The sequence below is a fragment of the Ralstonia sp. Ralssp135 genome, from assembly GCF_047304345.1.
Taxonomy (GTDB): Bacteria; Pseudomonadota; Gammaproteobacteria; order Burkholderiales; family Burkholderiaceae; genus Ralstonia; species Ralstonia chuxiongensis.
Window position 1 is genome coordinate 1 of sequence record NZ_JBGLYZ010000032.1, and the last position, 57,671, is coordinate 57,671.

Here is a 57,671-nt window from a genome sequence, read left to right on the forward strand (position 1 = left end):
TCACCATCCCAGGCGCATGCAGCTCAATCGTGCCGTTCGTCACCTTGATCTGCGCACCGGCTGCATTGACGAGCACATGCTGCTTCGCCTCTGCAGTCACGTTGCCCTGGGTGGACGCCACCGTCACAGCCTTCTCCGCCACCAAGTGGCTCTCGCCCTTGAGGCTGGAGAGTCCAACCTTGCCGCTGGCGGCATGCATGGCGATGCCCGGTGTCGAGTCGCCCGCCTGCCCAAGCGATTTGCCGTGCGCGTAGAGGCTCAATCCCTCGGCAACTGCGACTGACAGATTGCCGCCCGCGGCAACATTGGTGTCCTGCTTGGCAACCAGCGTGGCCTGGGTGCCCGCCACCAGCACCGCATCCACCGGCGTCGTGCTGACGATGCCCTTAGGCGCGGAGACCTGCAGATGCGGCTCGCTATAGGCAACCGCTTCGGCGCCTTCGCCGGCGTTCTCGGCATGGCGCAGCACTTCAGTGGTGTGGCGCAGTTGCTTGAGCGCGGGGAGCTCCTTAGCGGCAGGTTCGTCGGCCAAGCCGGCCTTCTGCTTCTGCGCTGCGTCGGCAAGCGATTCGGCGAGGTCGCTCACGGCCTCGATCTGGGTGGCGGCGGCTTCGCTGTCCTGCAGCGAGGCGCTGGTGCCGGCGCTGTGCGCGGTGAGTAGCAGGCCGGCGCCGGCGCGCACGCTGCCGCTGTCGTCGGTGGCCAGCGCGGCCCCGTGGCCGAGGTCTGCCTGCCGCGCGCTGTCGATCTGTTCCTTGTGATGGCCAAGCACGAGGCCCGTGGCCGCCTGCGTGGTGCTTAGCTGCGTGCGGCCCTGCCCTTCGGAATCATCAAAGACCAACTGGTTGTAGCCCGATGAGCCCGATTGGCTGCCGGCCAGCGCCTGTGTCTTGATGCCAGACAGCACGGCATTGTGGGCGTAGGCACCCTGGCTCTTGTTGCCACCGGCAAACCACGCTGGGGCATTGCCGGTGGCACCCGCGGCGCCTGCCTGGTTCTGGTTGTATTGCGCGTCGGTCTGGCCGCTGCCGTTATAGGCCGCACCCACCACGACGGGCCGATCGATGTCGCCTTGCAGGAATTCGACCAGCACTTCCTGGCCGACGCGCGGCAGCGCCACACCGCCCCAGTTCGGTCCGGCCACGGGCGCTGTCACGCGCACCCATGCGCCAAGGCCGGCGCTGGCACGCGCATTGTCGTCACCGGCCGGATGCGACTGGCGGCTGGCCGAGCGTGCGCCACGCTGCCAGTGGAATTGCACCTTGATTCGATGGTCCCGATCGGTATGCACGGGCCCTTCCGCCCCCACCACCAGCGCCGTCTGGCTGCCGTTGACGGTCGGGCGCGGGTGCAGCGCGCGGCCTTGCTCGTCGCTTTGCTGCGGGCGCACGGGCACGTTGTCGCGCACGACGGTGAAGTGGTTGCGATAAAACGGCGCGTCCTCGCCCGTGCCATGGTTGCTGCCAGCGGCCAACACATCGCCGCCGCGCAGCCCGCCCAACGTTTCGGTCAGGACCTGGCCGAAGCGGTCGTTGAAGTTGTTGCGCGCCTGGTGCGTCACGGCCAACACCGCAAAGCGCTGCTCGCCATCGTCATGATCGAAATGATCGAGCAACTGGAAGCGCGTGCCGGTCGCCAACGTGCGCGCAGTGCCTTCGCCATCGAACTGCTTGTCGCGCAGCTCAAGCGCTTCCATCATCAGGCGCGCGACGCGCTGCGCCTGGTTGTTGTCTTCAAACCAGTACTGACCGGGGTAGTCGGTGTCTTGCAGCGTCAGTTGCGGGCCGTCGTTGCCTTGCTGCTGCGCCCCAAGCTGGGCTGTGCGCTTGGCGTTGGAACGGTAGTCCCAACTGGCGATCGATACGGCATTGGTCTGCCAGCGGCGTGCGCCCTGCCAACGGTCAATCACGTCTTCGGTGGCGGTGGCATCTGCGCGGCCGAAACGGATGCTTGCCTGCGCGTTGTCGACGAACACGTCATTGGAATCGGCAATGACCATGCGGTGCACGCCCAGCGCGTCGCCATCCTTGGCTTCATGCTCGAAGAAGTAGAACAGTCCCTCTTCGGCCAACAGGCGCGTGACGAAATCGAAGTCGCTTTCGTCGTATTGCGTGATGACGCTGCGGCGCGTGTAGACCGAGCTGTCGCGCAAGGCCCAGCGCCATGCGGGCACCAGGCGGCCTTGGCCCTGGTAGTCGCCAAACAGGCTGTCGATCACCTCGATGACCGACATGTCCTGGAACAGGAAGCTGTCCTGCCGATGGCGCAGGAACGCGAGCCAGGGCTCGATCACCAGCCGATAGCGCACCAGGCCGCCGTTGGCCCCCACCTGCTCGAAGCGCGTCACGTGACCATGAAACGGCCGCAGCGCGCTTCGGCTTTGCTGCGTCAGCAAGTCGAGCCGCACCGGCTGGCCGAGCAACTTGGCCGAATCGATGTCAGCGTTGTCAGACAGCGCCGTGAGTTCCAGCCGAAAACCGCCTGCGTCGATGTGCTCGGCAACGTCTACCTGTTCAGGCAGCAGCGCGTTCGGCCCCAACGGCGTTTCCAGGCGCAGCAGCCGGTCGGCCTGCGAGAACGATGCACGTAGCAGGTTTGCCAACTCGGTCGGAGAGACCATGATGTGCTCCAGCGAAGCGACTTAATTGATGCGGTACTTGAACTCGCCGTTCTTGCCGACGCCGACCTTGATCTTCTCGACGCTGCCGCCCTCGGCCATGCGCGTCAGCACCGACTCTGCAATCTGCGGAAGCAGCGTGCCGTTGAGGATGTGATCAACCGCGCGGGCGCCGGCATCCACTTCAGTGCAGCGTGCGAGCACGGATTCAACCAACGCGTTGTCCCACTGGAACGTCGCCTTGTGGTTAATGGCCACGCGATCGCGGATGCGACCCAGCTTGAGCGTGATGATCTCGGCCAGCACGTCATCGGAAATCGGGTAATACGGCACCACCTTCATGCGCCCCAGGAATGCGGGCTTGAACGCCTTGTAGAGCGTCGGGCGCAGCTGCTCGGCCAGCGCATCGGTGTCGGGCAGTTCTTCGGCAGACTTGTTCAGGCAGGCCTGCATGATGGCCTGCGACCCGACGTTCGACGTGAGGATGATGATGGTGTTTCGGAAGTCGATGGGGCGGCCTTCCGCGTCGTCCATCTCTCCCTTGTCGAACACCTGGAAGAACATCTCCAGCACGTCAGGGTGAGCCTTCTCCACTTCATCCAGCAGCACGACGCTGTACGGGTTGCGACGCACGGCTTCGGTCAGCACGCCGCCTTCGCCATAACCGACATAACCCGGCGGCGAGCCCTTGAGGCCCGACACGCTGTGCGCTTCCTGGTACTCGCTCATGTTGATGGTGATGAGCTTGCGCTCGCCACCGTAGAGAATGTCCGCCAGCGCCAGCGCCGTTTCCGTCTTACCCACGCCCGACGGGCCCGCAAACAGGAATACGCCGCGCGGCTTGTTCGGGTCTTCCAGGTTGGCGGTGGCGGTGCGCACGCGCTGCGCGATTGCATCCAGCGCGTGGTCCTGCCCGATCACGCGGGCGGCCAGCAGCGGCTTGAGGTTCAGCACCGTGCGCAGTTCGTCCTTGACCATGCGGCCCAGCGGAATGCCCGTCCAGGCCGAGACGATTTCCGACACGACATGACCATCCACCTGCAGCGGCACCATGGGCGATTCGCCTTGCAGCGCGCGCAGTTCGGCGAGCAGCTTGGCCAGTTCGTCCGGTTCGTCCGCTTTGTCGGCAGCGCGCTTGCGCTTGGGGATCGACACCACGTCGCTGTTGGCGGCCACGGGCAGTGCGTCCTCCTCGCCGGCTTGCGCGGCATCGCTTTCGCGCGCCTCGCGCAGCGCCTGAATGCGTGCAACCAGCGCGCGCTCCTGCGCCAGACGTTCGGTGTTCTGTGCGACGCGTTGCTCCAGTTCCGTACGCTGCTCGTTCAGCGCCTTCAGGCGTGCGTCGTGCTCGGCGCCGGCGCTTTGCTCGCGCTCCAGGGCGTTGATTTCACCCTGCAGGCGTTCCAACGTTTTCTGGTCGTCTTCAATGGCACCGGGCGTGGCACTCTGGCCCAACGCCACCTTGGCGCAGGCGGTGTCCAACACGCTGACGGCCTTGTCCGGCAGTTGGCGGCCGCTGATATAGCGATGCGACAACCGCACCGCCTCGGTAATCGCCTCATCCAGCACGCGCACACCAAAGTGGCGCTCCATCAGCCCGGCCATGCCACGCAGCATGGCGGCGGCCAGCGGCTCGCTGGGCTCTTCCACCTTCACGACCTGGAAGCGGCGTGCCAGCGCGGCATCTTTTTCGAAGTACTTCTTGTATTCACTCCACGTGGTGGCCGCGATCGTGCGCAACTCACCGCGCGCGAGCGCGGGCTTGAGCAGGTTGGCCGCATCGTTCTGCCCGGCCTGCCCGCCGGCACCAATAATCGTGTGCGCTTCGTCAATGAACAGGATGATCGGCTTCGGGCTCTTCTTCACCTCGTCGATCACGTTCTTCAGTCGGTTCTCGAATTCGCCCTTGACGCTGGCGCCGGCCTGCAAGAGCCCCATGTCGAGCGTGCGCAGCGTCACGCCCTGCAGCGGCGGCGGCACGTCGTTGGCAGCGACGCGCAAGGCTAGACCCTCCACCACAGCGGTCTTCCCCACGCCGGCTTCCCCGGTGAGGATCGGGTTGTTCTGGCGGCGACGCATCAGGATGTCGATCACCTGGCGGATCTCGGCATCGCGGCCGATCACAGGGTCGATGCGGCCATCGCGCGCGGATTGGGTCAGGTCGACGGTGAATTGATCCAGCGCCGGTGTGGCCGTCAGGGCAGCAGCGGGCTTGCCGCCTTCGCCCTGTGTTGCGTCTGCGCCGTCGTCGGCAATATCCACGGCCTGCACTTGTTCATCCGAACCGGCAGTCAGTCGATCGAAATCGTGCTTGAGGCGGTCCGCCTGAATCTGCCCGAACAGGCGCGAGCCACGTTGCGCGAGCGCCGACAGGCTCGGCTCCGTCAACAGTGCCAGCAGCAGATGGCCGGAGCGAATGCGCGTGATTTGCGAATCGAGCGAGGCGATCAACCAACCGTGCTCGAACAGCTTTGGCAGGTACGGCGAGAACGCTGGCGTGCGCGTGTTGCCGGTTTGGAAGCGGCCGATCTCGGCTTCCAGGTCACGTTGCAGCGCGGCCAAGTCGATACCGCTGGCACGGGCAGCCACGGCGAAGTCACTGCGGCGGTTTTCCAGCAGCGCCAGGAACAGGTGTTCGAGATCGACCTCGTAGTTGCCGCGCGCCATGCACAGCGATGCGGCGCGCTCGGCGGCTTGCCGGCTCGTCGCGTTCAGCTTGGCGATCAGGGTTTTGAGTGGGATGGCCATGGCGGCAGCGCTCCGGAAGAATCGATGAATGTGTCGGTATCAATGCAGCGGCGCGAGCGTGTACTGCGCATCGCTGCGGTCCTGCTGCGCGGGGCGGGAGCACAGGAAAGTGTCCCAGCCCAGGCGGCCGTCGTTGCTGTTGTCCAGCGAGCTGCCGATCACGTCTTGGTGGCGCAGGATCAGCTTGATCTCAAACTCCAGCGTGGTGCCGCACAGGATGGTCAGCATCTTGCGCAGTGCCAGCGCGCCAGACGCACCCGGCAGGAAATTGCGGTACTGCGCGCGCTTGAGCGGCCCGACCCACAGGCGCACCCGCAAGTCGCGCTGCCATACCCGGGCGCCGGCCAACGCCGTGGCCCCCAGCAGGTTGTTGGTGCTGCCCAGCCGCGTGTACTGCGACGCCGGCACGCGATACCACCCGCCAACGAACTGCTCCACCCGTATGGGCGCCTGGAAGTAATCCGACAGCACGCGCTGCAGATACGCCGCAGACACCGGCCGATGCCGGATCGCCGTGGCATAACCGGCCAGCGCCTCGTCGAGGATCGGCCCCGGCGTGGTGGAAAGATCGCTGCGCAGCGTCTTGTCAGCCGCGCCCGCCAGCGACAGCAGCAGCGGCAGGTAATGCTTGTTGCTGTCGACTTCGTACTGGAACGGCAGGCGGTATTTTTTCCACGCCAGATAGAACAGCGCGGTCGCCCGGTTTGAAAAGATATCGAAGAACGAACGGGCTGCGCGGTCGCGCCACAGGCTTTCGCGCTCGGCCACGATTTCGGTGTAGCGCAGCGGCAAGGCACCTTGGCCGCCCAGCATGCCGAAGAACGTGGGCGTGATCGCCAGCGAATCGAGCGCGCCCTCTTCCAGCGCAGCGATGAACGCGGCATCGGTTTCGAGCATCTCGGCGGTAATGCCCTCGGCCTCGATGTGCTGCAATTCGCTGGGCGGAAACGAGAGCGAGAGCGTGTTGCGAAAGCTCAGACGCGTGGCCAGCGCCTGCTCGGGCGCCATGCCGCCTTCGCGCGCAAACAGCTGCTCCAGCAGGCGCACGGCCTGGAAGAATTGGTATCGGTGCGGCTGCTTGAGCAGCCGCCGGATCACACCAGGATCGATTCGCCGCTGCGGGGTGCGCATTTGACCAATTCCTTGCCACTGCGGCGCGAGACCGCAATCAGCTGCACAAAGCTGTTCATGTGGACGTACAGGCCGAAGAAGTGATCCAGCACGCGGATGAACCGGTGCATGCCGGTGCCCACAAAGGCGTCTTCATCCAGCGTGAGACGCACTTCCAGGCCGCGCACGAAGGTGGCGAACGGCTTGCCCGCCAGCCACTGCGTCGCCGGTTGGTAGTCCAGGGCAACGATGCCCTCGATCTGCCGTGCCGAGATCGCGTTGCGCGGCAGATCGTGCAGGCGCAGCATCTCTTTCAATGTCGGCAAACCGTTCTGCACGAGCGACAGATGGTTCAGCGCCAGCAGCGAGATCAAACGCCACTGCGCCGCGCGGCCGCCACCAAACCGCATGGAAGGCGTCGGCTTGCGCAGGAAGGTGATATTGCGGGCAATGGAGCTGCCTTCCATCGACAGATCGCCATCGGGCTGCCCGAACGCCAGCGTCGAAGGCAGGTCGCGGTTCGTGCAGGTGACGGTCAGGCTCAGCGTGTCGGTCTGCGGGCTGGTCGGATCGAAGTGCGTATCGACGATGGAGATCTCGGTTTCGAACCCCGGGCTGCGCTGCGCGATCAGCTCGTTGCGGCGTGCCAGCCAGTAATGGCCCGCGCGGCCGGGCTCTTCACCGTGATGCAGGGAATAGAACGGCCGGAACTCCGTGACCTTCTCGTGCGCCGTGGTTTCGCGCACCAGCTGCACGTTATCGATGGAGTAGATGTCAAAGCCGTGCGCGCGCCGACTATCGGCCACCACCGGATAGGCACTGGCCGTATGTTCAATGCGGATCGGGTCGGCCTTCTGCTGGAACAGATTGACCACGGGCGTGCAATGCAGGCGCAGGTGCTCAGGTTGCAGGTTTTCAAGCAAGCGCGCAGCGTGCGAATCGCTGCGCAAGTCTTTCAGCACCAGATGCAGCGTCAGACGGCGCACCGGCACGCCCGGCGTCATGCCGCGTCGCAATGCAGCTAGGTCGATGTCGAAGAAGTTGAATTTCTCGGCAAAGCTGAAGTGCTCGGTCAGCAGCCGATAGGCCGGGTGCGAGCGTGCCGGGCAATCGATCAGGGATTCGTCTTCGGTAAAACCGACTTCGTGCAGGGGCACGGAAATCAGGCGCTTCCAGACGCCTGCGCGTTCGGCTTCCACATAGCCGGCCGCGGTATGCAGGAACAGCGCGTCACCCAGCGCGGCCACGAAAGACGGTTCGCCGTCCATGTAGACGCGCAGCTTGTCCATCGACAGCGATTCAAAACCGCCGCGCTCGCCCACGTATTCCAGCGTGATCGCAATGGAGCCCGTCGCGCCCTTGGGCAGTTGCACAGCGGCCGGCGCAGACACCGCGCGCTCGAACGTTGCACCGGCAACACGCACCGGCGCGAACGTGACGTCGTATGCAGTGCGGAAACGGCATTCGACCTTGCGCACCACGCGTGTGGTGAGAAACGTGCCGCGTGCGATCGTGACCGGCGCGCTCAGTTGCGCAGCCACGCCGCGCACATCGAAATGCGCCACCGAGCACGATGGAAAGGGCCGCAGGTAGTGCGGATACAGCACCTCCAGCAGCGCCTCGGTAAATTCGGGGTAGTCATCGTCAAGCTTCTTGCTGACACGTGCGGTCAGGAAGGCGAACGATTCGATCATCCGCTCGACATGCGGATCGTCGCAGCCGTCGCCAGACATGGCGAGGCGGCCGGCGATCTTCGGATACCGCTCGGCGAAGTCGCGCGAGTACCGGCGCAGGAAGGCCAGTTCTCGTTCGTAATAAGGCAGCAGCTCTTCCATTCTTCGTGGCGGTCCGGTGGCGGTCCTGCGGGTGCTTCAGCGTGTTGCGGGTGGTGCCGTATGCAGGGTCGTGCAATCTCAGCCGCGTCCGCGCGACACGGAATACCGCAGCGTCGAGGGTTGCAGCATGGCGTCAAAACTCACGGGCTCGCGAGCGGGCCCCACCAGCAGCACCGCGCTGATCCCAAAGCACAAGGCATTGGTCGCGCGCTCATTGATCTCCAGCGACACATTCACATGCTGCAGACGCGGCTCGTGCCGCTCGATCGCCTTGGTAAGCGACTGACAGATGTAGTTGCGGTCGTAGAAACTGGCCAGGCTCAGGCCGGAAAAATCGTTCAGGCCATACGTGAGCAACGACCGCTTGCATTCCGGCAAGCCGTGCAAGTCCTCCTCTTCCAACACGATGCGCGTGTTGAGCAAGGATTCAATATCGCGTGCCACGGTGCTCTTGAGTTCTTCAAGTGAGAGCTGGCGCAATGCCGTGGGCATGGGCGCGTGCGGCTCGTCGTCGAAGAGCTTGTCGAGCAGGCTGGGTTCGAAGCCTTTCATATGCTGCTAGAAAACAAGATGCCGCAGCACGGCGGCTGCGGCTCTTGTCATCAGGAGAACACCAAACGTTAAACCGAGTAGGTCTTGTCGTTCTTGGTGAGGCTCCAGGCGCCTTGCGAGTTGCCGCCTTGGCCGCCGGCGCTCTTCTGCTGCGTGTACTTCCACTGCACAGCGGCGTAGCGCAGGCTGAAGGTGTCGGTCGGAATGCCTTGAGCGACCACTTGCGAATCGACTTCGCTCAGGATGGCGTTCTTCAGCTTGACTTCGAGGTACTTCACGCGGTTGCCTTCGCCGTCTGCGCGGAAGAACTCGATGGTCACTTCGCCGAAGGTCGTGCCGCCCGAAGCGTGCTGGTACAGCAGCGGGCTGACGACGTCCAGATCCTTCGTGAAGACCATGTCGCGGTGCTCGCAACGCTCAGCCGTGTGGCCGCCGGCGGTCGAAGCCGTGGCCGAACGCGGTTGGCTGATTGCTTGCGACCAGCTGTTGATTTCGATCCAGTCCTTGTGATCCTTGTCTTGCGACTCCCCCTTGATGGCCGGGCTATCGAACTTGACGTAGATATCCTTCATACAGAGACCCTCTTCAATAGATTGGTTGTTGGTACTGCAACGGGTAACGAGCGTAACGGGTGGTTATGCCCGAACATTCCCCCCCGGGGAGAGTCCGGTCAGGAATTACGAGTTGGCCGACTTGGGCAGATCCGCCACCAGGCGCAGCGAGATCGACAGTTCATCCAACTGGAAGTGCGGCCGCAGGAACGCCACGGAGCGGTACGTGCCCGGCTTGCCCGGCACTTCCGCCACCTGGATCGACGCCTCGCGCAGCGGGAATTGCGCCTTCTGTTCTTGCGTGGCGTTGTCGTCCAGCAGCACGTACTGCGAAATCCAGCGGTTCAGGAACGTCTCAACGTTCTTGGCCGAGGCAAAGCTGCCGATCTTGTCGCGCATCATCGCCTTCAGGTAATGCGCCACGCGCGATACCGAGAAGATGTATTGCAGCTGCGCGGACAGGACAGCATTGGCGTTTGCACTGTCGGAGTCATACTTCTTGGCCTTCTGCGCCGACTGTGCGGCGAAGAACGCGGCGTAGTCCGTGTTCTTGCAATGCACGAGCGGAATGAAGCCGAGGTCGCTCAGTTCCTTCTCGCGGCGGTCGGTAATGGCGATCTCGGTCGGGCACTTGAGTGCGATTTCGCCGTCGTCCGTCTTGAAGGTGTGTGTCGGCAGGTCTTCGACCAGGCCGCCACCTTCCACACCGCGGATGGCAGCGCACCAGCCGAAGTCGTCAAACGCTGCCGTCAGGCGGGCGCCGAACGCCCAAGCGGCGTTGCACCACAGGTACTTGCTGTGATCGGTGCCATCCACGTCTTCAACAAAGTTGAAGCTCTCGACCACGGTGCCGTCCTTCGGGTTGTACGGCAGACGGCCCAGGAAACGCGGCAAGGTCAGCCCCACGTAGCGCGAATCTTCCGAATCGCGGAACGACTTCCACTTGGCGTATTCAACCGTGTCGAACACCTTGGCCAGGTCGCGCGGCTTGCCTAGGTCGGCAAACGATTCCAGGCCGAGCAACTCAGGTGACGACGACGCAATGAACGGCGCATGCGAAGCCGCTGCGACGTGCGCCATCTGCTCGATGAAGTACATGTCTTCGGGCTGACGCGTGACTTCATAGTCGCCAATCAGCGCGCCAAACGGCGCACCGCCAAAGGTGCCGAATTCTTCTTCGTAGACCTTCTTGAACAACGCGCTCTGGTCAAACTCGATCGCGGTCTTGAAGTCTTTCGTCAGATCGCGCTTGGTCGCGTTGAGCGCCTTGATCTTGATCGTCTGGCCGGTACTCGTTTCCTTGACCAGATAGTTCAGGCCGCGCCAGGTGGATTCCAGCTTCTGGAATTCCGGCGCATGCATGATTGCGCTCAGTTGCTGCGAGATCAGGCGGTCCAGCTCGGCCACACGTGCATCGAGCGTGGCAGACAGGTTGTCGGACACCACCACGGTGCCGCTCAGCACCTGGCTTGCGAGCTCGCCGATGATGTCTTTCGCGCGTTCACGCTCGGAGTCGGACTTGGCGACGCGGCTTTGCTCGACGATGCTGTCCAGCAGGCTCACCTCTTCCGCAACCGAGGCGCCCTGCGCAGCGGATTGGTTCTCAAGCATCCTCGCCCCCGTTTTGCTTGGCGCCCAGCTTCTTTGCGTTTTCGGTGTTCTTCAACACTTCCGACAGCAGGTCTTCCAGCTTGTCGTTACCGGCCATCTTGTTGCGCAGGTCAGCCAGCTTGGAGCGGGCTTCGAGCAACTTGCGCAGCGGCTCCACTTGCTCAACCACGGCTTCGGGGCTGAAGTCTTCCAGCGAGCGGAACTTCAGGTCGACGCCAAAGCGGCCGCCGTCTTCCGTCAGCGTGTTCGGCACCTGGAACGCCGCGCGCGGCTCCACGCCCTTCATCACTTCGTCGAAGTTGTCGCGGTCGATGTTGACGAACTTGCGATCGCGCAGCTTGGGTTGCTGCACTTCGGATTGGCCCGACAGGTCAGCCACCACGCCCACCACGAATGGCAGCTCCTTCGTCTCGATTGCGTCGCCGATTTCGACGTCATACGTCAGTTGTACACGCGGCGGACGCACCTTTTGCAGACGCTTCTGTACGCTTTCTTTCTTGGCCATCACGTTCCTCCAGGAATGCGAACCAGCGCTGCGCTTAACGCAGTGCGCCGAACGGGTCTGCGCTGCCGCTGGCAGCACCGGTAGCAGCTGCAGGCGCAGCAGTGGTGCCGTGCTCAACAGCGTGAGCCGGGCGGCGAACAACGCGGGTCGGGCGGCGCACAGGTTGCTTGACAACCGGTTGTTCGCCCGGGAACAGGACCTGCTCACCCAGCGTGTCGCGCAGCATCTTGGCAAGCACTTGCGCGTCGGTCTTGACGTCGCCGGCCAGCGCGCTGTCGGCACGCAGCTCTTGCAGCGAACGGCGCGCCACGCGCAGGCCGCTCACAGCCAGGATGCTCTTGGCTTGGCGATCAGCGTTGTCACGCTGCAGGGCTTCCTCTGCGGCCAGGATGGCCTGCGGGTACTTCTCTGCGCCGAACTGGATCTGCGCGATGCGCACCCACGGCTCGTCACGGGTCGGGTTCTGCTTGGCGATCTGCTGGTACAGATCAATTGCCTTGTCCTGCTGGCCGCCCTTGGCCGCAGCTTCCGCCTCCGACATGCTCTGGCCGAAGGCCTCGTCGGTTTGGGGCCCGGGGTTGGTAGTCGCGCAACCCGCAAAGAGAGCGGTGGCAGCAGCCAGCACGATGAAGGAACGGAGAACGGAGGTAGACGAGAATTTGGCCACGGCGAGACTCTTCAAAGTTTCAAAGCGGTGTGTCGATACCCAATCAAATTCGCCGGAATTGGCGAGTTAAATGTTGGTCTCGACTGGCGCGAAATAGTACACTCCGCTCGTTGCCGTTGACAACCAAAAACGGATTATTAAGGAACCGAAACATCCTTTGTATTCAACGCCTTAGAGCCGCGCCGGGCAACGATCTCCGATTATTAAGAAACGGAAACATTCTTCGGTTTTCCTTTATTAAGAAATCGAAACAATTCACCGGATTCCTTTAGCGGAACAGGCGCGACAGCAGTCAAACAAAGAGAATTAAGTAATTCAGAAATCAGGCATGAAGATGATGAAATTCGATGCTGCTTGGGGGCAAGCGGCAAGGCAGCTGGGCTGCGGCAGCCTTCTGAAGCACTCTCTGAAGCACCGTCTCGCAGGGGCGCTCAAGCTGATGCTGGTGAGCGCCAGCGTGGCCGCATTAGCCGCCTGCTCCACCGGTGCGAGCGTGCTGGCTGGTGCGGCCAACGGCGCCCTGGAAGCGATGGGGCTCAAATCGTCGAACCTGCCCGACGCGCAGAAGCCCCCGCGCGAAGTGCCGCTCAAGATGACTGCCGGCAACAATCTGAACGCAGCCAACGACCGCCGCCCGGTAGCGTTGGTGGTGCGCCTGTATTCACTGAAAGACCCGACCAGCTTCCTGCAGGCGCCGTATGACACGTTCATCGACCCGGCGCGTGAGAAGCAAACGCTGGGCGCGGATCTGGTCAATGTGCGGGAAATGACGCTGATCCCGGGTCAGCGCTACGACTTCACCGAGAAGGTCTCGCGCGAGGCCACCACGCTGGGCATCGTGGCGCTGTTCCGCAGCCCTGCAGCACAGCGCTGGAAATTTGCTTTCAACACCGAGAAGAACGAGAAGTCGGGCATCGTGATCGGGCTGCACGCCTGCGCCATGACGGTCACGTCCGGCACGCTGACCACCCCCGCCGGCGCCACGCCGCTGACTGATGTCAACCTGCTCTCCCCCGCGGTTTGCGGTAGCTGAACAACAAGGGCCAACGTGAGTTACTCCGCAAAGATTCTCTGGGGCGAAGGGCTGTTCCTGCGTCCGCAGCATTTCCAGCGTCAGGACGCGTATCACGAGTCGCGCCTGCACGCGACCGCGCAAGTCATCCAGCCATACGGATGGGGCATCCGCCATGCGCGCTTCGATACCGATGCGCTGGCCAGCGGCGTGCTGCGCGTGATTGAGCTGTCGCTGTTCTTTCCCGATGGCGAGCTGTATTTCGCTCCGCAGGCCGATGCGCTTCCGCCTCCGCTGGTGCTGGATGCCATTCCCGCCGGCGTGTCGGAGCTGACGTTCCATATCGCGCTGTATCCGTTGCAAGACAACGGCGGCAACTACCGCGAGCAGATCGAAGGCGCATCGGTATCGCGCTTTGTCGGCACGGAAGAGGAAACGGCAGACCTGTATACCGAGGCCGAGCCTGCTGCCATCACGTATCTAAAGAAGTCGGTCAAGCTGATTGCCGAGACGGAACCGCGCGAGCAGTTCATCTCGCTGCCCGTGGTGCGCGTGCGGCGCACCGGCACCGGCGGCTTTGAACTGGACGAAAACTTTGTCGCGCCCAGCATGGCGATCAACGCCTCGGCCGTGCTGTATCAACGCCTGCGCCGGCTGCTTGACGCGCTGCAGGCCAAGGTCAACGCGCTGTACGGTTTTCACCGCGAGCCGACCAAAAACATCATTGAATTCCGCTCCGGCGACATTGCATCGTTCTGGCTGCTGCATACGGCCAATGCCGCCTTCGCGGCGCTGTCGCATCTGTATCACCACCCCGACCTGCACCCTGAGCGCCTGTTCCAGGAAATGCTGCGCCTGGCCGGCGCGCTGATGACGTTCACCAAGAGCTACACGCTGGCCGACCTGCCTGCCTACGACCACGACAATCCGGGCCCGGTGTTTGCCAAGCTCGACACGATCGTGCGCGAGCTGCTCGATACCGTCATCTCCACGCGCTACTTCGCGATCGCTCTGGAAGAGACGCGCCCTTCGTTCCACCTCGGCCGCATCGACTCCGGCAAGATCGACGACCAGACCAGCTTCTATCTGTCGGTGTCGGCAGACATGCCCGCAGCCGAGCTGGTGGAAGCCATTCCGGCGCGCTTCAAGGTCGGTGCACCCGACGACGTGGAAAAGCTCGTGTTGTCGTCCATGCCCGGCGTGCCACTCACGTATACGCCACAAGTGCCGCCCGCCATTCCGGTGCGCCCGGGCGCGTGCTACTTCGCCGTTGAAGCACGGGGCATGCTGTACGAACGCATGCTGCAAGCGCAGACCCTCACTATCTATGCCCCGGCCGGTATCCGGGAACTCAAACTTGAACTGATCGCGGTGACTTCATGAGCGCTACCTCCACCCCTTCGCTGTTTGGCGGTTCGGCACCGGCAACCGCTGCGGCGGATGCACGTGAATCCAACACACACGCGCGCACGCTGCTTGATTTGCTGTATGACGGCTTCTTCATGCTGTTCCAGTTGCGCAACGCCCAGCAGCCGGCCAGCGCGGAAGAGTTCCTGAATCGCGTACGCGCCTTCCTTGACGATTTCGACCGTGGCGCCAAGCGCCTCAACGTGTCGGCAGAAGACGTGTTCGACGCCAAGTACGCGTTTTGCGCGGCCGTGGACGAAACCATCCTGTCGTCCAACTTTGCGATCCGCCCGGCCTGGGAGCGCCGCCCGCTGCAGCTCGTGCTGTTTGGCGAGCAACTCGCCGGCGAGACCTTCTTCGTCAAGCTTGAAGAGCTGCGTGCGCACGGCGCGCCCCGCCTGCAGGCGCTGGAGGTGTTCCACATGTGCCTGCTGCTGGGCTTCCGCGGCAAGTACATCCTCGAAGGGCCGGAGAAACTGGCTTACCTGACCGCACGCCTGGGCGACGAGATTTCCGCCATCAAGGGCAAGCGCGCCGCGTTTGCACCGCACTGGCCGCTGCCCGACAAGGTCGCGCACATGCTCAAGCGTGAAACGCCGCTGTGGATTTTTGGCGCCGTGTTTGCGCTGATCGGGCTGCTGGGCTTCCTCGGGCTGTCGCACACGCTGAGCACCAAGACCAACGAAACGCTGGAAGGCTATTCGCAGGTCATCAAGCTCGGGCCGCGCTTCTCGCACCTGACGATTTCGCTGCCGTGATGGCCACGATGGGCCGCGTGCCCATCCTCCTGCTGAACCGCAACACGAACCCCAGCGCGACGCTGTTCCGATGAAGCCTTTGTCCAACCTGCCGGCCGCCGTGCCACAAGCCGTCCTGGGCGCGCTGCTCGGGCAGCAGACCCGCCAGATCACGCTTGAGACGGCGCTCGCTTCCGACAACCTGGTCGTGGAGCGCTTTACCGCCACCGAAGCGGTGTCGGCCTCGTTCGTCCTGCATATCGATTGCCTGAGCCCGTCGGCGCATCTGGACACGGCCAAGCTGGCCTCGCAGGAAGTCACGCTGCGCCTGGTGCAAGCCGACGGCAAGCGACGCGCCTGGCACGGTTACGTAGCGGATTGCGCATCGCTAGGCGGTGATGGCGGCCTCGCGCGCTATCGCCTGCGCGTCGTGCCGTGGCTGGATCGGCTGCGCACGCGCAGCGATTGCTTTGTCTACCAGGACAAGACCGCGCTGGAGATCATCGAAGAGGTTTTCAGCGAATATCCCACCGCGCATTACAAGATCGCGGCCACGCAGCCGTGCGCCAAGCGCTCGATCTGCTGCCAATACCGCGAAACCGACTACGCCTTCGTGATGCGCCTGCTGGCCGAGGAAGGCCTGTCGTTCCGCATTGAACACGAGCAAAGCGACGACAAGCAGCAGCAAGGCAGCGCCCAGTCGCGCCACACCGTCGTCATCTTCGACAACGATGCGCAACGGCCCACCTGTCCGCAGCCGGAGATCCGCTTCCATCGCGTTGACGCCACCGAAAGCGACGACGCGATCGAGCGCCTGTCAAACGCGCACAGCGTGGGCACCAACGCGGTGACGCTCGCCTCATGGGACTACAAGGCATTGGCCGCCACCAGCGCCCAAGCCAGCGCAAGCGACCCCGGCGGCGAACTGCCCACGCTGGAACGCTTTGAAGCCTCGGGCTCGTATCAATATTCGAATGCGCAAGAGGCCAGCCGCGCCGCGCAGTTGCGCATGCAGGCACACGAAGGCGCATACCTGCGCTACGAGGGGCAAGGCAGCGTGCGCCAATTGGGCGCTGGCCAACGCTTTACGCTCACGCAGCATTTCGACAGCAAGCACAGCGAGTTCGTCACGCTCCAGGTCGAACACGAAGCCGCCAACAACCTCGGCGCCGACATTGCAAGGCTGCTCGCCACCACCGAGATCGAATCGGGCAGCTACCGCAATCGTTTCGTCGCTGTGCCGGCCGAGGCGCCTATCGTGCCGCCCTACCGCCGTCGCCCGACCGCGCCCGAGGGCCAGGCCGCCGTGGTCATCGCCGACGATGGCGCGCCGCTCACCACCGACCGCGACCATCGCGTGCGCGTGCGCTTTCCGTGGCTACGCACACCGGAGGTCAATGCCTTTGCCGACCCGTCCAGCAGCGACCGCGCGCAGGTCACCGCCTGGGTGCGCGTGGCCAGCGCCAGCGCGGGCCCGAACTGGGGCGGCAATCACCTGCCGCGCGCCGGCACGCAAGTGCTGCTGACCTTCATCGACGGCGACATCGATCGTCCGATGATCGCCATGCAGCTGCACAACACGCAAGACGCCCTGCCCTGGGCACCTGCCGATGCGCCGCTTGGGCAGGTACTGTCCGGCTGGCACTCGCAGGGCCTTGGCGGCGACGGCTACAACCAGTGGGTCGTCGACGATCACCCCGGCCAATTGCGCACGCGCCTGGCCAGCTCCACCGCCAACAGCCAGCTGAACCTCGGCTATGTCACCTCGCACGGCGCCACGGGCGGAGACCGCGGCACCTGGCGTGGCACTGGCGCGGAGCTACGCACCGATGCCTGGGCCGTGGTGCGCGCGGGTGCGGGCCTGCTGCTCTCGACCACCGCACGAGCGCAAGCCGCCAGCACACTGCTCGACGCCCACGAAGCGCGAGGGCAACTCACCGCCGCGCAGAAAACTGCACAGCGCTTGTCGGACGCAGCCTCCAGCCAGCAAGCGCTGCCGCTGGCCGCCAACGAAGCCTTCGAGCCGATCGACAAAGCACTCGACCCCGCGCAGGACGGTAAGTACCCCAGCAACGTCAACGGGCAGGATTCTCAGCAGCCCGTCGACAAATTCGGTCAGCCGCTGCTGGTGACCGAATCGCCATCGAGCATTGCGCTCACCTCGCAAGCCACGACCACCGTCTACGCGGGGCGCCATCTGCACGGCACCGCGCAGGCTGACTGGCACCTCGCAGCGGGCAATGTCATCGCCGCGGCGGCGGCCAAGGGCGTGAGCCTGTTTGCCCAGCGCAACGGCATCCGCGTGACTGCCGAAGGCGGGCCGGTGTCGATCCAGGCGCATACCGATGCGTTGGCGGTGCTGGCAGACAAGGCCGTCACCGTTACCTCGTCGGCCGATTCGGTCGAGATCCTCGCGCAGCAGAACGTCGTGCTGCATGGTGGGGATTCGTTGATCCGGCTGGAAGGGAATGCGGTGACGTTTGAGACGTCGGGGCTGCTGTCGGTTAAGGGGGCCGGGCATCCGTTTGAGGGGCCTGGGGGGCAGGCGGCGGCGTTGCCGGCGTTGCCGATCTCCGCTAACGCGCCAAACTGGATTGAGATGAGCCTGCTCGGCTATGAAGGCCTGCCGATGAAGAACATTGAGTACGAGTTGGCGTTCACCGATGGCACCAAGCGCAGCGGCAAACTGAACGGAGCAGCAGAGCAACGGGAAGAAGCTGTTCCTTGGGGAGAGGCCATCCTGACTTACAAGAACAACCCTGCTGCGAAGGACGTTCCTCGTCCCACTCTTGATGACTTGCTTGCCACCACCGAGCCTCTGATCAAGGAAGAGGAAGCGAAGTTTCAACAAGACCAAACGAATACCACTGTATGAGCACGCAGCAGCAAACCGAAGAGGCCTGGGGCATCGTTCACGGCCAAGCGAAGCCCGAAGACAAAGGCGTCGGATTGTGGCTCTGGGAAGCTATTCAGGGCGATTTTCAGGAAGACCGCTCCGCCGGCCAGATTGCGGCCGACGTGGTGATCTCGTTGATCCCCATCGTCGATACGATCTGTGACGTCCGTGATCTTTGCGCCAACATCCGTGCGTACAGGAAAGACCCCGGCAACAAACTCATTCTGTTCTTCATCGCGTTGACCATCATTGGTTTCTTTCCAGAAATCGGCTCGGTGGTCAAGGGCGTGGTCAAGATCGCCTTCGTGTACATCCGGAAATACCTCCGACGTGCAGAAGACTTGCTCGACGCAACCAAGCTTGGACGAGCAACAAACCTCGCCCTGGACGCCGCATTGCCGAAGATCGCAGAGTTTCTCAGCAACTCGAAGGTCGTCAAGTGGGCAACCAAGGAAGGTGTGCCCGACATCTTCAAATTCTGTTCAAAGAAGATCACGGAGCTGGCGGAAAAGGTCAATGGCTCGAGGCTTCGTACACAGTTTCTGGAAGCCGCCGACAAGATTGAGACGCTTCTCGGCCGCTTGAAACTGATCGTGCCGGCATCGACGCGCGAGAAACTGAATGACTTTCTGGACTTCCTGCGCAAGAACAAGCAGGACATGGCGTCGAAGCTTGAGCAGTACACAGCGCCGATTCGCACAATCCTGAATGTGACGGCAAAGCGGTTGGATGACCATGCATGGATTGCGTATACGCGCACGCACAACAAGGGTTGGATTGCGCCGATGAGTGAGCAGGGGGCAGCGCAGTTGATGAACAGGCATCCGCCTAAGTGGGTGCGGCTGGGGAATGACCTGCCTCATCCTGCGCCCACACCTCAGCAAGCAGACACGGCGGCTAGTGCACTAAACAAGCTAGTTGCGCAACGCGCTGCCAAAGGTAAGCCAGCACCACCTGAAATTAGTGCGGATCTCGTGAAGACCTTCGAACACAACAAGATTCGAGTCGAGGAAATCGCTGGCCCCGCAAAACTCTATCGCATCGTGGATCCGACCAACGCAGCAGGCGGAGTCTTTTGGGTTGACGAAAAGACCTTCCACAGCTTGAAGAGCCGCGCAGAATGGCGAGAGAAGCTGGCCGTCAAACCGGAATGGAATCAGAACGGCCAATATGTAGTCTATGAAATCCCTGCTGGAGAAACGCTAGCTGTTTGGAAAGGCCCTGCAGCCTCACAAAAGCTTGCTGGTACTCCGTATCATCTGACTGGCGGCACCGACCAAATCGCGTTCTATCCCACACCGGACAAACTCGTGGCAGCGCGGCCGCGCATCGACCCGAAAACGGGCCAAGCCATACCTGGCCGTAAACCCGGCGAGTTCGATAGTCGCGTGGAGTGGGAAGACGTCACGGGAAGAAAGGTTTCAACAGTGCTACGTGACAAAGCGACCGATCCTCACGTAAAAGGCCCCTACGAAACGGGCTGGGGCTTCGCGGATTGGAATCAACAAGAAGCAAAAAGCATCATCGTTTCCTTACCCGACGATATTCAATGAGCTCGACAAACCTGAAGCCTTATAACGTATTGCGCAACTTCGATCAGGATGCGTGGTTTCTCTATCAAACCACGTCGATCCCGTACTACGAAGTGTGTGCACGTCTGTGCGAAGAGTTTGCAGAGTTGCACAATCTTTTCATTACTGGACAGGGGCTGCACGGTGCAGCTCGCCTCGATTACTGGGTGTCGCGCTATCTCACCCATGCTGAGAACATCCGGCGTGGTATCGGCTTCGTCAAGAACGGGGGAGACTACATGCCCATGATCGATATCCTCGATACGCCTTCCACAGACTATCGCGGGATAATCGAACAACCTCTCGGCTGGATGAGCGATGAAGAGCGTAAGCGTTGGGACAGCAAATTTTCACAGCTTAGCTACGTTTGCGGCACGGGCAGCGCTGTTTTGCGGAACAACTTAACAAAAGGCATTCACTGGTTAAACCGCCACTCCATCGGGCAGGATCGAATTTATCTTGACCGGGATGACGGCGATCCCGGTGACACGGCTGGAGCGATTCAACGTTTCGAAGAATACGGAATCATTTCGCCACCTAACCCGTATCCGAAGCACGTTATCGATTTTGGTGAGCAAGTCCACCCGGGTGACCGCTGTCCTCGTACCGGCGTATGGGTTCCACGACAATGGTTAGACGGCGCAACTGACTTCAGCCTTGCATTCTGCGTCGAGGGCCACCCCATGCAGCCCGCCTATCGAATAAAGGGATTGGAATTGAATAACCCTTTCTCTGGATACGACGAGGAGATGGCTGCAGAATATGAAGCCATGGCGATGGGGTCACCTGTAACGGAAGCAGTGGACACGACTTGGCACTTCGTATCCCAACCGGTTGCTCAACCTATGTCGCTGTCCTATCTGCATCTGCGTTGTGAAGCAGGCAACCCCTGCCCAAAGAGCGGCTACTGGATAACGCCAGCCAAATCAGGCTCCCGCCGGTTCTTCTCGCAAGGAACCCTGATGCCGGAGGTTGTATCGGACTACGGTTCGACGATCTGGCAGTGGGATAGCGATCAATCCGATCCGAAGCTGTAGGTTCAGAGGATTCGACTCGTCGCGCGCCCCTTTGCGCTAAACGCATAGGCTGGATCCGCCCCCTGGGCTTGAGCGGAGGCCCGAGAATGGTCAATTGACTCGCCGCATTCTTTCAAGCTACGCCGCAATAAGAGCAAAACCTCAGGTAAAAGGCCCCTTTGAAACGGGCTGGGGCTTCGCAGACTGGAATCAACAAGAAGCAAAAGGAATCATTGTTTCCTTACCCGACGATATCCAATGCGTGCAGCAAACTTGAGGCCATACGACGTACCGCGCAACCTTGACCAAGATGCGTGGTTTCTCTATCAAACCACGTCGATCGAGTACTACGAACTGTGCGCCCGCCTCTGCGAAGAATTCGCCGAGCTGTACAACAACCTCATTACCGGACATGGGATTCATGGCGCCGCTCGCCTCGACTACTGGGTATCTCGCTACCTGACGCATGCCGAGAACATCCGACGTGGTATCGGCTTTATCAAGAACGGCGGCGACTACATGCCGATGATTGATTTTCTGAGGGCTCCCTCAGCAGACTACCGCGGGCTCGTCGAACAACCTCTGGGATGGATGAATGAGGAGCAGCGCAAGAAATGGGATCACGCCTTCCGCCGTCTAAGTTATGCCTGCGGCACGGGAAGCGAAACGTTACGCAATAACGAAGCAGGCGGGAGGCTTTGGCTAAACCGCGGCTCCGTTGGAAGCAATCAAATCTATCTCGATCGGGACGACAGCCACGTAGGCGACTCTGCCGACGCGATTAAATTTGCGCAAGGGTACGGGATCATGTCACCCCCAAGTCCATATCCAAAGCACCCCATTGACGCCGGTGTACACGGAAGCTCCGGCACCCCCTGCCCCCGCACGGGCGTATGGGTACCCAAACAATGGTTAGATGGTGCCAACGACTTTAGCCTCGCATTCTGCGTCCAGGGGCACCCCATGCAACCCGCATATCAGGTTTATTGGGGCAAACCGCTCGACGTTTGGGCGGATTTCCCGATGCCCGATGACGACGATGTGGAGGAGCGGTCTATTACGCTGACAGAAACGAAAGCGGTGGATACAACTTGGTACTTCGTATCACAACCCGTTGCCCGAGCCGTGCCCTCGAGCACGTTGCATCTGCGCTGTGAAGCAGGGCACGCGTGTCCGCAGAGCGGCTATTGGATAACGCCAGCCAAATCAGGGTCTCGCCGTTTCTTCTCGCAGGGGACCCCAATGTCGGAGGTTGTATCGGACTACGGTTCGTCAATCTGGCAGTGGGATAGCGATCAATCCGATCCAATGCTGTAACACTCAGCAAAAAAGCTGGTTGTAGACCCCGCCAGCAATCCGTACAGACACCCCAGCCGCAGAAACAAACACCATGGGCCTACTGAAAAAACTATTCGGCCGAAACGCCAACACCCGGGTCGCCACCCCGCCCCCACAGCCGAAAGACGACACGTCGCCTGACATCGCCCCAGAACTCGCGCCCGCCCTGGAGGCCTACCAGCAAGGCCGGCACGAAACTGCCATCGCAGCCGCAGCGCCCTACGCAGATCGCCACGCCGACGCCAACCGCCTATGCGCACTCGCCTATTCGGACATGCGCCGTTATCCCGAGGCGTTTCCTTATTGGCTTGCGCTGTTCGAGCAAGAGCCCAGCGCGCACAACGCACTTCAGTTGGCGACCTCCTTGGTCATGTGCGGCGAATTGAAGCGCGGCGAAGCGTGGTTGATGAAGTTCGACGAGGTCAATGAGCAGACGCACGAAATGTCCAGCGTCACGGCTCGCACGCAGTTCATCTCGTCGCTCACGCAGAGCGGGCACATGGCCGAAGCATTGCCGTATCTGGTTTGGTTGCGCGATGTCTATGCGCATGTCCACATCACGGATTCGCACTTCCTTTACATGCGTGGCATCCCGTTTTTCCCCAGCTTCCTGGAAAACAGCTTGCCCATTCTCAAGGCGAGCCTACCGATCGAGGCCATTGCTCAATGGTATGGAGTGCTGTCGGGGCAGTTGGATGAGGACGGCGAGGCGCAGCTTGGGCAGTGGATGCAATCGTTGAGTGTCACCGCCGCGGATTGAGTTTTTCCCGGCAGTTGATGCATAGGAACGCAAGGGTGAATCAGACGGAATGAAGTTGATAGCCGCCGAGCGAAGCGCACGCATGCACAGATGCATCTCGCAACGATGGGCAATGCTCTGCGTGGCGGTGGCTATCGTTGGCTGCATGCGAACCGAGCCGCCGATCAACACCAGCGTTGCCGAGTTCTCGCAATACGTCCGTCTGAGCACGCTACCTACCGCATCCCGGTTCGAGCTCGCCACGCTGCCGGAGAACAACACCGGCATTGGCGTACCGGGCCCAACCGACTATGTGGCGTTGATCGCCGCGATCAAGTTGCCCGCTTCGGGTGCCTCGCTTATAACAAGCCAACCCCGCTTTGCTGAATCGACTCCGGTTCCCGAAGCGTTCCGGCGCGCATGGCTGTCGGCGCCGGAGAAAGACGCCTTGCGACGCGCATCTATTCAGGGCAGCGTGGCGTACAACATCCGCGCGCTGGCGACTCATCCGACCAAGCGCGCACTCGCCATCCCGGTCAGTGCCGAAGAGTGGGTTCTGTACCTCGAATATGTCGCGCCTTAGTCGCTACAGGCAATAGACGCGCGCCTGTCACTCCCCGCCACCCGGCGCCAGCACCTCCCGCTGCCCATTGCGCCCCATCGGCGACACCAGCCCAGCCGCTTCCATCTGCTCAATCAACCGAGCTGCGCGGTTGTAACCAATGCGCAGTTGCCGCTGCACCGAAGAAATCGAAGCGCGGCGCGTGTTGAGCACAAACGCAGCCGCTTCGTCGTAGAGCGGATCGGCTTCTGCATCGCCGCTTTCGCCACCGAACAGATCACCGCTTGCGGCAGCTTCGGCCGGATCGCCGGCGAGGATGGCCTCGTCGTATTCGGGTTCGCCAAACTGTTTCCAGTGTTCAACCACGCGGTGCACTTCTTCGTCGGCAACGAACGCGCCGTGCACGCGCTGCGGATAGCCGGTGCCCGGTGGCAAGAACAGCATGTCGCCCTGTCCAAGCAGGGATTCGGCGCCCATCTGATCGAGAATCGTGCGCGAATCGATCTTGGATGACACCTGGAAGGCCACACGTGTGGGAATGTTCGCCTTGATGAGGCCGGTGATGACGTCCACCGACGGCCGCTGCGTCGCCAGAATCAGGTGGATGCCGGCGGCACGGGCCTTCTGTGCGAGGCGCGCGATCAGTTCTTCGATCTTCTTGCCGGCCACCATCATCAGGTCGGCCAGCTCGTCGATGACGACCACGATCAGCGGCAGCGTCGAGAGCGGCTCGGGCGCATCAGGCGTAAGCGAGAACGGGTTCGGCACCTTGCGGCCGGCCTGTTCCGCGGCCCGGATTTTCTGGTTGCAGCCCGCCAGGTTGCGCACGCCCAGCGCCGACATCAGGCGGTAGCGTTTTTCCATTTCGCCCACGCACCAGTTGAGCGCGTGCGCGGCCTGCTTCATGTCCGTCACGACCGGCGCCAGCAGGTGTGGAATGCCCTCGTACACCGAGAGTTCCAGCATCTTCGGGTCGATCATGATCATGCGCACGTCGTCGGGCGTGGCCTTATACAGCATCGACAGGATCATCGCGTTGACGGCCACCGACTTGCCCGAGCCGGTCGTGCCGGCCACCAGCAGGTGCGGTGCGCGTGCGAGATCGGTCACCACCGGGTTGCCGGTGATGTCCTTGCCCATGGCCAGCACGAGGTGCGATGCGTGCGCCTGGAAATCCGCCGCGTTCACGACTTCCGACAAGCGGATCATTTCGCGCTTGGCGTTGGGCAGTTCCAGGCCCATGCACGTTTTGCCGGGGATGGTCTCGACCACGCGGATGGACGTCACGCCGAGCGCGCGCGCTAAGTCTTTCATCAGCCCGACGACCTGCGCGCCGCGCACGCCAATCGCCGGGTCGACCTCGAAACGCGTGATGACCGGGCCGGCCGAGGCGCCAACGACCGTCACCGGTACCTTGAACTCCGCCAAGCGCTGGGCGATCAGGTTGCTGGTCTCTTCCAGATGTTCGGCGGAGACCGCTTCCGCGCTGGTTGATGCGGCGGTCAGCAATGCGGCGCCCGGCAAGCGGTAATCGACGATGCGCGGTGCGGCAGGCGCCGGAACAGGCGCAAGAGCGGGCGCCGGCGCGGGTACGGCGGCGATGGCTGGTGCCGCGCGTGACACCACCTCCCCCACCACGGCCGGCAAGACGATGCGCGGCTTGGGCGTCGGCAATGCAGGCGCGGCTTCCGGCTGCGCGGTCGGCTCGATGGACGGCGTGGCGGGCAGCACTTCCACCTCGGGCAATGCTTCGACAATCGGAGCAGCGTCAGCTTCGACTAGCGGCTCGGCAACCTCCGGCTCAGGCATCGTCACTACGGCGGGCGCCATCAGCCCGCGCAGTTCAGCCAGGAGCGCCTCAGCCTCCTGGCGTACCGCGTCCAGATCCACGGTCTGAGTTTCTGCAACGGCAGCCTGCGCTTCCACCAACTCCTGCACCGCGGGCTCAGCCAGAACAACCGGCTCGCTTGCTGGCATGGCCTGCGCCGCAGATGCCGCTGGCGCAGGTGCTGAGGCCTGCAGACCCAGTTGCGGTTGATGGAACGGGCTGCTGACGATCGTGGCGCGCGGTTTGGGGCGTGCTGGAGGCGCCTTCGGCGGAATGGGCGCTGCGACAGGCGGCGCCGTCTTCGCGCTTGCGGGCGCGTCTGCCGGCGCGCCCTTCTTTGCATCGATCAGCGGCCAGATTTCGCCTGGCTGCGGCGGCGAGGGGCGCGTTCGCGGGGGTGGCTGCCACGCGGGCTGGCGCCGCGCAGAAACAGCTTCGATGCCACGGTGACGCACGGCCGGCTGCGTGTGGCCGGTATTACCGCTCCAGCGCGTCTCCCCTGCCCCGCCGAGACCAAGCGCGGTCGGTTTCAAGCCATCGTCAAGGGGTTCGTCGTGGCGGGTGTCTGGCTCGGCAGGCGTCTCGGCATCAGCCGTGCGGCGGCGGTTGAACACCTGTCCCCACGATCGTCCGAACACCATGGGCGCGACCCAGATCAGCACGCCGAGCATCAGGAGGAACGCCCCTGTCCAGCCCAGCATGTGCGAGAACAGCGACGACACTGCGCGCCCGGCAGCACCTCCCGCCTTATCCTGCGGATCGGCGCCAGAGGTCAGCGCTTCAAGCGCGGCGCTAGCGCTCAGCGCGACGAGCGTCACCAGCCAGAGCCGCACGGTGCCCCGACCTTTGAGGAAGTCCCGCTCCCCCGCCAGCGCGCGCGTTACATACCGCCACACCAGCGGCAGCAGCCACACGGTGGAAATCCCAAACCAGCCAAGCACCATTTCAAACGCCATCGACAAATGCCAGGCCGCGATTGTAGCGGGGCGCGCCACCGCCATGAGATTCGCCCGACCGAAAAACACCCGGCCGGGCTTACTGGCAACACGATTCAGCGCAGCGTGCCCGATGCAGTGGCCCGTGTGCTTGCGCTGCGCGAGGCCTCGATCAGCAGGATGATCATCAGGATGGTGCCGGCCAGCGCAAACACCGCATAGCCGATATTGCTGCCTTCAATGGCGAACAGCGACGGTGAATAGCTCTGCCCCGTGCAGATCATCGTGCCGGCTGTCATGCCCGTGTAGTGCATGCCGCAGACGGCCACCCCCATGATGAGCGCCGCACCGAACTGCTGGCCGCGTGTCTTGACGGTTGTTGCGAGCCACAGCGCGACCATCGACACCAGCACCGCAATCAAGGCCGAGACACCCATGATGGAGATGTCCCAGTCGAAGTTGCTGTTGGTGTGCACGGCGGCCATGCCGGTGTAGTGCATCACCGCCACACCCACGCCGGTCAGCACGCCGCCCTCTGCGACGTTTCGCAGGCGGTTGCCCGTGGTGCGCGATGCAATGACGAGGCCGCCGGCGGCAAACACCATCACCACCGCGAGTGACGCCAGGGTCATGAAGAGATCAAACTCGATCCGGACCGGTGTCCGGTAGGCCGCCATGCCGATGAAATGCATCGACCAGACGGCACCGCCGCCGAGCGCCACGCTGGCGCACACGAGCCTGTCCATGTCGATGGTGCCGTTCTTGTTGCGCACGCGTCTGGACCATCGCAAGCCCACATACGCCCCTGCCACCGAGATCAGATACGACAGCCCCACCAGCAGCCAGTCGTACGCATAGGGCACGACGGCGCCCGGCACCGCAGAAAAGCCGTTGAACATGACACACCCTCCCGTTGGGATACCAAAAGACCGCCGGATTGCCGGGCGGTATCGGCCGGCTGCCCTTGATTCCTGGGCAGCCACGTTTTCGTTATCGTGTGGCTGGAATTGGTCTCGATCGGGCCTTGGTGGGCAAGTATGGCGACGCGTGGTTGCCCGGCCAATTACCTGATCTAAGTAACTTTGGGTCCACTTTGGGCGCAGGCCCCCGGCTTGCTTGCGTTATGGGAAATGCGTTTCTCAGGAGGCCCCATGTCGCTCATCGTCGCTGCCCGTTTCGACACGTTTGATCGCGCCGAAGGCGCCGCGCGTGCGCTGTTCGCCCAGCGCTTTTCCGAGGACGATGTAAACGTCTTCTTCGTCAACCCATCCGGCCAGCACGCGGCATTTCCGATTGGCGGCGATCGCAATGCCGACCCGGGTGCCGCACGTGCTCATGCAGGCGCGGGCAAGGGAATGGCGATTGGCGCCTCCATTGGCGCCGTCGCCGGGGTGGTGCTGCTGCTTGCGTTGCACGTGGCCGTGCTGTTCTCGGTGGTCGCGGCCGGGGTGGGCGCCTATATCGGCTCGCTGGCGGGTGCGATGCTCGCCACGCGAGACGAGCCCAATCCTGCGCAGCCGCCCGACGCCACGTTGCGCACGCGCCATTCCGGCGTGCTGCTGGCGGCGCGCGTGACACCCGACCGCGAGGCCGAAGCCGCGCGCATTCTGGCCAGCGCCGGCGGGATGGATGTCGAAGAAGCCGCAGGCCGCTGGCGCAACGGCGAGTGGGTCGACTTCGACCCGCTCAGCCCTGCCAAGCTCAATCCGAAGATTGCTCAGCGGGCTGCGTGATCGACGTTGGCGACAAGAGAAATCAAACCGCCGTGCTGGGTGCCGTTCCGCCTGGCTGCACTGGCACCGGACGCGCCTGTGTATCGTTGAGCATGGTCCACACGAGGATGGCCGCCACGATGTCGAACACGGCCAGCGCCACGAACAGCGGGTTGTAGCCGATGGTCGTTGCCAGCGTGCCGACCGCCAGCGAGAAGAGCATGCCACCCATGTAGCCCGACATGCCTGCCAGCCCCACGGCCGTGCCGACTTCATGCTTGCCGAACATATCGGACGTGAGCGTATAGAGCGCGCCAGAGAGCGTCTGGTGGGCAAAGCCACCCACGCAGAACAGCGCAATCGCCGTGTAGGGGCTCGTCGCCAGACCAATGCAAGCCGGGCCGATCATGCACAGACAGCCCGTCACCATCACCAGCTTGCGAGACGTCACGAGCGATACCGAGAACCGCTTCTGGAACCACGGCGCCAGATAACCGCCCAGCACGCACCCCACGTCCGCTGCCAGGAACGGCAGCCACGCAAACAGGGCAATCTCTTTCAGGTTCATATGGCGCTCGGTGGCCATATAAAGCGGAATCCAGTAATTGAACGTCTGCCACGCCGGCTCCGACAGAAAGCGCGGGATGGCGATGCCCCAGAACCGGCGGCCGCTGACGATCTTGCCCCACGAGGGCTTGGGCGCATTCGCGTTGTCGTCCGATGTTTCCTGGCCGGCGCGGATGTAATCGCGCTCCTCTTCCGACAGGCGAAGGTGCTTGGCCGGCACGCGATACAGCAGGAACCACAGCACACTCCACACCAACCCGATCCCGCCGATCACGACAAAGGCAAAGCGCCAGTTGCCGTGCAAGATGCACCAGACCACCAGTGGGGGCGCCACCACCGCGCCCACGGACGAGCCGATGTTGAACCAGCCGGTTGCAATCGACCGCTCCTTGGCCGGGAACCACTCCGCCGTTGCCCGCAGCGCCGAAGGGAAACCTGCCGCTTCCGTCATCCCCAGCATCGCCCGGAACGCCGCCAGCGACAGCCAGCTCCCCGCCGTACTGTGCAGCAGGCAGACCACCGACCACGCCGCTGCAAACAGCGCAAAACCCAGCTTGGTGCCGAGCACGTCCAGCACGTAGCCCGCCACCGGCTGCATCACCATGTAGGCTGCCTGGAATGCCGCAACGATGTAGCCGTACTGCTGCGTGCTGATGTTCAGCACCTTATTCACTTCGGGCGCCGCCACGGCCAGCGCATTGCGGGCCAGGTAGTTCATGATCAGGCCGCTGAGTACCAGGACGATGATCCACCAGCGCAAGCCTTTGATGGGTTTCATTTGTTGTCTCCTAAGAGCCCCGGTTTGTTCTTGTGTGCGGGGCGTATTGCAGGTTCAGAGGTGCAAGACGGGTTCCGGCAATCCGGTCACGCCCGGGCGCACTGCAAACGTGGCGCCCGAGAGCGGGTCGTCGCCGATCAGGATCGACGTAACGAACAGGGTATCCAGCCCAGGCCCGCCGAACGCGCACATGGCAGGTTTGGACGTGGGAATGGCGATGCTGCGATCGAGACGACCATCCGGCGTGAAGCGATGCACAAACCCCGCATCGTTACCGCAGATCCAGTAGCAGCCGTCGGCGTCCACCGCAGCGCCATCGGGGCGGCCCGGGTGCGCGTTCATATCGATGAAGACGCGGCGGTTGTGCGGCGTACCGCTGTCAACGTCGTAGTCGAAGGCCCAGATGGTCTGGCGGCTTGCATGCGAATCCGACAGATACATCGTCTTGCCATCGGGGCTGAAGGCCAAGCCGTTCGGCACGATCAGATCGTCGATGACGGCATCGACACACCCGGCGCGCGCAGCCTCCGCATCAAAGCGATACAGCTTGCCGAGCGGCAGACCTAGCGAGGTATCGAACACCATCGTGCCGGCCCACAAACGGCCCTGGCGGTCGCAGCGGCCGTCGTTGAAGCGCATGTCAGGGCGCGAGTGCGCCACGGTGGCGAGACACTGCAGCGGGCCAAGCTCGGCGCCGGCGCGGGGCTGGGGTGCGAGGAAGATGCCTGTCTCCATGGCCATCGCCCAACCGTTGGACGTCATGGCAATACAGCCGGCCATCTCAGGCAGCGCCCAGCTGTTGGTCTGGCCGGAGAAGAAGTTCCAGCGCCACAGCCTGCGGCCCGGAATGTCCGTCCAGTACAGCGCTTGCTCGCCGGCATGCCAGATGGGGCTTTCGCCCACACCGCATTGCATGCTGCCAATGCGCTCGACAGTCGGCTCTACATTCACTTGCATTGCGTCAGCCTCCGAACGGGCCGGCTTTGACAAACGCTCCACCCTGGTACTGCGCAGCCGGGTCATCGGCGGGCAGCGGCGGTTGTGCCTCGACCTGTGCGCGGAAGATCTCGCTCGTCTCCGTAGGTGTGTAGCCAAGGTGCGCAGCGTGGCGGTTGTCCCACCAGCGGTCGCGGTTGTTCGACATGCCGTAGACGACGGTAAAGCCCACGCGTGGGACGAACAGCGCGCGGCGGATGAGCTGCTCCAGGTCGTCGTAGCCGAGCCAGGTGACAAGCATGCGGCGGTCCTTCGCTTCGGCAAACGAAGAGCCGATGCGGATGGCGACCGTCTCGATGCCATAGCGATCGAAATAGAAGCTGGCGAGCTGTTCGCCAAACACCTTGCTCAGCCCGTAGTAGCCATCGGGCTTGGTGGGCGCGGTGCTGTCGATCACCTCGCCCTGCTTGTAGAAGCCAATGGTGTGGTTCGAGCTGGCGAACACGATGCGGCGCACGCCATGGCGACGCGCGGCTTCGTACAGGTTATAGGTACCTGCAATATTGGCCGGCAGGATCTCTTCAAACGGCCGCTCGACCGACACGCCGCCCAGATGCACGATCGCATCCGTGCCGGCGACAAGCGCATCAACGGCTTTCGCGTCAGCCAGGTCACACGGTGCGAGCTCCTCGCCGGTGCGCGCTTCGCCGAGATTTGATATATCAGACAAGCGCAAAAAATCGGCGTATTTGGGTAGCCGCTCGCGCAGCACCTTGCCAAGGTTGCCGCCTGCGCCAGTCAGCAGCAGGCGGTGGCAACGCGTGGTCACCCCCGCGAGCGGGTCGGGTTGAACGTGTACTTCAGTGGTCATATCAGGTCACCGGGGCGGGATTGAACAGAGCCAGCGCATTATGCAGGCCCAGCTTGTCGGCGCAAACTTCCTTGCGGCCGCTCGCCACGTCAAGAATCAGGTGGAACAGCTCCCAGCCGATGTCGGCAATGCTCGCTTCGCCCGTGGCGATGCGGCCGGCGTCGAGGTCGATCAGGTCGTGCCACCGCTCGGACAGCGCCTTGCGCGTCGACACCTTGATGACCGGCGCCATGGCAAGCCCATACGGCGTGCCGCGGCCGGTAGTGAAGACCTGCAGGTTCATGCCAGAGGCCAGCTGCAACGTGCCGCACACGAAATCGCTCGCGGGCGTTGCGGCAAAGATCAGGCCCTTGCGACGCACCTTCTCGCCCGGACCAAGCACGTCGACGATGGGCGTGCTGCCAGACTTGACGATCGAACCCAGCGCCTTTTCCACAACGTTGGACAGGCCGCCCTTCTTGTTGCCCGGCGACGGGTTGGCGCTGCGGTCGGTCTGGCCGCCGCTCAGGTAGTTGTCGTACCACGCCATCTCGCGCAGCAGCGCACGGCCGACGTCTTCATCGATGGCGCGCGGCGTGAGCAGGTGAATGGCATCACGCACCTCGGTCACTTCCGAGAACATCACGGTGCCGCCTGCACGCACGATCAGGTCTGCCGCAAAGCCCACAGCGGGGTTGGCCGTCACGCCCGAAAACGCATCGCTGCCGCCGCACTGCACCCCGACCACGAGGTCGGACGCGGGGCAGGTTTCGCGCTGGCGCTTGTTCAGGTGTTCCAGGCGGCGCTCGGCCATCTCCATGATGGCGTCGGTCATGCCAATGAAGCCGTCGAAGGCTTCATCCTGCAGACGCAGCACCGGCGAATCCGCCGTGCCGGCAACTTCGATGGGAATGCGGCCACCCGGTGCGAGCCTTTCCGGCACGAGGCGTTCGGGCACGAGCTTTTCGCAGCCCAGGCCGATCACCATGATCTCGCCGCCAAAGTTCGGGTTGAGCGCCAGGTTTTGCAGCGTGCGAATCGGCACGATGGCGGCCGGCGCATTGATGGCGACGCCGCAGCCATACACGTGGTTCAGCGCCACCACATCGTCAACGTTCGGGAAGCGCGGCAGCAGCTCGCGCTTGATGCGGCCAACAACGTAATCCGTCACGCCGGCCACGCACTGCACGCTGGTCATGATGCCGAGCACGTTTTTCGTGCCGACCGTGCCGTCCGCGTTGCGATAGCCCTCAAAGGTGTAGCCCTCCAGTTTGGCGAGCTTGGGATCGGGGCGCGTGGCCAGCGGCAGCTCATCCAGCGCGGGAGCGGACGGCAGCTTCACGGCGTGCTCGTTGACCCAGCTACCGCGCGGCAGCGGCTTCACGGCATAGCCGATCACCTCGTTGTAGCGGATGATGGCGTCGCCTTCGGCCAGGTCGACCAGCGCCACCTTGTGGCCTTGCGGCACGCCTTCGACGAGCACGGTGCCATCGGCCAGTGCCGTGCCAGCCGGCAAGCCGCGTGCATTGACGACGATGGCGACGTTGTCACCATCGTGCACGCGAATCGTCAGCGCCTTTTCAGTTACGTTGCCGGCTTCAGGGGCCAGCGTCGGTTCAGACATCACAGACTCCGTGATTGATACAAACAGGTTTTGCTTCAACGTCCCAGGCTCGGACGTTTCGGGTCATACGCCCAGCCTGGCACGAGGTATTGCATGGCCATGGCGTCATCACGCGCGCCAGGGCCCAAAGTCTTGTACAGGGCATGGGCCGCCATGACGCGCTCCATGTCGATTTCGATACCGAGGCCCGGACGCTCCGGCACAGCCACATGGCCGCCCTGGATGCGCAGCGGTTCGCGCGTCAGGCGCTCCTCGGCTTCCTGCCAGATCCAGTGCGTATCGATGGCCGTGATGTTGCCCGGCGCGGCTGCGGCCACATGCGTGAACATCGCCAGCGACACGTCAAAGTGGTTGTTGGAGTGCGAGCCCCACGTCAGGCCCCACTCGTCGCACAACTGCGCGACGCGCACGGAGCCTTGCATGGTCCAGAAATGCGGATCTGCCAGCGGAATGTCGACCGCGTGCAGTTGGACGGCGTGGCCCATCTGACGCCAATCGGTGGCGATCATGTTGGTAGCCGTCGGGATGCCCGTGGCGCGCTTGAACTCGGCCATCACTTCACGGCCCGAGTAGCCGGCTTCGGGGCCGCACGGGTCTTCGGCATAGGCCAGCAGATGCCCCTGCCCCTTGCACAGCGCAATCGCCTCGTTGAGCGACCATGCGCCATTCGGGTCCAGCGTCACACGGGCCTGCGGGAAGCGCGCCTTGATGGCGGCAATCGCTTCCATCTCATCGGCACCGGGCATCACACCGCCCTTGAGCTTGAAATCGGCAAAACCGTAGCGCACGGTGGCAGCTTCAGCCAGGCGTGCAATGGCGTCGGGCGTCATCGCGGCTTCGTGGCGCAGGCGCAGCCAGTCGTCGGCGCCGTTGGCGCCATCCAGGTATGGCAGGTCGGTCTTGCGACGGTCGCCCACGTAGAACAAGTAGGCGAGCATTGGAGCGCTATCGCGCTGCTGGCCGGCACCGAGCAGCTCTGCCACCGGCACCTCCAGGAACTGGCCAAGCAGATCGAGCAGCGCGGCTTCCACCGCCGTGATGACGTTGTCCATGCGCAGGTTGATCTCGTGCGGCTGACGCAGCACGGCGGCTTCCGAGGCCGAGGTCACCTGGTGCACCGTCGCTTGGTGCGCGGCATTGCCGCCACCCGCCAGCGCCCGGCGAATGCTGTTCAGCACGCCGTTGGTACGGCCGATCGATTGACCAATCACGAGCGGAATCACGCGTTCCAGCGCCTGACGGATGCCCTCTCCGCCCGGCACCTCGCCCACGCCGGTGCGCCCGGCGGTGTCCTTCAGGATGACGAGGTTGCGCGTAAAGAACGGAGCGTGCGCGCCGCACAGATTCAGCAGCATGCTGTCGCGGCCCGCGACAGGGATCACCAGCATTTCCGTCACACTCGGTGTGTGCGTGCGTGCGCCGGATTCGATCGATTGCAATGTCACTTCCAAGGCTCCCGTGGCTTACAGCGGCTTCAGTTCCACACGCTTGATCTCGCCCACCATGAACAGGTAGCAGACGATCGCAACTGCAGCGTGGATACCGACGTACACCAGCGCACCGTTGAACGAACCCGTGGTGTTGACGATGTAGCCGATGGCGATAGGGGTCGTGATGCTCGACAGGTTGCCGAACGTGTTCATCAGCGCGCCCGACAAGCCGGCGATCTGCTTGGGCGCCGTATCCGAGTTCACCGCCCAACCCAGCGCACCGAGGCCCTTACCGAAGAACGACAGCGCCATGACCGCCACCACGATGGCCTGCGCATCGACGTAGTTGCAGATCACCATGGTCATGGAGAGCAGCATGCCCAGCACGATCGGCACCTTGCGCGCTACCGACAGCGACGCACCACGGCGAAGCAGCGCGTCAGAAATGATCCCGCCCAGAATGCCGCCCAGGAAACCGCACACCGCGGGAATCGACGCGACGATGCCCGCCTTCAGGATCGACATGCCACGCGCCTGCACCAGATACACCGGGAACCACGTGATGAAGAAGTACGTGAGCGCATTGATGCAGTACTGCGCGATGTACACACCCATCAGCATGCGGTTCTGCAGGAGCTGCTTGACGTAGCCGAGTTTCGGCCCTTCCGTCTTTGCCGCGCCGGCACGGTCCATGTTGACCAGGCCGCCGCCGGCTTCGATGTACTCGATTTCGGCGCGGTTCACACCCGGGTGGTCCTTCGGTTCGTGCACGAACGCCCTCCACACGACCGCCATGACGATACCGATCACGCCCATCACGATGAACACGTGATGCCAGCCGAACGCGTGCACCAGCCAGGCCATCAGCGGGGCAAACACCACCGTGGCGGCATACTGTGCGGAGTTGAAGATGGCCGCTGCAGTGCCGCGCTCATTGGCCGGAAACCACGCTGCCACGATACGGCTGTTCGCAGGGAAGGACGGCGCCTCTGCCGCGCCCACGAGGAAGCGCAGGAGAAACACCATAGCGATGGCTGTCGCGCCGGTAAAGAAGCCGATCGCACCCTGCGCCAGCGTGAACAGCGACCACAGCAGAATGCTGAACGTGTACACGCGCTTGGAACCGAAGCGGTCAAGCAACCAGCCGCCCGGAATCTGCGCAATCACATAGGCCCAGCCAAACGCCGAGAAGATATAGCCAAGCGACACGGCATCGATGCCGAGTTCCTTCTGCATGGCCGAGCCGGCAATGGAGATGGTCGCCCGATCGGCGTAATTGATGGTCGTCACGATAAACAGCATCGCGAGGATCACGAAACGCACGCGGCTCATGCGCTCAGCGCGCGGCACGGCCTGTGCTCCCACTGCAGGGGCTTTGATGTCCATCGTCTCCTCCTTAAGCCGGCACCCGTCGTGCCGGTCGGTTCAAGTTGCCGGGTCCTGTGCGGCCCGGCGTGTTGTTTTTGCTATTCGACTGTTACGGCTTCAGGCCCAGCTTCCATCCACCAAACGGCGCAGCTTGAGCGGATTGGCGTCTTGCAGGGCCTCGGGCAGCAGTTCGGCCGGCAGATCCTGGTAGCACACCGGGCGCAGGAAGCGCTCGATGGCCGCAGAGCCAACCGAAGTCGTGCGTGCATCCGTGGTTGCCGGCCATGGGCCGCCGTGCACCATGGCGTGGCACACCTCGACGCCGGTCGGCCAGCCGTTGGCCAGAATGCGGCCCGCCTTGCGTTCCAGAATCGGCAGCAGCGAACGCGCGATGGCTGTGTCGCCCGCATCCAGATGCAGCGTGGCGGTCAACTGGCCTTCGAGCGATTCGGCCAGCGCGCGCAGCTCTTCTGCATCGCGGCAACGCACAACCAGGCCGGTCGCGCCGAAGATCTCATCGTGCAGCGCCGGCTGCGCCTGAAAGCTCTTCGCATCGGTGATGTAGAAGCCGGCTTGCCCGCGGTTGGGTTGGTCGCTCTCTTGCCCGCGTGCGACGCAGCGCACGTTGGCCTCGGCGGCCAGCTTGTCGACGCCGCGCGTGTAAGCGGTGTGGATGCCGGCCGTGAGCATCGGCTGCGCAGCCACGTCGCCCATGGCGGCAGCGGCGGCAGCTTCAAAGGCATCCAGTTCCGGCCCGTCGATGGCGAGCAGCAGGCCCGGGTTCGTACAGAACTGGCCAGCGCCCATCGTGAGCGATGCCACGTATTGCTGGCCCAGCGCAGCAGCGCGCTTGGCCAGGGCATCGGGCAGCAGGAAGACGGGGTTGATGGCGCTCAGTTCGCCATACACCGGAATCGGCTGCGGACGGGTCTGCGCAATGCGCAACAGCGCCTGGCCGCCCGCGCGCGAGCCGGTAAAGCCAACTGCCTGGATACGCGGATCGGCCACCAGTGCGCCAGCCGCGTCGTTGTCCGCGAGGATGAGCGAGAACACGCCCTCCGGCAGCCCGCACTGGGCAACCGCAGCTTGAATGGCGCGACCCACCAGTTCGGACGTACCCGGGTGCGCCGGATGCGCCTTCACGACCACCGGGCAACCTGCAGCCAGCGCCGACGCGGTATCACCACCCGCCACCGAGAACGCCAGCGGGAAGTTGCTCGCGCCGAACACCGCCACCGGGCCCAGTGCGATGCGGCGCATGCGCAGGTCCGAGCGCGGCAGCGGCTTGCGCTCCGGCAGGGCCGAATCAAGGCGTGCGCCCACGGCATCGCCGGCACGCACTACGCTTGCAAACAGGCGCAGTTGGTTGCACGTGCGGCCACGCTCGCCTTCCAGGCGCGGACGCGGCAATGCCGATTCGGCCATCGCGCGTTCGATCAGCGCATCGCCCAGCGCTTCGATCTGGCTGGCGATGGCTTCCAGGAAGGCTGCACGGGTTTCCGGCGCGGTCTCGCGGTAAACGTCAAAAGCCGCGGCGGCCAGTTCAGCGGCACGTGCGGCATCGGCCTTGGAGGCCAGGGTGAATTCGGGTTCGAGCCATTCCCCGGTGGCGGGGTTCATGGCGCGAACCTTGCCGGCACCACCCGCTACGCGGGCAGCACCCAACAACAGTTCGCCGCTCAATTGCATATCGATTCCTTGTGTTTTCGGTTGCGCTCAGGCCGCCAGCTTTTCCACTTCGGCAATGCGCGACACCAACGCAGACAGTTCTGCCGTCTCGGCATCGGTCAGGTCGGTCAAGGGGGCGCGGACCGGACCTGCATCACGGCCAATGACCTTCATACCGGCCTTGACGATCGACACCGCATAGCCGCGCTTGCGATTGCGCAGCTGGATGTACGGCAGCACGAATTCGTTGAGCATCTTGTAGACCTTGGCATTGTCGAACGCTCGCACGGCGGCGTAGAACTCTAGCGCGAACTTCGGCACGAAGTTGAAAATGGCCGACGAATACGTCGACACACCCATCGTCAGGTACGGCAGCGCAAAGGTCTCGGCGGTCGGCAGGCCACCAACGTAGGTAAAGCGGTCGCCCAGGCGGGCGTAGATGCGGGTCATCAGTTCCAGGTCGCCTACACCGTCCTTGAAGCCGACGAGGTTCGGGCAGCGGTCAGCCAGGCGTTCGAGGTGGTTCTCGTCCAGGATCTGGTTGGCGCGGTTGTAGACGATCACGCCCAGCTTGGTCGATTTGCAGACCTGCTCCACGTGCGCGGCCACGCCGTCGGCGGAGGCTTCGGTCAGGTACGGCGGCAGCAACAGGATGCCGTCGGCGCCGGCAGCTTCAGCGGCCTTGCAGTATTCGATCGATTCGGCCGTGCCGCGGCCAGCCGGGGCAATCACCGGAATCTTGCCGCCGGTTTCCGCCACGGCAGCGCGCACCACGTGGTCGGTTTCAGCCGCGGTGAGCGAGAAGAATTCGCCCGTGCCACCGGCGGCAAACAGGCCGGCTGCATCGTGGCTGAACAGCCAGTTCAGGTTGGCGCGATACGCTGCCTCGTCGAACGACAGGTCCGACGCCTTGAAGTGCGTGACCGGAAAAGACAGCAGACCAGAGCCGATCTGTTGGGCGAATTCTTTGGGGCTGTATCGGGACATGTCTCGCTCGCGATGAATGCGTGTTGTTGATGAGCGAATTCTTGCACCCGCATCGATTCAAGTCCAAGCCAACTGCTGTCTCGATTAATACAAAACTTGTATTGATACAGGGTCTTCCCTAAGTCCCCGATTTCGATGCTGCAGCCGCACGTGACGGCGCGGCCGCGTCTGGTCAGTGGCGCGTCAAACTGCGCCCTCGGCCTCCACGTAAAGGGCGTACAAAGAATGCGAACTCGCCATGTAAAGGCGGTTGTTCTTCGGCCCGCCGAAGGTCAGGTTGGGGCAGCGTTCCGGCAGGTGGATGAAACCGATCGGCTTGCCGTGCGCGTTGAAGATCTTCACGCCGTCGTAGTCGGCTGAATTGATGCCCAGGCGCCCGTCCGAGCCCCAGCCGCACCAGAGATTGCCGTCCTTGTCGACGCGAAAGCCATCGAGTGCCCCCGCGCCGTTGGCGTCGATCAGCTTGGTCTTGTTGGACGCCGTGCCGTCGGGTGCGATGTCGTAGCTCCAGATGCTGCGCGACGGCGTGCCCTTCCACTCGACCACGTAGAGCTTCTTCTCGTCGGGCGAGAACGCCAAGCCGTTCGGGTTGACGAGGTCGGTGATGATCGCTCGGATGCTGCCGTTCGGGTCGATCCGATAGACGTTGGTCGTGGCCTGCTCCGGCTGCGCCTTGAAGCCCTCCCAGTTGCCGTTGATGCCGAACGTCGGGTCGGTGAACCAGATGCTGTCGTCGGACTTGACCACGATGTCGTTGGGCGCGTTCAGCCGCTTGCCCTGGTATTGATCAGCCAGCACGGTAATGCTGCCGTTGAATTCGGTGCGCGTGATGCGGCGCGTCACGGAGTGCTCGCACGTGACGAGGCGCCCCTGCCGGTCGCGCGTATTGCCGTTGGCGTAGTTCGACGGCTCGCGGAACACGCTGAACGCGCCATTCGTCTCGTCGTATTTCATGATGCGGTTGTTCGGGATATCGCTTACGAGCAGGTAGCGCCCGGCAGGAAAGTAGACGGGCCCTTCGGCCCAACGCATGCCCGTGGCAAGTTGCTCCACCGAACTGCTGTACAGGCGGTATTTCAGAAAGCTCGGGTCGAGCACTTCCACCGCCACGTCGGGGTAACGCGCGTTCGGCCTGAACCCTTCGATCTTCTGTGCGGCGGCCAGGCCGCTGGCCGCTGCAAGCCCTGCGCCTGCCACGCTCCTGAGAAACCTGCGGCGGTCGACTTCCGCGCTTTCCATGGACATGCTCGTCTCCTGATGGTTGTTATTGGCCCTTCAAGCCGAAGGGGCGAGCCGATTCTTGCACCGGCGATCTTTCCCATTCAAGATAAGCACTGACTCAATCCATACAGGTTTTGAATCGATGTTTGAACTCAGCCAACTCCGCTGCTTTGTTGCCGTGGCCGAAGAACTGCACTTTGGGCGCGCAGCGGAACGCCTGCACATGACGCAGCCGCCGCTGTCACGCCAGGTGCGTCTGCTCGAACACCAGGTCGGTACAGAGCTGCTGGAGCGCAACAGCCGCTCGGTCAAGCTGACCGCTGCGGGGCGCAGTTTTCTGCCCGATGCATCGCGCATCCTGCGCTTGGCGGATGAGGCGGCAGCCACGGCCCGGCGCGTGGCCACAGGTGCCGCAGGCCAGTTGGCGATTGGCTTTACCGCGTCGGTCGGCTACGGGAAGTTGCCCTTGCTGGTGAGCGCCGTGCGGGCGGCGTCACCCGGCGTGCGATTGACGCTCAAAGAAATGGTGAGCGGCGCGCAACTCTCCGCGCTGGATGCGCGCGAGATCGACGTCGGCCTGCTGCGCCCGCCGGTGGAGCACGGCGAACTGATTGCCGTGCCGTGCTCGCAGGAAGCACTCGTGATCGCCCTGCCGGAAGCGGTGGCTGACACTTGGCCGCAACGCCCCAGCCTGCGCGATTGCGAGGGGCAGCCGCTGCTGATGTATTCGCCATACGAGGCGCGCTATTTCCACCAGATGGTGAGCAGCCTGTTCGAGCGTGCGGAGGTGCTGCCCGACATCGTTGAATACGTCAGCCAGATCCACTCGATGCTGGCGCTGGTGCGTGCCGGCATTGGCGTAGCGCTCATTCCCGCGGCGGCGGCCATGCTGCACTTCGAGGGCGTCGTCTACCGCCCGGTGCGCACCACGCCCGCCACGCCGGTTGAACTCTGGATGGCCTATCGCAAGGACAACGACAACCCGGTGTTCAACCTGCTCAAGACGGTGCTGCACAACTCGCTTGCCGAGGGGCACTGAACTCACGCGGCACTGCACTTGCTGAACCATGGCGATCCCGACCAGGAGACCGCCATGCCGAAAACACGCCAGAACATTCGACGCTCCGCCATATGGTCTGCCGCGGTTGCCATCGGTTTGACCGTGGTTGCGCTGCCGCACCCCGCCCACGGCAAGCTGCCACCGCCCACGCCGGCCGAACAAGCCGCCTCTGCAAAGCAGGCCGAGACGGAACGCGCACAAAAAGCGCAAGAGCAAGCCCAGCTGACCGAAGTGCAGGACCGCTTGGCGGCACGCTTTGGCAAGGGTGGCAACAACGCCCCGGACGCCGCCACTCCGGCCTCTAATCTGCCCAAGAACGTCGTGGAAGCGCCCGGTACCGCTGGCCCGCATGGCGGCTCGCGGCCCAGTGCGGAATCCCATTCGGGCAACGCCCGCTAAGCCACAAGCGGAAACCCAAGCTTCAAAGGTGGAAGCCGCCGCGGGCAGCAATACGGCCTCCACCTTGACCATGCATCGATCGACCCGTTGATCAGCACCGACATGATCGCGACGTGCTGTGCAGCCGAATCCACGCTCTGCACGACAACTCCGGGCTGCTCCCCGTCAGCCGCACGGCACTTGGGGTTTCAGTAGACGCCTCCGCCCAAGTCCAGCAAGATGCGCAAAACCCCACATCAGGAACTTGCCGATGAGCACGCCTGCCCGCGCTGCTGTTTCCGCTGCGGCATCCGCACAAACCCAGTCCACGGTGCCGCTGCGTGATTTCGTGACCGCTCTGTCGCGCTTGCTGGATCAGCAGCCGACTGAAGCCGAGATCCTCGAGCGCGCCGGCGCCCTGCTCGGCGAACTCGTCGCCCGCGACGACTGGTTACCCGCTGAATACGCGCAGCCGCACCCCGAGCACTTCCAGCAGTTCCTGCTGCATGCCGATTCGGGCGAGCGCTTTTCCATCGTCAGCTTTGTCTGGGGCCCTGGTCAGCGCACGCCCATTCACGACCACACCACATGGGGCCTGATCGGCATGCTGCGCGGCGCTGAATACTCGCAACCGTTCAAGCTCGACGCGCAAGGCAAGCCCCAACCCGACGGGCCAGCCATCCGCCTGGAGCCCGGCGCTGTGGAGCGCGTTTCCCCGCGCATTGGCGACATCCACCGCGTGCACAACGCCTTTGACGATCGCACGTCGATCAGCATCCACGTGTATGGCGGCAACATCGGCGGCATCCACCGCTCCGTCTATATGGAAGACGGCGAGCGCAAGCCTTTCGTCTCCGGCTATTCGAATACCCATCTGCCCAATCTCTGGGATCGCTCCAAGGACACGCCCGCATCATGAGCAGCCCTATCGACACCATTGAATCGCCGGTCGCTGCGCCGCTGGCCGAAACCCACGTCCCGACGCTCGCGTATGCCGACGTGCGCGCTGCCCTGCTGGCTCGCAAGGAGATCGCGCTGCTCGACGTCCGCGAGGAAGACCCGTACGCGCAAGCGCACCCGCTGTGGGCGGCCAACCTGCCGCTCTCGCGGCTGGAGCTGGAAGCGTGGTCGCGCATTCCGCGCCGCGATACATTGATCGTGTTGTATGGCGTGCACGATGGCGTGGACCTCGCCCCGCAAGCGGCCGCCAAGCTGTCCGAACTCGGCTATACGCGCGTGTACCTGCTCGAAGGCGGCCTCGATGGCTGGCGCGCCGCCGGCGGCGAAGTCTTTCAAGACGTGAACGTGCCCAGCAAGGCCTTTGGCGAATACGTGGAGGCGCACCGCCATACGCCTTCGTTCAGCGCGCAGGAGGTCAAGGCGCTGCTCGATGCCAAGCGCGACGTGGTCATCGTCGATGCCCGCCGCTATGAAGAATTTCAAACCATGAGCATCCCCACGGCGACGAGCGTGCCGGGAGCCGAGCTGGTGCTACGCATCCGCGAGCTGGCGCCGGACCCGAGCACGCAGGTCATCGTCAATTGCGCCGGGCGCACGCGCAGTATCATCGGCACGCAATCGCTCGTGAATGCCGGCATTCCCAACCCGGTGGCGGCACTGCGCAACGGCACCATCGGCTGGCTGCTGGCTGATCAGGTGTTGGACCATGGCGCCAGCCGCCGGCACCCGCTGGACGTGTCTGCAGATACGCGCGCGCAGGCGCAAGCCGATGCGCGCGCCGTCGCCGAACGCGCCAACGTCCCGCGCATTGCACTGGCTGACGTCGCCAAACTGGAGGCGCCGGACCGCACGCTCTACAAGCTCGACGTGCGCACGCCCGAGGAATACGCCGCCGGCCACCTTCCCGGCTTTGCCAGCGCGCCCGGCGGGCAGCTTGTGCAGGAAACCGATCACACAGCAGCAGTGCGCGGCGCCCGCATCGTCCTGGCCGATGACGACGGCGTGCGCGCCGACATGTCCGCCTCGTGGCTCGCACAAATGGGCTGGGAGGTCTATGTCGTCGATCTGGTCGACGCCAGCGAGCGCAGCGTCACTGGCACGTGGCAGACGCCCGCTCCACAACCTCCTGCCGTGCGCACGGTTGACGCCCACGCCCTGGCCGGCTGGCTGGAAGCGGGCGACACAGCCGTCATCGATGTCACGCGCAGCGCCAACTACGTTGCGCGGCATATTCCGGGCGCGTGGTTTGCCGTGCGCTCAGACTTGCCCGCAGCGCTCGCGCGCATCCCGACGGCACGCCGCTATGTGCTGACCTGTGGCTCCAGCCAGCTCGCCCGCTTTGCCGCCGCCGACCTTGCCGAGCTGACGCAAGCCGAGGTGTGGGTGCTCGACGGCGGCACGGCAGCATGGGTGGCGGCCGGCCTGCCCGTAGAAACCGGCGAGACCCACCTGGCCTCAGCCCGCATCGACCGCTACCGCCGCCCGTATGAAGGCACGAGCGCCCCGCGCACCGCGATGCAGGGGTATCTCGATTGGGAGTTCGGGCTGGTGGAGCAATTGCGGCGGGATGGTACGCACGGGTTTCGGGTGATCTGACCCGCCTTCGAGGTTCGGAACGTGAGGCTTGGCGTTTTGAACTCGACACTTCGGGTTCCAATACTCCGCGCTTGAGGTTCCGAACTGCACCGTTGGCGTTCGGAACCTGACGGGTAGCGTTCAGAACCTCGATATCTCGTAGTTCGAACGCCGACATTGAGGTTCTGAACGCCATGCATGAGGTTCAAAACTCGGCACGCCGGGTTCATAATCCCCGATCACGAGGTTCGGAACCCGGCGGTTGGGGTCTCAAACCCCGCATACACCTCAGCTCACTTGCTTGCTAACACCGCTCACAACGAGCGATAACAAAACTCGTTTTGCGCGTCAGCTTGCCTTGAGTAGCATCGGGACTTCCTCGCAGAGGTTCCCTCATGTCCCCCTTCATCGCCCTGTGCCTGCTCATCACCTACGTGGTGTGGGGCACAACGTATCTCGCCATCCGCTTTGCGCTGACCGATCTGCCGCCCTTCCTGATGATGGGCTCGCGCTTTCTGGCCGCGGCATTGCTGCTCGCTCCGCTGGCCATCCTGCGCCAGCGCGGGAAACCGGAAGATCGGCCGACCGCACGCCAGGTCCGCAACTGCGCGCTCATCGGTGCGTTCATGCTGGTGGGCGGCATGGGCATGACAGCGGTGGCAGAGCAGACCATCTCGTCGGGTGCGACCACGGTGATGATCGCATCGATGCCGCTGTTCTCCACGCTGTGGACGTTGCTAGCAGGCGGCCGCCTGCGTGCGTATGAGATTGGCGCCATTGCGCTGGGCAGCATCGGGATTGCGGTGCTGTTTCGCGGGGCGGAGTTCCAGGCCAGCACGGTCGGCGTGCTGGCACTGACCACCGCCATTGCTTCGTGGTCATTCGGCTCGCAGCTCTCAAAACGGATCGACATGCCCAAGGGCATGACGGCGTTCGTACTCGAGATGGCGTTTGGCGGCGTGGCGCTCGTCCTGCTCAGCCTGATCACCGGCGAAGTGTGGCCCAAGCACATCGGCATGCATTCCGCGCTTGCATGGGGCTACCTCGTGGTGTTCGGCTCGGCCATTGCCTTCACGGCTTACATGGCGCTGGTGGAGCGCGTGTCCACCGTCATGGCGACAAGCTATGTGTATGTGAACCCGCCCATCGCCCTGCTGATGGGCGCGTGGTTGGCCGATGAAGTAGTCGCGCCACAGACGCTGGGTGCGACGGGCATCATCCTGGCGGCGGTGGTGGTGCTGACGGCCGGGGCTACGCGGGCGGCGCGGCGGGCTGCGGCTTGAACGCCCCCAATGGCCACTCAGCAAAAAGCCCGCGCATTGACGGGCTTTTCTTTTGGCGCGATCAAGCCGTCTTGATTTCAGTCAGCAGATCGGGGTGGTGATCCAGAAGCTTCAAGAGTTTCACCAGCGCCAGAGACGGTTTCGTCTTACCGGTTTCATAGCGCGAGAACGCATTGACGCCGCCACCAAAAATCTCGGCGGCCTCACGTTGGTCAAGATTCAGCTTGCGACGCACAGCCGCGATGTAGGCGGGGTCAACGTAGGCCGAATTCACCTGACGTTGAAAGGCGGACACCAGTTCGCCATATCGGTTGCCCTGCCCCCGTTCGAGCACGATTTCATCGCATGCCGGGCAGAAATCTCCGGTCACGGAGGGGATGACAGTGGTTTCGCCTTTGTAGGCGTACGGCACATCGCGCGTGTCATGAATCAACTCGGCAGCACCACAGCTCGGGCATTTCACGATCAAAGCTCCTTGAAGGAAACGATCAGCACGTCATCAACGACGGTCAGCTTCAGGTAGATGTCTTGGTCGCTCGCCTTGGCGTGATAGACGTCTTGCCACACGCGGTGGTCGGCATGCGTTGTCATGCTCTTGCAAAAGCAGTGCGGCGTAAGCGTCATGACGACTGCGCACATACCCGCCAAATTCGTGATACCGAGTTCGAGCGCACCCTCGTATGCGCTGCGTGTCGCGCGCACGCTGCCGGATCGGATCAGTTCGCGAACGAGCGACAGTTTGGCATGTGGCGTACGTTTTTCCATGCACGCCAAATTAACCTAGTTGGTTATTATACCAAATAGGTCAATTCTGAAAGCTCGGCTTTCTGCGGGAGGAAATTACCCCGCCAACGACGACGGCAACGACGCGCTCGGCATCGCGTCCTCGTCGGCACACGCAGCGGTGCCGCTGTCCGCAGTGTTGTCCAGCCGGTTGAGCCACGCCATCAACGCGTCGGCTTGCTGCGGGCGCGAGAACAGATAGCCCTGCCCCAGGTCGCATCCGGCGTTGCGCAGCAACGCGAGCTGTTCGGGGTCTTCCACGCCTTCGGCCACCACTTGCATGCGCAGGCTATGCGCCATGGCGATCACCGCGCCGGCAATGGCTTCGCCGTCGCCGGGCATGCGCTGCACGAAGCTGCGGTCGATCTTGAGCTTCTGGATCGGGAAACGCTGCAGATACGCCAGCGACGAATACCCGGTGCCGAAATCGTCAATCGACAGGCTGATGCCGGCCGCGTGCAGGGATTCGAGCAGCGCGATGTTGGCCTCGATGTCTTCCATCAGCACGCTCTCCGTAATTTCGAGTTCGAGCTGATTCGGCGGCATGCCGGTTTCGCGCAGCACGGCCATGACGTTTTCCACGAGGGCCGGGTCACGCGTCTGCCGCGCCGACAGGTTGACGGCCACCCGCAGCGTGACGCCGTCTTCGTGCATCCAGCGCACAGCCTGTTGGCATGCGGTGCGCAGCACCCATAGGCCGAGCGGCACGATCAGGCCGGTTTCTTCCGCCACCGCGATGAACTCGCCGGGGCCGATCAGGCCGATCTCTGGATGGCGCCAGCGCACCAGCGCCTCCACGCCGTAGACGTTTGCTTTGCAGATCACCGCATCGTGTGCGTCTTCTGTGCACAGGCGCACCTGCGGCTGGTAGGCCAGCAAAAGCTCTTCGCGGTCGAGCGCGCGGCGCAGATCGGCTTCCACACGCAGGCGGCGGCGCGCCTGCTGGTCCATCTCCGATGTGAAGCTCGCAGCTGCGTTCTTGCCGTGATTTTTGGCGTGGTACATCGCCGTATCGGCGTTGCGTGTGAGCACCTGCACGTCGCGCGCGTCATGCGGATACAGGCTCACGCCCACGCTCGCCGTCACGTAAATCTGATGCAGGTCGAGCGCAAACGGCGCCGCCAGCGCGGCAAGAATGCGTTTGGCCAAGCCATCGGCCAACGTTGCCGCTTCCGTGTCGGCAATCTGCGCACGGCCAGACAGCTCTGCGATCACCGCGAACTCATCCCCGCCGATGCGGCACAGCACGGCACGCAAGTTGGCTTGGTCGACCACGTCATTCAGCCGCCGCGCAACCTGGCGCAGCAGGCGGTCGCCGTTGTTGTGGCCCAACGTGTCGTTGACCACCTTGAAGTTGTCCAGATCCAGCAGGAGCAGCCCCACTGCACCCGCTTGGCCTGCGCGCTTGAGCGACACCTGCAGGCGTTCGTTGAAGGCATGCCGGTTCGGCAGTTCCGTGACCGAATCGATGTGGGCGAGGTAATCCAGATGCGCCTCTGCCTGCAGCACCGCGCGGCGCATGCGGGCGATCACGAGATACGCCAGACCCATCGCGCCGATGCCCACCGACACCGTGAGCACGGCATAGCCGAGCAGTTGCATGTACAGCTCGGTCAGGCTCGAGCGCACCACCACATAGCCGATCACGCGACGCTCCGACTCCACCGGCTCCACCACCTCCAGCGTGGTCAGCGTGGACACATCCGAGTCCCGCAGCATGGCGGCATCGGGCGCGCGCACCGGCCCGGCATCGCGGTGCTGGTACAGCGCCAACGGCTTGCGCAATGCACTGAAAATACCGGCCGCACGCAGCGACGGCGATGCCTCCAGGGCGGCCAGCGTTTCTTCTGCGGCACGACGGTCATTGAAGAGCAGCGCGGCCACGCTGTTGGCGCCAACGATGCGCGCCTGCACGTGCACGTCGCGCACCAGCGCCGCATGCAGCGCGATGAACTGGAACACGATGAGCAGGAACCCCGCGATGGTCAGCGCCGCGCCAGCACCGGCCATGTTGGCCCGCACCATGGAGTGCCCCAGGCGGGGCCGAGGGGTCGGAATGGACAAGCTCATTGCACGGTCCTAGCCAGGCGCAGCAGTTGCGAGCTGAGCTGCAGATGGGCCTGCCGCGCGGCCACTGCATCGATGTCGAAAACCACGCGATCGTCATGCAGCGTCAACGCGATCATCGGTTCGGGGTTGCCGGCCACGCGCTCGTTCTTCGGGCTGTCGGACACCGTCAGCACCGGCGTGCCCGGGTCGAGGCGCACGCCGTTCTGGGCACGCGTGTCAAACACCAGGACATGGCAGCCGGCAACGGTGCCGTCGTTGATATGTCGGATTTCCAGGCGGTGTCCGCGCACGGGTTTTCCTGTCAGTTTTTCCAAGGCCGCTTGCAACGGATGCTGTGCTGTCACGCACACCACCATTGGCGCGTCGGCCTGCATGACATCGGCCGGCCAGTTGGTGAACAGCGCAAAGTTATAGATGAACGCCGCCTTGACCTGCCCCTCGCTGGCCTGCATCTGCGCGTGCGTGGCACCCATGCAGGCCACGCCCGCCAGCACGGCGCCCAGCACCGCGCATAACCTGCGCGGTCGTGGCCATAGGGCACGTCGGACGATGCCGTGCGGGGCTCTCATCGGAAGGTGTAGGTGAACTTCACGCGAAAGGCACGGCCATCCTGCTCGACGGACGGCTGCGGCAACTCCGGCCCGGCCGGATCGGCATAGCGCCGATCGAACAGGTTGTAGATGCTGGTCGACATCTCCAGGTTGGGCGCCAACCGTGCCGCCAGCAAGGTCAGGTTGGCGATCCAGTAACCGCCCACCTGGCCGGCTGTCGTCAGCCGGTTGCTGATGTACTGCGCCTCCACCCCAGCACGCCAGTCGCTGCGCCACACAGGCGCGGTGGCGTTGATCTTGAGCATGTGACGCGGCGAGTTGCTCAACGTCTGGCCGGCATCGACGTCTTCGGAACGCTGGAAGCTGTAGCTCGTGCGCAGGCGCGTGCCGCCCGGCCAGTTCTGCTCGTAGCCGAGTTCTGCGCCGCGTGTGCGCACACGCGCTACGTTGCTGAAAAAGAGCAGCCCCGTGTTTGGGTCTTCGCTCTGGCTGATCAGGTTGGAAACGTTGTTCTGAAACACCGACAAGGTCGCCTTGCCGCCTGCCGCAACTTGCTGCTCGACTACCGTTTCATACGTGCGTATGCGTTCAGCCGACAGCCCATTGGTGACTTGCTGCCCCCCGGGCGCACTGGTCTGATAGTTCAGCTCGTAATCGTTCGGCGCGCGATAGGCCATGCCGTAGATCGCCTTGACGGTGGTCGTTGGAGCGGCATGCCAGATCAGGCCCACGCGCGGGCTGAAGATGCCCGGCGCAAAACTCGTGTGGTCGTAGCGCAGGCCCGTGTCCAGCACCCAGTCCCGATGGAGCATGAATTGATCCTGCACATACACGCCCACGCGGTTGTTGTCGCGATGGTCGTCCAGGTAGCTGGCGTACGGCGCTGTATCGAAATTGCGCATTGCATCACGGTAGTCGCGTTGCAGCTCCGTGCCGATGACCAGAGTGTGGCGTTCGATGCGGCGGGTCACGAGCTTGAGTTCCGTGCCGTACCACGCAGTGTCGAATAGATCGCGGTTGATGCCGACCGGTGGTGGGCTGTATGCGTAGTCCCCCTGCGAGACATAGCGGCCCCAGAACAGCCGCGCCGTCACGTCGGTCGTGTCGTCCAGCGCGTGCTGCCACGTGCCGTTGAACATCTGCCGCGTGTCGACGGTGCGCGAGCGCGGGTCGTTGAAGCTTTGGTCGTACGGCGCCGTCGGCACGCCCTTCGTACGATCGACGTAGCCGAAGGTCAGCCCGAACTCGCCAAAACTCCCCTTGGCAAACAGGCGCTTGGCGCGGTCGTATTCCATACCGCGGGCCACGCCATCGCTCACGCCCGGCTGGTTGAACTCGGGAAAGTAGAGGTCGCGCCCCGGGGCATCGTTCACGCTGGCCGACAGCAGCCATTCGGCGCCGTTCTCGGCCCGATTGCCCCACGTCACGCGGGCATCGCGCGCATTGGCGCTGCCCGCTGATCCGCTGGCCTGCACGCCGTCAATGTCGCGGCCCCGCTTTGTGATGATGTTGATCACACCGAATAGCGCGTTCGATCCGTACACCGCCGAGCCCGCTCCGGGCACGTACTCCACCCGCTCGATCAGGTCGACGTCCAGGATGGCTTCGGTGCCGACGGCCGCCTGGTCGAAGATGGGATCGTTGGTGCGATGGCCATCAATCAGCAACAGGAAGCGCGTGTCGTAATCGCCCGCGCGCAAGAAGCCGCGTGCGCCCAGCGCGGTGTAGTTGCGATCGTAGTTGGTGTAGAGCCCCGGAAGACTGCCCAGAATGTCAGCCAGCGTGCGCCAGCCATAGGCTTTGATGTCAGCAGCGGTGATGACCGAAACCCTGGCGGGTGCCTCATTTGCGGCTTGCGCGTACTTGGATGCGCCGGTGACGACTTGCACCTGCATGAGTTGCTCGATAGGCAGTGCGGTCAGATCGGTGACGTCTGTTTGCGCCAACGCCGTGCGGCAAAGCAACGCACCGGCCACCGCAAACATTTGCGCGCACCGCTTCGGGTGGGATGGCACGCACGGCAAGCGTATGGGCAACGCGAATGAATGCTCGGCACTCGGGTGTTTGCGGCAACCAAGCGCAAACGCACGGGCAATTACAACAAGGGGCGACATCAGCAGAACCGGCAAAACCGATCACATCTCTGGAGGGACGTTCAGCGGGAATTCGATAGTTCTGCTTTAAAACGGAGAACCGGCGCGGTTCTTTACCCCTCCCAGGCTGGGGCGACACATTACCGCCGTTATGGTGTGGAGGCAGCACGGGCCATTTGTGACGCCAGAGGCTCAGCGGCGGCGCTTGCGCAAACGTTCGATGGCGACTAGTTGCGCGACGGCCTCGGCCAGCTCCGCCTGCGCACGTGCATAGTCGAATTTGCTCTTGCTGTTCTGCATGTGCTCTTCTGCGGCCTTGCGCGCCTGCTCGGCTTTGGCCTCATCCAGGTCGTGTGCGCGCACAGCCGTGTCTGCCAGCACGATGACCTGCTCGGGTTGCACGTCGACAAAGCCGCCGGCCACGAAGAGGATCACCTCTTCCCCGTTCTCCTGCGTGACCCGGACGGTGCCCGGACGCAGCCGCGTAAGCAGACGTTCATGGCCGGGCAGAATGCCTAGTTCACCCTCGGTGCCGGGGATGACCACAAACTTGGCGTTGCCTTCGTACAGCCGCTCTTCTGCCGTGACGACATCGACCTTCAGCACCGGCATGGTGTCTCCTCTGTTACGCGCATAGGTTCATACGGTAGCACGATGTGCGCCCGGCGCCCTCCTCGAAACTCGCTCAAAATTCAGGCCAGCGTCGACGCAAGCAGCCACGGCTGACCGTAAGGTTTAACGGTATGTAGCGTCACAAACGCTGCCTAGACTGTGCACCTGACGATCAAAAAGACATATCAGGGAAACACAAGCATGCTGGGCGATCTATTGATGTCGTTCTTCGAGGTGGCGCGCCAGGGCAGCGTTACCTCCGCTGCCAAACACCTGCGCCTGTCGCAGCCGACCGTGACCGGACGCATCCGCCAGCTGGAGGAGATGTACGGCGTGGAGTTGTTCCACCGCCGCGGCAGCCGGCTGGACCTTTCAGACCTGGGCGTGAGCCTCATGCCCATCGTCGAGCGCCTTGCGCAGCAGGAAGGTGACGTCGATTTTCTCCTGCGCAATGCCGGCGATCTGCGCACTGGCAACCTGCGCGTGGGCGCCACGGGCCCTTACTACATCCTGCCCAGCGTGGCGGCGTTTCGCGCGCGGCATCCGACCATCGAGATCACCATCGAATTCGGCAATTCGCAGCAGATGCTCGAGGCGCTCTCGGAGGTGCGTATCGACCTGGCGGTTTCGTCTCACGCCGTGGATGACGAACGCCTGCATCGCATCACGCTGGCTGAAGACACCATGGTGCTGGTCGTGCCGCTAGACCATGCGCTTGCACGGCGCCCGAGCATCACGTTGGATGACGTTGCCGGCTGCCAGCTGCTGATGCGCGAACCGGGCTCCGTCACCCGCCGGGTTACCGAAGACGCGTTCGCCGCAGCCGGCATCGAGCCTGCCAGCACGAGCATCATCGGCAGCCGCGAAGCCATTTACGAGGCGATCAGCCTTGGGCTTGGCTGCAGCATCGTGCCCGCGCGTGAAGCACCGCGCCGGCCCGACGTGCGCGTGCTGCCGTTTGCAGACAACGCGCCGGTCATCCACGAATATCTGTACTTCCTGAAGGAGCGCAAGGACGCACGGCTGATACGCGCGTTCCTCGACTGCCTGAACCCGCAGGTTGCGCAGGCACCAAAGAAAAACGCCGATGCGTTCATCGCCAAAGTTATGGCGATGGACACAGCCGCGACGCGCTAGGGCCGTAACCTCGCGGTTTTTCAACCGCCCCCGCCCGCCTGCTGTATGCAATCGCTTGCCCTGTTCGACCTGGACCACACCCTGCTGCCCATTGACAGCGAATACGAATGGGGCCGCTTCCTGGTCGCCCAGGGCGCCGTGGATCGAAGCGTCTTTGAGCAAGCCAATGAACGCTGGATGCGGGAATACCGCGACGGCACGCTCGACTTTGCGCGACACGCGCGCTTCTCGCTCGGCCTGCTGGCCCAGCACCCGCGCACACGGCTCGACGCCTGGCGTGCCACGTTCCTGCGCGACGTCATCACACCCGCCATGCTGCCGCGCGCACGGCAACTGGTCGACACACACCTGCGCGCCGGCGATCTCTGCTGCATCGTCACCGCCACGCACCGCTACCTGACTGAGCCGATTGCCGCCGCATTCAACGTGCCGCATCTGCTGGCGGTGGAGGGCGAGACCCTCAACGGTCAGAGCGATGGCGCGTTCACCGGCAACCCGCTCGGCACCGCCACCTTTGGCGCAGGCAAGATCGTGCGCGTAACGGAATGGCTCGCGCAGCGCGGCCAGCGCATGACAGACTTCTCGCGCACCGTGTTCTACAGCGACTCACGCAACGACCTGCCGCTGCTCGAAGCCGTTTCACATCCGGTGGCCGTAAGCCCCGACACCACCTTGCGGGCCGTGGCCGAATCGCGTGGCTGGCCCATCGTCGAACTCTTTGCTGCCTGAAAACGAAAACGCCCGCGCGGCGTGAACCGTGCGAGCGTCTTTGCACTGAACAAAGCTGTGTCAGGCAGCCACCGCTGCGGGCACGCTTGCCGGTGGCGTCCATTGCGGCAGTTCGGTGCCGTCGACCAGCGCGTCCATATGCCGATGCGCCAGCGCCGGTCCGACGCTCATGCCAATGCCGCTGTGCATCAGCGCGACGGTGGTGCGATCGTCGACGCGGGTGATGGAGAACGCGCCGCTGCCGGGTACGTGGCACTTGGCGCCGTACACGCCCTGCCAACGCTCAACCACGCGCAGCTTGCTGCCGAAGGTGTCACGCACGAGCTCGAGCATGATGTTGTCGACCGACTCGGCGTTGAACGGACGGGCGTCCTGACCATAGTCGTGCGAATCGCCAATGATCCAGTCGCCATATGGCGTGGGGCTCACCAACAGGTGAATGCCATGACGCGCCAGCTCGGGGCGCTGATGCTCGATCTGCATGGCCAGCGCCTGGGCGGTCGGCAAGTCCGCAAATGCGCCGTAGTGCGTGCATGACAGGCCAGTCAGCACGGCATGCTCCAGGCGGAGGCCGTCTTCCGGCGTGACACGCAGCATCTGCAGGCGGCAAACCTGCGGTTGCAGCGTGCGAAGCTGGTCAGCACACAGCGTCTGGTAATCGTGACCGCTGCACACAATCACGCGCTCGGCGTTGCACACGCCAGCAGTTGTTTCCAGCCGGCCGCCTTCCACATGGCGCACCAGCGTACCGAAATGGAAGCGCACGCCTTGCGTGGCAAGCCATGACGCCAGCGCCGGAATGGCTTCGCGCGAATAAAGCTGCAAATCATCAAAGCCCTGGAGCGCTGCGCGGTGGCGCATGAAGCGGCCATCGTAGAGGTTTGCCAGGTCTGCGCTGCGCAACAGCTTTACGTTGTAGCCGAAAGCCGGTGCGCGCGTCGCCATGAACTCGTCCAGTACGGCTTCTTCTGCGGCATTGCGGGCAAATAGCAGCGCACCGTTGGCGCGCGCAAAGATGCCGGCCTTGTCGGCCCAGTCGAGATACAGCGCGCGGCTTTCGCGCGCGAGGTCCAGCATGACGCCGGGCGGCTGGCCGGTCACCAGCATCTGACCGAAATTGCGAATGGACGCGCCGACGGCAATATCACTACGCTCGAATACCGTCACGCGCAGGCCGCGTTTGACGGCAGCGGCCGCGTGCGCCAAGCCCAAAATGCCAGCCCCGACGATGGCGACGTCGGTGCTGGCATCCAGGCCCCCTTGAGTTACGGGAGCTTGCATCGCTTACTTCTTCTCCGACTTGCCGTCGTAGCGCTTCGTCCACTCAGCGAGGATGCGATCACGATTGGCGCTGGCCCACGTAAAGTCGTTCTTGATCAGACGCTTTTCGTAGTCGGCCGGCAGCAGCGGATCAGGCTTGGAGAAGCCCGGCGTGGCGACCACGGCAAAGTTCTTCTCGTACAGCGCCATTGCAGCCGGGCTTGCAGAGAAGTCGGCCAGCTTCTTGGCGGCGTCCAGGTTTTTCGTGCCCTTCATGATGCCGGTGGCTTCCACGTCCCAGCCCAGGCCTTCGGACGGCAGCACGATGTCGATGGGCGCGCCTTCCTTCTTCGACTTCACGGCACGGTATTCAAACGCGATGCCGATCGGGAATTCACCCGAAGCGGCCATCTTGCAAGGCTTGGAGCCCGAGTGCGTGTATTGACCGATGTTCTGGTGCAGCGCGTCCATGTAGGCCCAGCCCTTCTGCTCACCCAGCATCTGCAGCCATGCGCTTACGTCGAGGTAACCGGTGCCGGACGAAGCCGGGTTCGGCATGACGATCTTGCCCGCGTACACGGGCTTGGTCAGGTCAGCCCACGAAGTCGGCTTCGGCAGGTTCTGCTTCTGCGCTTCAACGGTGTTGAAGCAGATGGCGGCGCCCCATGCATCCATGCCGACCCATGCCGGCGGGTTGGCCTTGTCGCGGTACGTCGCACCGATCTTCGACAGATCGGCCGGTGCGTACGGCGTCAGCATGCCTTCCTTGTCCAGGATGGCCAGGCTCGATGCGGCCAGGCCCCACACGACGTCGGCGCGCGGGTTGTTCTTCTCGGCCAGCAGCTTGGCGGTGACAACGCCAGTGGAGTCGCGCACCCACTTGATCTCGATGTCCGGATTGGCCTTCTCGAAAGCTTCCTGGTACGCCTTCACTTGATCAGCTTCCAGCGCCGTGTATACGGTCAGCGTGGTCTTGGCAAAAGCCGACGTGGCGAAAGCCATCGCGGCCGAAGCGACTGCGGCGGCCAGCAGGGAAAGACGTGCGGTCATGGTTTCCTCGGTATGGTGTGATGCAGCGGAAAAGACAACAAACAGAACAACAAACTCAGATGCACTGCGGGCGTTCACCGCGCGCCAGACGGCGGTTGATGTCGGCCACGACTTCAGGCAGATCGGCAATCGTGTCGATCTCGTAATGGGGACGGCAGGCGGAAAAGCCGGCCGAGATGGCGACGCGATGGCGCGCACGCTCGTCTGCAGACAGTGCGATGTATTGCTCGTACGGCAGGCCCAGCGCGTTGCCCGACATGAGCAGCGCAACGGTCCACATGCCGGCGCGGCGGCCCTCTTCAATTCCGGGCACGGTGTCGTCGACCTTCACGCAGGCCGCGACATCGCCAATCGCAAGGTCAACCACGCAGCGCAGCGCCTGCGCCGGCCACGGGCGGGCACGCGGCACGTCATCGCAAGCGACCACGCAGTCGGGTGTGTAGCCGGCATTGGCAGCCAGATCGACCACACGATCCATCACCACGCGCGGATAGCCCGAGCACGTGCCGATCTTCAACCCCGCTTCGCGCAGCGCAGCGATGGTGTCCAGTGCGCCCGGGATCATTGCGGAATGCGCACCCACCTTTTCGATCTGCAGCGGCATGAAGCGGTTGTAGATGGCGGTGACATCGTCATCGGTGGGCATGCGGCCATGCGCGAGCGAGAAACGCGCGGCAATCGCACCGTCGTTACACAGCGTGCGGATGTGGTCCCACTTGCCCAAGCCCATCGGGCCGCGGGCTTCGTCCAGCGTGATGGCCACGCCAAACTCGGCAAACGCTTCGACGAAGATCTGCGTAGGAGCAAACGAGCCGAAATCGACAACGGTGCCGGCCCAGTCGAGCACGGCGGCTTCCAGGCGCAACGGCGTGATGCCGGGGTTGACGCGGTCTGCGCCGGCCTGGCGTGCCGAGATTGGGGAGGAGTCACCCATGTTCATGCTTCCTTTCTGCTTTTTTTCGGTTACGGACTACGAATTCAATGCGCCGCCGTGCGCCAGGCCTGCGTGCGGCGCACGACGCCGCGCGTGGCCAGTTCCAGCAGCAGCGATACGGCGATCGACGTGACGAGAATGAGCGTGGACATGGCCGCAGCGGGGCCGATGTCGCCGGCGTCGTCCATGTTCAACACGGCCACGGAAGCGAGCACGGTATCGGGGCTGTAGAGGAAGATCACCGCCGACACGGTCGTCATGGCCGACACGAACAGGTAACGCGCGCAAGACAGCACGGCCGGCAGGCACATCGGCAGTGTCACGCGCCAGTACGTGCGCAGCGCCGACACCTTGAGCGAGGCCGACACCGCCTCGAACACCGGATCGAGTTGCCCCAGCGACGCCACCGACGTGAGGTGTGCCGCGGTGGCGCAATGCATGATCGTGCAGAGCACCATCAGCGCCATGCCGCCATACAGGCCGTTGAGCGGATTGGCCGGATGGTTGAAGAAGAACACGTAGCCCAGACCGAGCACGAGGCCGGGCACCGCCATCGGCAGCAGCACGGCAAAGCGGATGGCCGAATGCAAGCCGGATTGCAACCATCCTGCGGCGCGCGTCTTTTCGACCAGCCATGCACCGGTGAAGATCAGTGCGGTGCCAAACACCGTGGTCAGCGCGGCCAGCTTCAGGCTGTTGCGATACGCCAGCCAGCCGCCGCCGTCCATGTTGTCGAAGTCGTAATTGCGCAGCGACAGTTCGAGGTTGTACGGCCAGAGCTTCACCAGCGATGCGCCAACGGCGGTGGCAAGCATGAGCAGAATCCCACCGACCACCAGCACGCTCAGCAGCAGGAAAAGCCCATCACGCAGGCGATCCGGCTGCGGGTGATATGGCTGCGCGCGGCTGGCCAGCGCGGCGTGCTGGCGGCGCTGCACGAGGCGCTCTACCGCAAAGGTCAGCAGCGCCGGCAGCAGCAGCATCAAACCGATGACAGCGCCGCGTGCAAACTGCTGCTGACCAACCACGGCCTTGTAGGCCTCCACGGCCAGCACCTGATAGCTGCCGCCCACCACGGTCGGCACACCAAAGTCGGTCGCGACCAGCGTGAAGACCAACGCGAAGGCGCCGAACAACCCGTAGCGCGCACCCGGCAGCGTGACCGTGCGGAACGTGCGCCACGGGCTCGCGCCCATGGCACGGGCGGCGTCATACAGCCGGCCGTCTGCCAGCGTGAGCGTCGCCTGCAACAGCATCAACGCATACGGAAAGGTGTAGAACACCTCGCCCAGCACGATGCCCCAGAAGCCGTAGATGTTGTTGCCGCTCATCCATGCCTTGAACAGGCCTTGGTTGCCAAACAGGTAGACCAGCGCAATGCCCGGCAGCAGCGACGGCGCAAACAGCGGCAGCATCGCCAGCGTGCGCAGCGTGCCGCGCAACGGCATGCAGGTGCGTTGCACCGCGTAAGCCAGGGCAAACGCCAGCGGCACCACAATGGCGGCCACGGCGCCGGATACGGCCAGCGTACGGCCAACCATGTCGAGAAAATTTGGCGCCTGGACCACGTGGGCAACCAGCGCCAGGCCGTGCTCGTCTGTGCTGCGCACACTGGCAACCAGACCCGTGGCCTGCAACAACATCATGGCCGTGGGAAGCAGCAAACCGATGGCGAGCAACAGCAGCCAGCCAAGCTTCATGCCGGTCAGCACCGGCGCATCGGTACGCCAGAAAGGCCGGCTCGCAGCGCGAACCGGCTCGGATTGAGTGGCCGCAACCACGTTCGTCTCGGGAGGCAACGTCGACATGGCGGCCTCA

48 protein-coding genes (1 of these 48 running past the window's edge) are annotated in these 57,671 nt (G+C 63.6%); 17 read left to right on the plus strand and 31 right to left on the minus strand.

Features of this window, described 5'->3' with window-relative positions:
* The 9 genes from ACCD03_RS19360 to ACCD03_RS19400 all read right to left on the minus strand — a co-directional run.
* Window positions 1-2,620 (minus strand): type VI secretion system Vgr family protein (locus ACCD03_RS19360; RefSeq protein ID WP_413412591.1); only part of this gene is annotated, 2,620 nt, incomplete at its 3' end.
* A gap of 21 nt (window positions 2,621-2,641) precedes the next feature.
* A complete protein-coding gene (tssH, locus tag ACCD03_RS19365) occupies window positions 2,642-5,365 on the minus strand; it encodes a type VI secretion system ATPase TssH (protein WP_413412592.1) in 2,724 nt (907 codons plus the stop codon).
* Window positions 5,366-5,404: 39 nt separating this feature from the next.
* On the minus strand, window positions 5,405-6,496 hold the full coding sequence (gene tssG, locus ACCD03_RS19370; RefSeq protein WP_413412593.1) for a type VI secretion system baseplate subunit TssG: 1,092 nt from the start codon (window positions 6,494-6,496) through the stop codon (window positions 5,405-5,407).
* Window positions 6,460-8,310 (minus strand): type VI secretion system baseplate subunit TssF, encoded by a 1,851-nt coding sequence (tssF, locus tag ACCD03_RS19375; RefSeq protein ID WP_045203975.1) that lies wholly within the window; start codon window positions 8,308-8,310, stop codon window positions 6,460-6,462. Before tssF ends, tssG begins: the two co-directional genes overlap by 37 nt.
* A 78-nt stretch (window positions 8,311-8,388) precedes the next feature.
* Window positions 8,389-8,862: a type VI secretion system baseplate subunit TssE gene (tssE, locus tag ACCD03_RS19380; RefSeq protein WP_009241814.1), complete on the minus strand. Its 474-nt coding sequence runs from the start codon at window positions 8,860-8,862 to the stop codon at window positions 8,389-8,391.
* Between the two features lie 68 nt (window positions 8,863-8,930).
* A complete protein-coding gene (locus ACCD03_RS19385; protein ID WP_009241815.1) occupies window positions 8,931-9,434 on the minus strand; it encodes an Hcp family type VI secretion system effector in 504 nt (167 codons plus the stop codon).
* Window positions 9,435-9,539: 105 nt separating this feature from the next.
* Window positions 9,540-11,024: a type VI secretion system contractile sheath large subunit gene (tssC, locus tag ACCD03_RS19390; protein WP_024978980.1), complete on the minus strand. Its 1,485-nt coding sequence runs from the start codon at window positions 11,022-11,024 to the stop codon at window positions 9,540-9,542.
* Window positions 11,017-11,529, minus strand: coding sequence for a type VI secretion system contractile sheath small subunit (gene tssB / locus ACCD03_RS19395; RefSeq protein ID WP_009241817.1), 513 nt, complete (start codon window positions 11,527-11,529; stop codon window positions 11,017-11,019). Before tssB ends, tssC begins: the two co-directional genes overlap by 8 nt.
* A gap of 34 nt (window positions 11,530-11,563) precedes the next feature.
* Window positions 11,564-12,196, minus strand: a complete 633-nt coding sequence (locus ACCD03_RS19400) for a hypothetical protein (RefSeq protein ID WP_413412594.1) — start codon at window positions 12,194-12,196, stop codon at window positions 11,564-11,566.
* A 328-nt stretch (window positions 12,197-12,524) separates the two neighbouring features.
* On the opposite strand from ACCD03_RS19400, the gene tssJ reads away from it, so the two are divergent.
* The 9 genes from tssJ (at window position 12,525) to ACCD03_RS19445 (ending at window position 23,495) form a co-directional block, all read left to right on the plus strand.
* Complete coding sequence (gene tssJ / locus ACCD03_RS19405) at window positions 12,525-13,229, plus strand: type VI secretion system lipoprotein TssJ (protein ID WP_413412595.1); 705 nt, start codon at window positions 12,525-12,527, stop codon at window positions 13,227-13,229.
* Window positions 13,230-13,244: 15 nt separating this feature from the next.
* The gene (gene tssK / locus ACCD03_RS19410) at window positions 13,245-14,591 is read left to right on the plus strand and encodes a type VI secretion system baseplate subunit TssK (RefSeq protein WP_045203976.1); all 1,347 of its coding nucleotides are present in this window, start codon (window positions 13,245-13,247) and stop codon (window positions 14,589-14,591) included.
* The gene (gene icmH / locus ACCD03_RS19415) at window positions 14,588-15,373 is read left to right on the plus strand and encodes a type IVB secretion system protein IcmH/DotU (protein WP_045203977.1); all 786 of its coding nucleotides are present in this window, start codon (window positions 14,588-14,590) and stop codon (window positions 15,371-15,373) included. Before tssK ends, icmH begins: the two co-directional genes overlap by 4 nt.
* Window positions 15,374-15,443: 70 nt before the next feature.
* Window positions 15,444-18,227, plus strand: coding sequence for a type VI secretion system Vgr family protein (locus ACCD03_RS19420; RefSeq protein ID WP_413412596.1), 2,784 nt, complete (start codon window positions 15,444-15,446; stop codon window positions 18,225-18,227).
* Window positions 18,224-19,801: a hypothetical protein gene (locus ACCD03_RS19425; protein WP_413412597.1), complete on the plus strand. Its 1,578-nt coding sequence runs from the start codon at window positions 18,224-18,226 to the stop codon at window positions 19,799-19,801. Before ACCD03_RS19420 ends, ACCD03_RS19425 begins: the two co-directional genes overlap by 4 nt.
* Window positions 19,798-20,856: a hypothetical protein gene (locus ACCD03_RS19430; RefSeq protein WP_413412598.1), complete on the plus strand. Its 1,059-nt coding sequence runs from the start codon at window positions 19,798-19,800 to the stop codon at window positions 20,854-20,856. Before ACCD03_RS19425 ends, ACCD03_RS19430 begins: the two co-directional genes overlap by 4 nt.
* Window positions 20,857-21,093: 237 nt before the next feature.
* The gene (locus tag ACCD03_RS19435) at window positions 21,094-22,152 is read left to right on the plus strand and encodes a hypothetical protein (RefSeq protein ID WP_413412599.1); all 1,059 of its coding nucleotides are present in this window, start codon (window positions 21,094-21,096) and stop codon (window positions 22,150-22,152) included.
* 73 nt (window positions 22,153-22,225) lie between these two features.
* Window positions 22,226-22,933 (plus strand): hypothetical protein, encoded by a 708-nt coding sequence (locus tag ACCD03_RS19440; RefSeq protein WP_413412600.1) that lies wholly within the window; start codon window positions 22,226-22,228, stop codon window positions 22,931-22,933.
* A gap of 145 nt (window positions 22,934-23,078) precedes the next feature.
* Window positions 23,079-23,495, plus strand: coding sequence for a hypothetical protein (locus ACCD03_RS19445; RefSeq protein WP_156158376.1), 417 nt, complete (start codon window positions 23,079-23,081; stop codon window positions 23,493-23,495).
* Between the two features lie 27 nt (window positions 23,496-23,522).
* Here ACCD03_RS19445 and ACCD03_RS19450 read toward each other — a convergent pair whose 3' ends face one another.
* On the minus strand, window positions 23,523-26,258 hold the full coding sequence (locus ACCD03_RS19450; RefSeq protein ID WP_413412601.1) for a DNA translocase FtsK 4TM domain-containing protein: 2,736 nt from the start codon (window positions 26,256-26,258) through the stop codon (window positions 23,523-23,525).
* Window positions 26,259-26,353: 95 nt separating this feature from the next.
* The gene (locus ACCD03_RS19455) at window positions 26,354-27,136 is read right to left on the minus strand and encodes an MHYT domain-containing protein (RefSeq protein WP_413412602.1); all 783 of its coding nucleotides are present in this window, start codon (window positions 27,134-27,136) and stop codon (window positions 26,354-26,356) included.
* A 252-nt stretch (window positions 27,137-27,388) separates the two neighbouring features.
* On the opposite strand from ACCD03_RS19455, the gene ACCD03_RS19460 reads away from it, so the two are divergent.
* Window positions 27,389-27,970 (plus strand): hypothetical protein, encoded by a 582-nt coding sequence (locus ACCD03_RS19460; protein ID WP_413412603.1) that lies wholly within the window; start codon window positions 27,389-27,391, stop codon window positions 27,968-27,970.
* Between the two features lie 22 nt (window positions 27,971-27,992).
* Here ACCD03_RS19460 and ACCD03_RS19465 read toward each other — a convergent pair whose 3' ends face one another.
* The 9 genes from ACCD03_RS19465 to ACCD03_RS19505 form a co-directional block, all read right to left on the minus strand.
* Window positions 27,993-29,294, minus strand: a complete 1,302-nt coding sequence (locus ACCD03_RS19465; protein WP_413412604.1) for an MFS transporter — start codon at window positions 29,292-29,294, stop codon at window positions 27,993-27,995.
* Between the two features lie 54 nt (window positions 29,295-29,348).
* Entirely contained in the window at window positions 29,349-30,251 is a 903-nt protein-coding gene (locus ACCD03_RS19470; protein WP_325650462.1) for an SMP-30/gluconolactonase/LRE family protein, read from the minus strand.
* Between the two features lie 4 nt (window positions 30,252-30,255).
* Complete coding sequence (locus ACCD03_RS19475; protein WP_413412605.1) at window positions 30,256-31,101, minus strand: NAD-dependent epimerase/dehydratase family protein; 846 nt, start codon at window positions 31,099-31,101, stop codon at window positions 30,256-30,258.
* 1 nt (window position 31,102) lies between these two features.
* On the minus strand, window positions 31,103-32,704 hold the full coding sequence (gene garD / locus ACCD03_RS19480; protein ID WP_316675900.1) for a galactarate dehydratase: 1,602 nt from the start codon (window positions 32,702-32,704) through the stop codon (window positions 31,103-31,105).
* 35 nt (window positions 32,705-32,739) lie between these two features.
* Complete coding sequence (locus ACCD03_RS19485) at window positions 32,740-34,149, minus strand: enolase C-terminal domain-like protein (RefSeq protein WP_413412606.1); 1,410 nt, start codon at window positions 34,147-34,149, stop codon at window positions 32,740-32,742.
* 18 nt (window positions 34,150-34,167) lie between these two features.
* Window positions 34,168-35,520 carry an MFS transporter gene (locus tag ACCD03_RS19490; RefSeq protein WP_045203988.1) on the minus strand — a complete coding sequence of 451 codons (1,353 nt, stop codon included), beginning with the start codon at window positions 35,518-35,520 and terminating at the stop codon, window positions 34,168-34,170.
* A gap of 99 nt (window positions 35,521-35,619) precedes the next feature.
* The gene (locus ACCD03_RS19495; protein ID WP_413412607.1) at window positions 35,620-37,191 is read right to left on the minus strand and encodes an aldehyde dehydrogenase (NADP(+)); all 1,572 of its coding nucleotides are present in this window, start codon (window positions 37,189-37,191) and stop codon (window positions 35,620-35,622) included.
* Window positions 37,192-37,218: 27 nt separating this feature from the next.
* Window positions 37,219-38,157 carry a 5-dehydro-4-deoxyglucarate dehydratase gene (gene kdgD / locus ACCD03_RS19500; RefSeq protein ID WP_045203990.1) on the minus strand — a complete coding sequence of 313 codons (939 nt, stop codon included), beginning with the start codon at window positions 38,155-38,157 and terminating at the stop codon, window positions 37,219-37,221.
* Window positions 38,158-38,340: 183 nt separating this feature from the next.
* Entirely contained in the window at window positions 38,341-39,402 is a 1,062-nt protein-coding gene (locus ACCD03_RS19505) for an SMP-30/gluconolactonase/LRE family protein (protein ID WP_413412608.1), read from the minus strand.
* A gap of 118 nt (window positions 39,403-39,520) precedes the next feature.
* On the opposite strand from ACCD03_RS19505, the gene ACCD03_RS19510 reads away from it, so the two are divergent.
* The 5 genes from ACCD03_RS19510 (at window position 39,521) to ACCD03_RS19530 (ending at window position 44,634) form a co-directional block, all read left to right on the plus strand.
* Entirely contained in the window at window positions 39,521-40,417 is an 897-nt protein-coding gene (locus tag ACCD03_RS19510; RefSeq protein WP_413412609.1) for a LysR substrate-binding domain-containing protein, read from the plus strand.
* Window positions 40,418-40,471: 54 nt separating this feature from the next.
* Window positions 40,472-40,837, plus strand: coding sequence for a hypothetical protein (locus tag ACCD03_RS19515; protein ID WP_413412610.1), 366 nt, complete (start codon window positions 40,472-40,474; stop codon window positions 40,835-40,837).
* Window positions 40,838-41,087: 250 nt separating this feature from the next.
* Window positions 41,088-41,735 carry a cysteine dioxygenase gene (locus tag ACCD03_RS19520; RefSeq protein WP_413412611.1) on the plus strand — a complete coding sequence of 216 codons (648 nt, stop codon included), beginning with the start codon at window positions 41,088-41,090 and terminating at the stop codon, window positions 41,733-41,735.
* Complete coding sequence (locus tag ACCD03_RS19525; RefSeq protein WP_413412612.1) at window positions 41,732-43,372, plus strand: rhodanese-related sulfurtransferase; 1,641 nt, start codon at window positions 41,732-41,734, stop codon at window positions 43,370-43,372. Before ACCD03_RS19520 ends, ACCD03_RS19525 begins: the two co-directional genes overlap by 4 nt.
* A 374-nt stretch (window positions 43,373-43,746) precedes the next feature.
* A complete protein-coding gene (locus tag ACCD03_RS19530) occupies window positions 43,747-44,634 on the plus strand; it encodes an EamA family transporter (protein WP_325650483.1) in 888 nt (295 codons plus the stop codon).
* A gap of 61 nt (window positions 44,635-44,695) precedes the next feature.
* Here the strand turns inward: ACCD03_RS19530 and ACCD03_RS19535 are convergent, their stop codons facing one another.
* The 6 genes from ACCD03_RS19535 to ACCD03_RS19560 form a co-directional block, all read right to left on the minus strand.
* Complete coding sequence (locus ACCD03_RS19535; protein ID WP_413412625.1) at window positions 44,696-45,097, minus strand: type II toxin-antitoxin system MqsA family antitoxin; 402 nt, start codon at window positions 45,095-45,097, stop codon at window positions 44,696-44,698.
* A 2-nt stretch (window positions 45,098-45,099) separates the two neighbouring features.
* The gene (locus ACCD03_RS19540) at window positions 45,100-45,399 is read right to left on the minus strand and encodes a type II toxin-antitoxin system MqsR family toxin (RefSeq protein WP_413412613.1); all 300 of its coding nucleotides are present in this window, start codon (window positions 45,397-45,399) and stop codon (window positions 45,100-45,102) included.
* A gap of 75 nt (window positions 45,400-45,474) precedes the next feature.
* The gene (locus ACCD03_RS19545) at window positions 45,475-47,487 is read right to left on the minus strand and encodes a putative bifunctional diguanylate cyclase/phosphodiesterase (RefSeq protein WP_413412614.1); all 2,013 of its coding nucleotides are present in this window, start codon (window positions 47,485-47,487) and stop codon (window positions 45,475-45,477) included.
* Window positions 47,484-48,056, minus strand: a complete 573-nt coding sequence (locus ACCD03_RS19550) for a YfiR family protein (RefSeq protein ID WP_413412615.1) — start codon at window positions 48,054-48,056, stop codon at window positions 47,484-47,486. Before ACCD03_RS19550 ends, ACCD03_RS19545 begins: the two co-directional genes overlap by 4 nt.
* Window positions 48,053-50,023 (minus strand): TonB-dependent receptor plug domain-containing protein, encoded by a 1,971-nt coding sequence (locus tag ACCD03_RS19555; protein ID WP_413412616.1) that lies wholly within the window; start codon window positions 50,021-50,023, stop codon window positions 48,053-48,055. Before ACCD03_RS19555 ends, ACCD03_RS19550 begins: the two co-directional genes overlap by 4 nt.
* A gap of 300 nt (window positions 50,024-50,323) precedes the next feature.
* On the minus strand, window positions 50,324-50,743 hold the full coding sequence (locus ACCD03_RS19560; protein ID WP_045204000.1) for a F0F1 ATP synthase subunit epsilon: 420 nt from the start codon (window positions 50,741-50,743) through the stop codon (window positions 50,324-50,326).
* Between the two features lie 201 nt (window positions 50,744-50,944).
* On the opposite strand from ACCD03_RS19560, the gene ACCD03_RS19565 reads away from it, so the two are divergent.
* Together ACCD03_RS19565 and ACCD03_RS19570 are read left to right on the plus strand one after the other, a co-directional pair.
* Window positions 50,945-51,880: a LysR substrate-binding domain-containing protein gene (locus ACCD03_RS19565; RefSeq protein WP_413412617.1), complete on the plus strand. Its 936-nt coding sequence runs from the start codon at window positions 50,945-50,947 to the stop codon at window positions 51,878-51,880.
* A 45-nt stretch (window positions 51,881-51,925) separates the two neighbouring features.
* A complete protein-coding gene (locus ACCD03_RS19570; RefSeq protein WP_413412618.1) occupies window positions 51,926-52,609 on the plus strand; it encodes an HAD family hydrolase in 684 nt (227 codons plus the stop codon).
* 60 nt (window positions 52,610-52,669) lie between these two features.
* Here ACCD03_RS19570 and ACCD03_RS19575 read toward each other — a convergent pair whose 3' ends face one another.
* The 5 genes in view from ACCD03_RS19575 to ACCD03_RS19595 are tightly spaced (at most 55 nt apart) and all read right to left on the minus strand, a layout consistent with a single transcriptional unit that may run on beyond the window.
* The gene (locus ACCD03_RS19575) at window positions 52,670-53,890 is read right to left on the minus strand and encodes a TIGR03364 family FAD-dependent oxidoreductase (RefSeq protein WP_413412619.1); all 1,221 of its coding nucleotides are present in this window, start codon (window positions 53,888-53,890) and stop codon (window positions 52,670-52,672) included.
* Between the two features lie 3 nt (window positions 53,891-53,893).
* Complete coding sequence (locus tag ACCD03_RS19580) at window positions 53,894-54,919, minus strand: putative 2-aminoethylphosphonate ABC transporter substrate-binding protein (RefSeq protein ID WP_253534201.1); 1,026 nt, start codon at window positions 54,917-54,919, stop codon at window positions 53,894-53,896.
* A 55-nt stretch (window positions 54,920-54,974) separates the two neighbouring features.
* Entirely contained in the window at window positions 54,975-55,853 is an 879-nt protein-coding gene (phnX, locus tag ACCD03_RS19585; RefSeq protein ID WP_413412620.1) for a phosphonoacetaldehyde hydrolase, read from the minus strand.
* A 44-nt stretch (window positions 55,854-55,897) separates the two neighbouring features.
* The gene (locus ACCD03_RS19590; protein WP_413412621.1) at window positions 55,898-57,661 is read right to left on the minus strand and encodes a putative 2-aminoethylphosphonate ABC transporter permease subunit; all 1,764 of its coding nucleotides are present in this window, start codon (window positions 57,659-57,661) and stop codon (window positions 55,898-55,900) included.
* A 7-nt stretch (window positions 57,662-57,668) separates the two neighbouring features.
* Window positions 57,669-57,671, minus strand: the 3' end of a protein-coding gene (locus tag ACCD03_RS19595) for a putative 2-aminoethylphosphonate ABC transporter ATP-binding protein (RefSeq protein WP_413412622.1). The gene runs 1,155 nt beyond the window's last position; 3 of the gene's 1,158 nt are visible here — the last part of the coding sequence; its start codon lies beyond the right edge, outside the window; the stop codon is at window positions 57,669-57,671.

Bases quoted from the DNA above. Each gene is read 5' to 3' on its own strand.
- tssH (WP_413412592.1), bottom strand. From the start codon at position 5,365: ATGGCCATCCCACTCAAAACCCTGATCGCCAAGCTGAACGCGACGAGC.
- tssG (WP_413412593.1), bottom strand. From the start codon at position 6,496: ATGCGCACCCCGCAGCGGCGAATCGATCCTGGTGTGATCCGGCGGCTG.
- tssF (WP_045203975.1), bottom strand. From the start codon at position 8,310: ATGGAAGAGCTGCTGCCTTATTACGAACGAGAACTGGCCTTCCTGCGC.
- tssE (WP_009241814.1), bottom strand. From the start codon at position 8,862: ATGAAAGGCTTCGAACCCAGCCTGCTCGACAAGCTCTTCGACGACGAG.
- ACCD03_RS19385 (WP_009241815.1), bottom strand. From the start codon at position 9,434: ATGAAGGATATCTACGTCAAGTTCGATAGCCCGGCCATCAAGGGGGAG.
- tssC (WP_024978980.1), bottom strand. From the start codon at position 11,024: ATGCTTGAGAACCAATCCGCTGCGCAGGGCGCCTCGGTTGCGGAAGAG.
- tssB (WP_009241817.1), bottom strand. From the start codon at position 11,529: ATGGCCAAGAAAGAAAGCGTACAGAAGCGTCTGCAAAAGGTGCGTCCG.
- tssJ (WP_413412595.1), top strand. From the start codon at position 12,525: ATGAAGATGATGAAATTCGATGCTGCTTGGGGGCAAGCGGCAAGGCAG.
- icmH (WP_045203977.1), top strand. From the start codon at position 14,588: ATGAGCGCTACCTCCACCCCTTCGCTGTTTGGCGGTTCGGCACCGGCA.
- ACCD03_RS19420 (WP_413412596.1), top strand. From the start codon at position 15,444: ATGAAGCCTTTGTCCAACCTGCCGGCCGCCGTGCCACAAGCCGTCCTG.
- ACCD03_RS19425 (WP_413412597.1), top strand. From the start codon at position 18,224: ATGAGCACGCAGCAGCAAACCGAAGAGGCCTGGGGCATCGTTCACGGC.
- ACCD03_RS19430 (WP_413412598.1), top strand. From the start codon at position 19,798: ATGAGCTCGACAAACCTGAAGCCTTATAACGTATTGCGCAACTTCGAT.
- ACCD03_RS19435 (WP_413412599.1), top strand. From the start codon at position 21,094: ATGCGTGCAGCAAACTTGAGGCCATACGACGTACCGCGCAACCTTGAC.
- ACCD03_RS19440 (WP_413412600.1), top strand. From the start codon at position 22,226: ATGGGCCTACTGAAAAAACTATTCGGCCGAAACGCCAACACCCGGGTC.
- ACCD03_RS19445 (WP_156158376.1), top strand. From the start codon at position 23,079: ATGCGAACCGAGCCGCCGATCAACACCAGCGTTGCCGAGTTCTCGCAA.
- ACCD03_RS19450 (WP_413412601.1), bottom strand. From the start codon at position 26,258: ATGGCGTTTGAAATGGTGCTTGGCTGGTTTGGGATTTCCACCGTGTGG.
- ACCD03_RS19455 (WP_413412602.1), bottom strand. From the start codon at position 27,136: ATGTTCAACGGCTTTTCTGCGGTGCCGGGCGCCGTCGTGCCCTATGCG.
- ACCD03_RS19460 (WP_413412603.1), top strand. From the start codon at position 27,389: ATGTCGCTCATCGTCGCTGCCCGTTTCGACACGTTTGATCGCGCCGAA.
- ACCD03_RS19465 (WP_413412604.1), bottom strand. From the start codon at position 29,294: ATGAAACCCATCAAAGGCTTGCGCTGGTGGATCATCGTCCTGGTACTC.
- ACCD03_RS19470 (WP_325650462.1), bottom strand. From the start codon at position 30,251: ATGCAAGTGAATGTAGAGCCGACTGTCGAGCGCATTGGCAGCATGCAA.
- ACCD03_RS19475 (WP_413412605.1), bottom strand. From the start codon at position 31,101: ATGACCACTGAAGTACACGTTCAACCCGACCCGCTCGCGGGGGTGACC.
- garD (WP_316675900.1), bottom strand. From the start codon at position 32,704: ATGTCTGAACCGACGCTGGCCCCTGAAGCCGGCAACGTAACTGAAAAG.
- ACCD03_RS19490 (WP_045203988.1), bottom strand. From the start codon at position 35,520: ATGGACATCAAAGCCCCTGCAGTGGGAGCACAGGCCGTGCCGCGCGCT.
- ACCD03_RS19495 (WP_413412607.1), bottom strand. From the start codon at position 37,191: ATGCAATTGAGCGGCGAACTGTTGTTGGGTGCTGCCCGCGTAGCGGGT.
- kdgD (WP_045203990.1), bottom strand. From the start codon at position 38,157: ATGTCCCGATACAGCCCCAAAGAATTCGCCCAACAGATCGGCTCTGGT.
- ACCD03_RS19505 (WP_413412608.1), bottom strand. From the start codon at position 39,402: ATGTCCATGGAAAGCGCGGAAGTCGACCGCCGCAGGTTTCTCAGGAGC.
- ACCD03_RS19510 (WP_413412609.1), top strand. From the start codon at position 39,521: ATGTTTGAACTCAGCCAACTCCGCTGCTTTGTTGCCGTGGCCGAAGAA.
- ACCD03_RS19515 (WP_413412610.1), top strand. From the start codon at position 40,472: ATGCCGAAAACACGCCAGAACATTCGACGCTCCGCCATATGGTCTGCC.
- ACCD03_RS19520 (WP_413412611.1), top strand. From the start codon at position 41,088: ATGAGCACGCCTGCCCGCGCTGCTGTTTCCGCTGCGGCATCCGCACAA.
- ACCD03_RS19525 (WP_413412612.1), top strand. From the start codon at position 41,732: ATGAGCAGCCCTATCGACACCATTGAATCGCCGGTCGCTGCGCCGCTG.
- ACCD03_RS19530 (WP_325650483.1), top strand. From the start codon at position 43,747: ATGTCCCCCTTCATCGCCCTGTGCCTGCTCATCACCTACGTGGTGTGG.
- ACCD03_RS19540 (WP_413412613.1), bottom strand. From the start codon at position 45,399: ATGGAAAAACGTACGCCACATGCCAAACTGTCGCTCGTTCGCGAACTG.
- ACCD03_RS19545 (WP_413412614.1), bottom strand. From the start codon at position 47,487: ATGAGCTTGTCCATTCCGACCCCTCGGCCCCGCCTGGGGCACTCCATG.
- ACCD03_RS19550 (WP_413412615.1), bottom strand. From the start codon at position 48,056: ATGAGAGCCCCGCACGGCATCGTCCGACGTGCCCTATGGCCACGACCG.
- ACCD03_RS19555 (WP_413412616.1), bottom strand. From the start codon at position 50,023: ATGTTTGCGGTGGCCGGTGCGTTGCTTTGCCGCACGGCGTTGGCGCAA.
- ACCD03_RS19560 (WP_045204000.1), bottom strand. From the start codon at position 50,743: ATGCCGGTGCTGAAGGTCGATGTCGTCACGGCAGAAGAGCGGCTGTAC.
- ACCD03_RS19565 (WP_413412617.1), top strand. From the start codon at position 50,945: ATGCTGGGCGATCTATTGATGTCGTTCTTCGAGGTGGCGCGCCAGGGC.
- ACCD03_RS19570 (WP_413412618.1), top strand. From the start codon at position 51,926: ATGCAATCGCTTGCCCTGTTCGACCTGGACCACACCCTGCTGCCCATT.
- ACCD03_RS19575 (WP_413412619.1), bottom strand. From the start codon at position 53,890: ATGCAAGCTCCCGTAACTCAAGGGGGCCTGGATGCCAGCACCGACGTC.
- ACCD03_RS19580 (WP_253534201.1), bottom strand. From the start codon at position 54,919: ATGACCGCACGTCTTTCCCTGCTGGCCGCCGCAGTCGCTTCGGCCGCG.
- phnX (WP_413412620.1), bottom strand. From the start codon at position 55,853: ATGGGTGACTCCTCCCCAATCTCGGCACGCCAGGCCGGCGCAGACCGC.
- ACCD03_RS19590 (WP_413412621.1), bottom strand. From the start codon at position 57,661: ATGTCGACGTTGCCTCCCGAGACGAACGTGGTTGCGGCCACTCAATCC.